A 44,057-nucleotide genomic window follows, 5' to 3' on the forward strand; every position below is an offset into this window, starting at 1 on the left:
AGCATCACCTCGCCCGTCTCGGTGTTCAGCAGCGGGCCGACGACGACCCGGTTGGCCAGACGCGTCACCGCCGCGCGGGTGCCGAGCTTGATCACCTCGGTCTCGTGGAACAGCCGCAGAATCTCGGCGTTCGACGAGTACTTCTCATCCATCGCGCGCAGCAGCGTGGTGGCCGGGAAGCGGCCGCTCTGGTCAATGCGGACGTTCAGCACGTCCTTCTTCGATACCGAGACCTCGATCCAGCTCCCCCGCTCGGGAATGATGCGGCAGCCGTGCAGGTGCTTGCCGCTGGCGTGGACCTCCTCGCTGAAGTCCACGCCCGGCGACCGGTGCAACTGCGACACGATCACGCGCTCGGCGCCGTTGATGATGAACTCGCCGCCGCCGATCATCACCGGGATTTCGCCCAGGTAGACGTCTTCCTCCACCGGCTGCGGCTTGTCGAGCCGGCAGCGCAGCTTGAGCGGATAGCCGTAGGTCAACCGCAGCTTGCGGCACTCGTCGGCCGTGTAGCGGGGACGCCCCAGCTCGTAGTACAGGTACTGGAGCGACAGGCTTCCGTCGTAGCTCTCGATCGGAAACGTCTCGCGCAGGATCCCCTCGAGGCCATGCGGCTTCCGCTGCCGGGGCGGCGTGTCCTTCTGGAGGAACTCCCGGTACGACCGAGTCTGAATGTCCACCAGATTGGGCACAGGCAGCACGTCGCCTACCCGGCTGTAATCGCGGATCTCCATCGGTTTCCCTCGCAGGAAGGGGGACGCCTGGCCGGCCCGCCCGCGCCGCATCGGTGCGCGGCTCGGTCGGCCAGAACGCGTCGGGGCCGCACCCAGCCGCCCCCCGTCTGCGCCCGGGCCGCGAGGAGGCCATCCTCGCGCGGGGCCTGGGGGGCGGCGCTTTCGCTCGCCCGCCTACTTCACCTCGACCTTGGCTCCTGCCTTCTCCAAGGCGGCCTTGATCTTCTCGGCCTCTTCCTTTGTGACGCCCTCGCGGACCGGCTTCGGGGCCGAATCCACGAGCGCCTTGGCCTCCTTGAGGCCCAGGCCGCTCACGACCTCGCGCACGACCTTGATGACCTGGATCTTCTGCGCCCCGGCGTCCACCAGGTGCACGTCGAAGCTGGTCTTCTCCTCGGCCGGCTCGGCCGGGCCGGCCGCCGCGCCCGGCACGGCCATCATGGCCATCGGGGCCGCGGCGGTGACGCCGAACTCGGCCTCGAGCGCCTTCACCAGCCGCGCGAGCTGGAGGGCCGGCATCTGCTTGACGATCTCCACCACCTGCTGGGCCTCGGCCGACAGCTCGGCGGTTGCCACTGCGTCGCCCATCGGTTCGTCCTCCTTGCGGGTTGACTTTGCAGTCGGACTGCCTGCCTCCGCGTTCGGGGCTGGCGGGCCGGGCGGCCCGCGTTCAGCCCGTGGTTTCTTTCTTCTCGGCGATGGCCTTCACCACGCCGACGAAGTTGCGCAGAATCCCGTTCAGCGCGCCCAGGAACCCCGTCAGCGGGGCCGCCATGGCACCCACCACCTGGGCGCGGAGCATCTGCACCGGCGGCAGCGAGGCGATCGCCTCGACGCCGTCGGGGCCCACGGCCTCGCCGTCTACCACGGCGCCGCGCCACGAGAGCACCTTCTCCTTCTTGCTCCAGTCTCGCAGGGTCTTGGCCAGTTGCGCCGGGTCGTCGCCCAGCACGAAGGCCGTCGGCCCCACGAGCAGCTTGGAGACGGGCGCCAGGTTCAGCCCCTTGAGCGCCTGCGCCGCCAGGGAGTTCTTCACGACGAACATGTCGGCGCCCTGCTCGCGCAGCTTCGACCGCAGGGCGTCGGCGCGCACGGCGTCAAGGCCCGTGTAGTCCACGAGCACCGCGTTGCGCATCGTGCGGAACCGGTCCGTTAGTTCGCCGACCGTGAGCTTGTTGACGACACTGGGCATGCGGGGTCATCTCCTCGCGGCGATTACGACACGGCCAGGCGAATGCCGGGCCCCATCGTGGTCGTGACGGTCACGCCCAGGATGTAGCGCCCTTTCGCCGACGCCGGCTTGACTTGGCGGATGCGTTCGATGAACGCCTCGATATTGGCCTTGAGGTCCTCGGCCGAGAACGAGCGTTTGCCGACGGGCGCAGCCACGTTGCCGCCCGCGTCGGTGCGGTATTCCAGCTTGCCGGCCTTGAACTCGCGCACGGCCGCCTCGACGTTGTCGGTCACCGTGCCGCTCTTGGGCGAGGGCATGAGGCCCTTCGGGCCGAGCACGCGGCCCAGGCGGCCCACCGCCCGCATCATGCCCGGCGTCGCGATGGCCACGTCGAAGTCGGTCCACCCCTTCGCCACGCGGTCCACCAGCTCCTGGCCGCCGGCCTCCTCGGCGCCCGCGGCCTTGGCCAGCGCGGCCTGCTCGCCTTCGGCGAAGGCGATCACGCGCACCGAGCGCCCGATCCCCTTCGGCAGCGAAATGGTGCCGCGCACGGCCTGCTCGGGCTTCTTGGGGTCCACGCCCAGGTGGAACACGATCTCGACCGTTTCGTCGAACTTGGCGGCCGGGAGGGCCTTGATGGCCGCCACGGCCTCCTCGACCGTGTACGTCTTGGTGCGGTCCACGGTCTTGGCGGCGGCCTCGTATCGTTTGCTGCGCTTCATAGGGGCGGGTTCCTCGGGGCTAGCTCTCGACAATCTCGATGCCCATGCTCCGCGCCGTGCCAGCCACCTGGCGCGCGGCGGCCTCCAGGCTGCTGGCGTTCAGGTCGGCCATCTTCCGCTTGGCGATCTCCTCGACCTGCGCGCGAGTCACCTTGCCCACCTTGTCGCGGTTAGGCACGGCGGAGCCCTGGACGATGCCGGCGGCCTGCTTGAGCAGCACCGAGGCCGGCGGCGACTTGATGATGAACGAGAACGACTTGTCCTGGAAGATCGTGATCTCGACCGGGGTGATCATGCCCTGCGCGCTGCGGGTCTGGTCGTTGAACTTTCGGACGAATTCGCCGATGTTCACGCCGTGCTGGCCGAGCGCGGGCCCCACGGGCGGCGCCGGCGTGGCCTGGCCGCCCGGAACGTGCAGCTTGACTTTCGCGATGACCTGCTTGGCCATCCTAGATGCTCTCCAACTGCCAGTATTCCAGCTCGACCGGGGTCGGCCGGCCCAAAATGCTCACAATGACGCGCACCTGGCCCTTCTCGGGCCAGATCTCTTCGATCTCGCCATCGAAGTTCTGGAACAGCCCCTCCTTGATCCGCACGCGGTCGCCCGCGGCGAAGCTGATCTCGGTGGTCGGCTCCTCCTCGGTCCGCTCCGCCGCCATCAGCATCTTCTCGACATCCCGCTCCGACATGGGCACGGGCGTGTTCCCCGTCCCCAGCACCCCGCCCACCCCCGGCGTCTCGTTCAGGATGGCCAGCGTCTCGTCGTTGAAGTCCATCTCCACCATCACGTAGCCGGGGTAGATCTTGCGCTCGCGCACGGTGGCCGAGCCACGCTTGATCTCCTTGACCTTCTCGGTGGGCACCACCACCCGGGAGATCAGATGTTCGAGGCCGTTGGCGCTCACCCGGCGCTCCAGGCTCTCTCGCACCTGGTCCTCGCGGGCCGTCTGCACGCGGAGCACGTACCACCGTTTCGCCATGGGGCTTGCCTTCTCCGAGCCGGCGGGCTAATAGACGCCGAAGACCCCAGCCAGCGCAAGAAGAATCGAGTCCGTCACGAAGATGAACAGCGAGAGCAGCACGACCGTCACTAGCACCACGATCGTCGAGCCGATCACCTCGGCGCGGCTCGACCAGGCCACCTTGCGCATCTCCTGCTGCGTCTCGATCAGGAGGTCGGCAATCTGGTGGTGGAAGAGAACCAGGTAGATGGGCAGCGCGCCGAAGAGCGCGGCCACGAGGGCCGTGGCCGCCACCTGGTACGGCCTCGCCCAGTCGGCCGTGGTGTACCACATCTGCCGCGCGGCCCAGGCAGCCATCAGCCCAAGAGCGACGGCCGCCGCGCCGCGCGCGGCGGTGCCTTGGCCCTTCTTGTAGACGCCAATCGCCATGGTCACGGCTTCTCCACCCGCGCGACGCGGGACAGGGTGCGCCCCCCGCGAGCCTCAGGCCGGCGATGCCGCCTTGGCCTCAACCGACGAGCGCCATGGCAGGCCAGGAGGGACTCGAACCCCCAGCCGGCGGATTTGGAGTCCGCTGCTCTGCCAAATTGAGCTACTGGCCTCCAGCCCGCGCCTATTTCTTCCGCTCCTTGTGGAGCGTGTGGCGCAGCTCTCTGCGACAGTACTTTTTCAGTTCGAGGCGCGCCGCGCCGCCCTTGACGCGCTTGCTGGTGCGGTAGTTCTGCTCGCCGCACTCGGTGCACTCGAGGGTCACGTAGTCGCGCGCCAGCGCTTTCTTTGCCACGGGGCGGCCCCTATGCCAGGATCTTCGTCACCACGCCGGCGCCCACGGTGCGGCCGCCTTCGCGGATGGCGAAACGGAGCTGCTCTTCCATCGCGATCGGGGTGATCAGCTCGGCCTCGAGCCGGCAGCTGTCGCCCGGCATCACCATTTCGGCGCCGCCCAGCAGCTTCACCGAGCCGGTGACGTCGGTCGTGCGGAAGTAGAACTGCGGCCGGTAGCCCGCAAAGAACGGGGTGTGGCGGCCGCCTTCATCCTTCGACAGGATGTAGACTTCGCATTCGAACTTCGTGTGCGGCGTCACGCTGCCCGGCTTGGCCAGCACCTGGCCGCGCTCGAGCTCGTCCTTTTCCACGCCGCGGAGCAGCACGCCCACGTTGTCGCCGGCTTGCCCCTCGTCGAGGGTCTTGTTGAACATTTCGACGCCGGTGACCACGCTCTTGCGCGTCTCGCGGGCGAGGCCGATGATTTCGACCTCGTCGCCCACGCGCACGATGCCACGCTCCACGCGGCCCGTGCCCACCGTGCCGCGGCCCTTGATCGAGAAGACGTCCTCGATCGGCATCAGGAACGGCAGGTCGGTCATGCGCTTGGGGGTCGGAATGTAGCTGTCCACGGCCGCCATCAGGTCGAAGATGCACTTGCAGTCGGGGCTGTTCGCGTCGCTCGCCTGAAGGGCCTTCAGTGCGCTGCCGCGCACGATGGGAATCTCGTCGCCCGGGAACTCGTACTTGCTGAGCAGCTCGCGCAGCTCCAGCTCCACGAGGTCGAGCAGCTCGGGGTCGTCCACCAGGTCCACCTTGTTCAGGAACACCACGAGGGCCGGCAGGCCCACCTGGCGGGCCAGCAGCACGTGCTCGCGCGTCTGGGGCATCGGGCCGTCGTCGGCGCCCACGCACAGGATCGCGCCGTCCATCTGCGCTGCGCCGGTGATCATGTTCTTGATGTAGTCCTGGTGCCCGGGGCAGTCAATGTGGGCGTAGTGGCGGTTCTCGGTCTCGTACTCCACGTGCGCCACCGCGATGGTGACCGTTTTGGTGGCGTCGCGCACGGTGCCGCCCTTGGCGATGTCGGCGTACGACTTGGCCTTGGCCTTGCCCTGCATCGAGAGCACTTGGAGAATCGCCGCGGTCAGCGTGGTCTTGCCATGGTCAATGTGGCCGATGGTGCCGACGTTGACGTGCGGCTTCGTGCGCTGGAAGACCTCTTTTGCCATGAACCCGTCCTCCTTGGTTTCTGCCCGCTTCTACCACGGCTGCGGGGCACGCCGTTGTTCTGTCACTCAACCGCCCGTGATGGAGCTGGTGCTGGGACTTGAACCCAGGACCTCCTCCTTACCAAGGAGGTGCTCTACCAACTGAGCTACACCAGCCATTCTGCGGCCCGCGTGGCCACAGCACCTGGAGCGGGCGAAGGGGATCGAACCCTCATGGCTGGCTTGGAAGGCCAGGGCTCTACCATTGAGCTACGCCCGCCTTGGCCCCCCACATCACGCGGCACAGGCTCCAGAATGGGGGGAGCAGGATTCGAACCTGCGAAGGCAGCGCCAGCAGATTTACAGTCTGCCCCCTTTGGCCACTTGGGTATCCCCCCATCACGGGGCGTCATGCGCGACCCACCGCGCGCACCTAAGCTAGCGGTGGGAATCGAACCCACAACCTGTGGTTTACAAAACCACTGCTCTGCCGATTGAGCTACGCTAGCGCGTAAAACCTAAATTATACACAGATGGGCTTCTGTGTCAAGCCCATTTCAGCCCCGAAATTTCCCACTGCCCCTCACTCGCGCTTCCCCGGCTCTACCTTCACCCCGCGGAGGATCACGTCGTCGAAGTCCCCCGTGTCGTCGAACGAGCCGACGCCGACTCGCCCCCAGGCGAGCGTCTTGTCGCGGACCCGCATCACCGGAGCCGCCATGTCATCAAAGTACACCTCGATGAGGCCGTCGCCCACCTTGCGCACGATGCGAATGTGGTGCCAGGCCTCGCCCCACACCACGCCCTTCGTGCGGAAGGCCTCGCCCCCCACGTCCTTGCCCGGCTCGCCCAGCAGCGACACGCGCGGCGCCTCGTTCACGATCATCACCGAGTGCGCGTTCGGGTCCGCCGCCACCGCGAGGTGGGCGTAGTAGAAGTGCGTGGGGTCCTGGTAGCCGAAGAAGAAGCACAGGTCCTGATGGCCGTAGGGCTTCACCGTGGACTTCGCTTTGAGGTCGAGGACAAAGTCGCCCACGCACACGTCGCGCAGCAGCGCGAAGCTGAAAGGCGAGCGGAACTTGGTCTTATAGGCCGACTTCTTCTCGTGGAGCGAGAGCACCTTGTTGTCGCCGTCGGTGCCGATCTTCCATTGCGCGGCATCGGTCGGTTCCCACTTCGCCAGCGCGCCATCCTTCGAGAAGTCGTCCTGGTAGAGCACCGGTATCTCGGCCTCGCCGGCACCACTGACCGTTCTCAGCGCTGCCACGAGCAGCGCCACGGTGCCCAGCCATTTTGCGGTCGGCATCCCATTTCTCCTTTGCGCTCGACCTCCCGCGGGTCGGCCGCCCGCGGCAGCCTTGGGTCTTCACGGCCGCACGAAGTCGTAGACTACCACTCTCTGCCACAGCGGCTTGTGCTTCTCGATGAGCTTGAGGTGCTCGGGGTGTTCGAGGTACGTCTTGTAGGCGGCCAAGTCGGCGAACTCCATCACGCACCCGACGTGGTACGAGCTGTCCACGGGCGCGCCGCGCTCCTGGGCAAGCGGCGGCCCGATGTCGCACCGCTTCACGCACGGCAGCGGGGCGAGTGCTTCCCTCCCACCCCGGATCATCGCCTCGATGTCGCCCGGCGTCGCGGTGTCTTTGAACCAGAAGAAGGCGCAGTGGACGATGGCGCCGCGGCCCTCCTGGCGCTCAGCGGCCCCTCCCGCGCCCGACACGAACCAAGCGCCCGCGCCCAGAGCGCTCAGGCACATCAGCGCGCGAACGACTCTCATGGCTCCTCTCCTCACGCCTTCTTGTGGTTCTTGTTGATGACCACCACGTCGCTGGCAAGACTCTCTGGGTCAATGCCCTTGACGCAGAGCGCGACCTTGTTCTCGTCGTTCAAAGCGTCCCAGAAGCGGTGCGCGATGCAGCCCAGGTCGCCGGCCAGGGGCACCAGGTACGGCTCCCCCTCGAACGGGGGCAGCGGGTTGCCGTCGCCCACATAGGTTGTGATGCAATGGCCGAGCCCCGCCCCGAGCTGTCCGAGGCGCCAGAAGAAGCGGTCGGTGGCGTCGCCGAAAGGCGAGCGACGAAGGACGCTGAGGGTGGCCGCGGGCGGCTTTCGCCGCAGGTCGAAGAGGCCGGAGATGCGGGGCGTGAAGTTGGGCGGGTCGGGCTCATAGTCGCGCGTGGCCAGGGCCTCCTCGAAGGTGCCGCCGGCCGCCAGTCTGTCGCAGATCGTGTCGGTCTGGTCGCCGTTGGTGACCACGTAGACGCCGTCGCCCTCGCGCAGGGCATTGTAGATGATGAGGCTGGGGTCCTTGCACTGCGCGGGGTCGGCCGCCTCGGTCCACACGCGCCGGCCGTCGGTCTCGAACACGCGGTTTCGGCTGTTGGCGCTGCGGCCCATGATCCAGTAGACCTGGATGAGTTGCCTTGCCGCCTCATCCATGCCGAGCACGAGGCCGCGGCCGGGGTAGGGGTTGGCAGCGAGGCGTTCGCGGAGGTTCCGTGCCGCGATCTGGCGGGGGTCCATGTGACCGGTCCTCAAAAAGCCAGGAGCAAGATGCGGATGCCCATCGAGCCGAGGGCGAGGGCGAGGCCGCGCACGATCCAGGAGCTGTGCACGCGCCCGGAGATCCAGGCGCCCAGTTGGGCGCCCACCAGGGCGCCCATCGCGAGGCACAACGTGGCGAGCGCCCCCTGCGAGAAGACGCCCGCGGCAATGTGCACCACGGTGGCGCCCATCGCCGTGAAGGTCAGGATGAAGTGCGAGGTGGCCGCCGCGATGTGCGCGGGAAAGTGCAGCAGGCGAATCAGCGCGGGCACGTGAATCACCCCGCCCCCCACGCCCAAGGCCGACGACATGTAGCCGACGACCAGGCTCAGCACGATGCCCGTGATCGGGTTGAACGAGAAGGTGTAGCGGCCCCCCTCGGCGTCCACCAGGGTGCGCACAGTGTGGCCGTTGGGCCGCGGGGCGTCGCCCTCGCCTGTCGGGCGTCGCCGTCGCACGAGCAGGAACACCGCGAGCGCGAGCAGCAGCCCCCCGAAGATGCCGTCGAAGAGCCGCCGGGGCAGCAGCCCGGTGGTGAGTGCGCCCAGAATGGCCCCCGGAACCGTCGCCACGGCGAACAGCACGCCCGAACGGTAGTCAATCTTCTTCATCCGAGCATACGCGCAGGTGCCCGAGAAGGCGTTGAAGAACACGACGGCCAGCGACATGCTCGTGATGAGCTCGGGGGAGCGCTCGGGGTAGAGCATGATGAGGATGGGCACGAGCACGAAGCCGCCGCCGGCGCCCACGAGGGTGCCCACCGCCCCCACGGCGAATCCCATCGGGATGAGCCAGATTTCCCAGGCCATCGGCCCTCTCGTCAGCGTTGCTCGGCCAGGCGCTCCATGGCGCGCGTGAGCACCTCGTCGGGGTAAGTGAGCGAGATGCGGAAGAAGCCCTCGCCGTGCTCCCCGTAGACGGCGCCCGGCGTCACCACCACGCCGGTCTTGTCGAAGAGGTCGGCGGCGAACCCCGCGCTATCGCCCCCGAAGCGCTCGGGCACGGCGGCCCAGATGTAGATGGTGCCCTTGGGCTTCTCAAGCTGCCAGCCGAGCGCGTTGAGGGTGTTGACCACCAGGTCGCGCCGGCGGCGGTAGACGGCGTTGATCTCGGGGATCAGCGTCTCGGCCAGGTGGAGGGCTCTGGCGCCCGCGAACTGGATGGCACGCAGGGTGCCGTTATCGCTGTTGTCCTTCACCAGCCCCAGGGCCTTCAGCGCGCCGGCGTGGCCGACGGCCATGCCGATTCGCCAGCCGGTCATGCAGAAGGCCTTCGAGAGCGAGAAGAACTCGACCGCCACGTCGGCGGCGCCCTCAACCTGGAGGATGCTGGGCGCCACGTAGCCGTCGTAGGTGTTCTCGCTGTACGACAGGTCGCTCGCGAGGAGGATGTCGTGCTTCCGCGCGAACTCGACGGCGCGGCGGTAGAAGCCCAGGGCGCACACCGCCGTGGTCGGGTTGTTGGGGTAGTTGAGCCACATCACCCTGGCCAGGCGGCGGACCTCGGCGGGAATGGCGTCGAGGTCGGGCAGGAAGCCGTTCTCGCGCCGCAGCGGCGCGTAGTGGGTCACGGCGCTGGCGAAGGTGTGGCCGATGTTGTAGGTCGGATAGCCCGGCTCGGGCGCGATGGCCAGGTCGCCGGGGTTCAGGATGCCCAGGGCGAACTGCACGATGGCGTCCTTGCTGCCGCTGGTCTGCACGATCTGGTCGCCGGCGAGGGCGACGCCGAAGCGGCGGCGATAGAAGTCCTTCACGGCCTGGGGGAACTCCGTGGTCGGCACGTCGCAGCCGTAGCGGTGGCGATTGAGGTCGGCCTCGTCGCGCACGGCGCGGCACAACTCGGCCACCACGGGGTCGGGCGTTGGCCGGTCGGGGTCGCCGATGCCCAGGTTGAGCACCTCTTTGCCCGCCTGGCGGGCCTCGGCGATCTTCCGGCGGAGCGCGGCGAAGGGATAAGGGCGGAGTTTCTGGAGCCGATTGGCGAGGATCACTTCCACCTGGTCAACTTCCTTTCAAATGAAGTGAGGATGAATGGATGGCTGGGTGAGTGGATGAATGTCAGGCACCCATCCACCCATCCATTCCTCCATCGCTTCTCACCCATGCATGGGTCACTTCACGTGACTTTCCAGAAAGAACTCGTATACGGGCTCCGGCACGAACCGCTTGACGACGTCCTGCCAGCCGACCGGGCCGATGAGGCCGCGGACGAAGCTCGAACTCACGTCGGCCACTTCGCGCGGGGGCATGAGGAACACGGTGATGATCTCGGGGGCCAGGTCGGTATTGATATAGCGCATCTCGCGCTCGAACGAGTAGTCGCGCTCGTTGCGGATGCCGCGTAGGATGTAGCGCGCGCCTACCGAGCGCGCGTAGTGCACGAGAAACTGATTCTCGAACGAGGTGACGATGACGTTCTTGAGGCCGTCCGTGCAGGCGCGCAGGAGCGCGAGGCGATCGGCGAGGCGGTAGGCATAGTGCTTGTCGGGGTTCACACCGATGGCCACCTCGACCTCGCGGAACAGCTCGGAGGCCGTGCGGATCATCCACAGATGCCCGTTGGTCGGAGGGTCGAAGCTGCCCGCATAGATCGCCTTCGGCATCGCCGCTGCCATCCTCGATGTTCCCTCCCGCAGGTTCCAATCCCTGCGGGAGGGTAAGCTGAGCCAGGCGCGACCACTGATCTCCCTACCCTCCCGCGGGCATTGGAACCCGCGGGAGGGCGAGTTTCTGCAAAAATACCGGCTGCGGCTGACTTTGTCAAACCGCGTGGGCGACGGCCTCGGCCATCTGGGCGAGCAGCGGCAGACGCGAGGGGGCGGCGTCGCGTGTCGGGTGCACGCGGTTGCTGAGCAGCACAAAGACGCTCTGGCTCTGCGGAAACACGAAGGCCGACGTGCCCGTGAAGCCGAGGTGCCCCACCGCCCCGAAGCGCGCGAGGCAGGGGAAAAAACTGGCATCGCAGAGCCGCCAGCCCAGCCCGAAGTGGTCGGAGTGAGGCTCGAAGGCCGGCCCCCGCCACTCGGGGTTCAGCCACGCCTCGCAGAATCGCCCCAGGTCGGCGGCCGTGGCGAAAAGTCCCGCGTGGCCGCCCACGCCGCCGAGGGTGGCGGCCATCTCGTCGTGGACCTCGCCCACGACCAGACGGCGGCGCCAGCGCTCGTCCACCTCGGTGGGCACGCAGCGCGTGATGCTGGGAAGGGGACGACACGGGCTGAAGCCCGCACCACGAACGGGAAAGCCCGTGTCGTGCAGGCCGAGCGGCTCGAGCACCTCGGCCGCCATCAGGGCGGCGAGGCCCCGCCCTGTCGCGCGCTCGGAGACGGCCTGGGCGAGGAGGAAGTCCACGTCGCTGTAATGGCTCTGCCCGGGGGCCAGCGGCACGACGCGCCCACAGCCGAAGATGACGCGCCAGAGGGCCTCGGCCTGTCCCGGCTCGCACGGCCGAATGCCCTGCCGAACGGCCCCGGCCAACAGATCGGCCGTGGCGCCCGTGCGATGGGCGAGCAGGTCCTCGATGGTCCAGTCTGCCGAAACCTCAGGCAGGTACAACCTGACGCGTTCGTCGAGCCGCAGCGCACCGTGCTCGGCCAGCCGCAGCACGAGGGCCGTGGTGTAGAGCTTGGTCAACGAGGCGAGGTCGAAGAGGGCATCAAGGCGAACCAGGCGCGCTCCTGGCTCATAGGTCGTCGCGCCAAGTGCCTCGTGCAGGAGCACTCGGCCCCGCTGCGAGACGTAGGCTACGCACCCGGGGAAAAGGCGCCGTGCGATCCCCTCGCGGAGCAAGGGGGCCAGTGTGGCGGAGAGGCTATCCGACAGAGGCCAGCTCCTTGGCGAGGCCGATGGCGGCCTCGGTGACCAACCGCTCGACGTCGGGCTTGAACCGGTAGACGCCGTAGTAGAACTTGTGGGCGGATTCGACCTCGTAACCGCCCTCCTCGAAGGCCCTGGCCGTGGGAATGTAGCCCGCGTTGCCGTTGGCGTAGGCGGCGACAAAGGTCTTGGGCAGCGGCGAGGCGGCCTTAACGGCGAGGCCGATCTCCACGAATGTTTCGCCCGGCGTGCCGATGAGCAGCGCATCGCCGAGGCGAAGGCCGTGGATCTCCAGGCGGCGGGTCCGCTCGCGGTCGGTCTTGCTGTACTCGGCCATCACGTCGCGAGCCCAGCCGCGCTGCCAGTCGGCATCGTAGAGGGCGCGCGAGATTTCGCCCCTGGCCAACTGCTCTTCGAGCACGCGGGTGCGCTGCTCGACGGTGTTTCGGGCCTCCTCGGCCGAAGGCAGAGGCGCCAGGGGCGCCTCGACGATCGCTGTCGCGGAGGCGAGGGCCGCCTCGGGCGCTGTTCGCAGGGTCTCGGCGACCTGAACCGTCTCCGCGCCCAGGAACATCCCCGCGCGCCGCGCCTCCTCGAACGTGCCGCCGACCACGGTGGGGTTGACATTGCCGCAGCAGCCGTTGAGGTAGAGGCACACGGCGCCGGGGTAGACGCCCTCGACGAAGGCGGCCACCTGGCCAGGGTAGTCGGCCGAGACCAGGTAGTTCCTGCCCCCCAGCACTACGGGATGGCAGGCGTGGTTGACGACGAGTGCGAGAGGGTTGCCCTGGGCGGCGTCCACGCGCAGCACCCCGACGTCGGCGTCGGTCGGGCCCTCGGGGTTCTTGCCGAGCGAGGTCGAGCCGTCGGGCTTGCGCTCGCGGCGATTGATGCCAATGCGTGCCCTGCCTTTGCCCGAGCCGAGCGCCGCCTCGGCCAGCGAGCGGTGCGCGAGAATCGCGGCGCCCGCGATCTTCTTCTCGATCACGTGCACGAGCTCGAGGTCGAGGCCCGGGTGGCGCAGCAGGCCCATCGTGGGGCCCGAATGGGTGTGGGTGCAGGCCAGCATCACGTGGGTGGCGGCGATGCCGGTCGCCGCCTCGACCTGGCCGCGGATCGTCGCAATCGACTCGCGCGTCAGGCCGATCAGGTCGCACGATACGAGGGCGACGGCCGTGTCGCCGCTCTGGAGCACGAGGGCGCGGGCAAATAGCTCGTCGAGCACGCCCTCGCAGCCGTGGTCGCGGCTGCCGAACCCGGCCAGAAATGCACCCACGTAGGGCGTGATGTTCACCCTCGCCGCACCGGCCTTGAGTCTGCTCATGCTCGCGAGTCCCGCGTCCAGAGGAACTCACCTGCCACGGGGGATAGCATAGCCGGTCCGGGCCGGCAATGCAATTGCCAGGTAGCGACCACAGGACTCGATGCGGCCATGGAGATGGAGGCGCCGGGGCGTTGACAACCCAGCCGCCAGAGCAACGCCCGACCTCCCGCGGGTTGCCAACCCGCGGGAGGTTGAGGGACGGGATGTTGGGGGCCGGAGGGCGTGCCGCAGGCGGTAGGCCGGCCGGCTATTTCCCCGCGGCTTCGTCGGGCAGCGGCAGAACCCAGATGTTGCGGTACTGGACGGCGCAGCCGTGGTCCTGGAAGCTGAGGCCGCCCTTCGGGCGCGCACCCTTCAGCTCGAAGTTGTCGTGAATCCTGATGCCGTTGTGGAGCACGGTCACGCGCGGCTTGGCGCCCTGCTTGCCAGCGCGGTACTCGATGTCATAGGTCTGCCACTGGCCCGGCGGCAGCGAGGCGAGGGTGAACCTGAACGGCGGTTTGCCCGGCTCGAGCTGGAGTTCCTCCATCGTGTCGGGGTCCTTATACTTGTAGATGCCGCCGCAGCCGCCGCCGAGATAAGTCTCCATGCCGAAGCTGTCGAGCACCTGGATTTCGTCGCCGTTGGGCAGGAAGACGCCGCTGTTGCCGCGGCCCTGGCTGCGGGCGGCGGGCATGAAGGGGTTCATGAATTCGACGTGGATCTTGAGGCTGCCCTCGAAGGTGCGCTTCGTGCTCATGCCCCCTTTGGGAATCAGGGCGCTGCCGTCGGCGAAGAGCTTCCATTCGGGTTCCTTGCCATCCTTGCTCTTTCGACGGGTCATCTCGTCGGACTGGTTGGGGTCGGGCGGAAGGAGCAGGATGGCGCCCTCGGGCGGCTTGGCGCCGAGGGTGGGCGACTTGCGTTCGACACGCTTGAGTTCCAGGGTGCAGCCCTCGCCGCAGGTGCCCTTGAGCGCGCCGTCGGCCCAGGACGCCTTCCACTCGGTGTCGCCGGCCTTGCCGGCGAAGGTGACGGCCTCGCCCTCGGTGGTGCCGTCGAGCACGGGCTTGGCCAGCTTGCCCTCGCCGAGGTCCTGGCGGATGTAGAGCTTATAGAGCTGTTTGCCCTGGGCGACGAGGCGCGCCTCGATCTTGTGCTCGCCCTGGGCGTCCTTGCACGAACCCTCGTAGAGGCCCTGCACCTTGATCTCCTCGGGCGCGCCGGCGAGGGCCATCCCCGTGCACACAATCATGCCCAATACGACACGATGCATCAACGTTCTCCTCAGAATCCCGCGTGCAGGGATGCACGCCCTACAGTTCGCCGGCCTTGTCGGCGAGGGGCAGGACCCAGATGTTGCGGTAGCGGACGGGGTTGCCGTGGTCCTGCCAGTGGAAGCCGCCCCTCTTGGCGTCGGCCCGCGGCTCGAAGTTGTCGTGGATCTTGATGCCGTTGTGGAGGACGGTCACCCGCGGCTTGCCCACGAGCTTGCCGTCCTTCTTCGTCACGCGGTACTCGATGTCATAGGTTTGCCACTCGCCGGGCGGCAGCGAGGCGAGGGTGAACTTGTTCTCCTTCTGGCCCTTGAGGTATTCGAGCTCGGCCATGCAGTCGGGGTCCTTGTAGTTGTAGAAGCCCCCGCAGCCGCCCCCGGTGTAGGTGGGCATGCCGAAGCTGTCGAGCACCTGAATCTCCTCGCCGTTGGGCAGGTAGCAGCCGCTGTTGCCGCGGCCCTGGCCGCGCGCCTCGGGCTGGAGGGGGTTGCAGAACTCCACGTGGTACTTGAAGCTGCCGTCCATCTGCGGCTTGGAGTTGAACCCGCCCCGCGGCACCTGGATGGAGCCGTCTTCGCCGATGATGAGCACTTCGTCCACTCTCCGCCGCTCGGGGAGCAGTTCCCAGCCTTCGGGGAGCGGGTTCTCCTTGGTGGGCCAGACCTTGGGCTCCTTGGCCACGGCGCGGACGGCCATCTCCCACACCACTTGGCCCTCTTTGGTCTTGTCGCCGACGTACCAGGGCGAGCCATTGGCCCGCACGATCTGGTCGAAGCTCTTGCCGTCGAGCAGCACGATGGCGCCCTCGGGCGGCTTGGCGCCCAGGGTGGGCGACACGCGTTGGACCCGCTTGAGCTCGAGGGTGCCGCCGTTGCCGAACTGGCCGCGGATGGCGCCGGCCGCGTACTTGGCTTCCCAGATCGCGTCGCCGACCTTGGCGGCGAAGCCCACGGCGTCGCCCGCGAGCGAACCATCCATCTCGAGCCTGGCCGTGCTCGTCACGCCGATGCCGTTGCGGATGAGCAGCTTGTAGGTGTTCTTCCCCATCGCCACGCAGCGGGCCTCGACCTTGGCCTCGCCCTGGGCGTCCTTGCAGGTGCCCTCATAGAGGCCCTGCACTTCGGCCTCGCTCGGCGCGCCGGCCAACGCCCACGCGCCCGCCACGCCCAGCACCACGACCCAGAACAAGCAGCACCTGGTCATCGCACGCTCTCCTTTGGTGCCCTCAGGGACCAACCGGTTGCACGGGTGAAGATCATACTCGCTCAGGGCGAGATTTTCCAGCCGAGGTCGAGCCGCACAACCGCGGCGAGGGTGGCGCGGGCCGTGGCGGCGGCGCTGGGGTAGTCGCAGCACTCGGGCACGTCGCCCTCCAGGTGGTAATTCGGGTCGGCATAGGGCATCGAGCCGATGTTGTGTACAGCGATGCGATAGCCCTCCTTGATGAACGAGCCGTCGTCGTTGCCGGGGCGGTCCACCTTGTGCCGCCTGGCGATGAGGCCGAGGGCGTAGTCGCGGTTCACCTCAACCATCAGGTCGGCGAGGCGCTCGGCCTCGGGGGCGTAGAAGACCGAGTAGCAGGTCATGCGGCCCGCCGCGCGGTCCTCGGGCTTCCGCACGCCGGGGCCGTCTATGTTGAACACCGCGACGATCTTCTCGCCGCGCAGCCGCGCGCCTCGGGCCGCGGCCACGCTCGTCCACGGCCAGTGTTCTTCGTTGCAGAAGAGGAACCAGAACGAGCGCCGCGAGCGGTAACGGGCGAGGACGCGGGCCAGCTCCAGGTTGGCCGCGGTGCCCAGAGCATTGTCGTTGGCGCCGGGCGAGGCGATCCAGCTCTGCGAGTCCTTGTGCGACACGAGCACGATCGCCTCGTCGGGCGTCGAGGAGCCGGTCTTTCGCACTGAGAGGTTCCAGGCCACGCGCCACGGGTCGTGCGCGTGCGGCGGCGAGTACTGGTGGTGGATGTTCTTCGTGCGGTCACGGCGAAATGCCTGGACGAGGCAGCCTTGGCGTTCGACGGCATAGCCGCACGACTCCAGCCGCGCCTGGAGGAAGTCGTCGGCCTCGTCGAGGGTGGTCTTCGCCTGCCCAGGCCGCGTGTGGCTGAGGGTGCGGAACGGCAGCGGGTCCTTCGACAGGGCGAAGGTGTCGCGCCGGATCCGCCGCTCAGACACCCGCCTGAGAAGCGCGGGAATGGGGTCGCTAGGCATCTCAGCCCTTCACCATCACCAGTTCGGCCCCGCCCAGCAGGCCGTAGTCGAACAGGCTGAACTCCTTCTTCAGCACGTTCTCGTCCTCGAAGGAGTTGGGGCCGAACCACAGATACGAGTCGCCTTGCCGCACGTGGAGCGGCCCGTGGGCGTTCTGGCCGCTGGAGACGACCTCGATCTCGAGGGTGTTCTTGCCGCGCTTGAGGAACGGCGTGAGGTCCACGTTGTAGGGCCGCCAAAGGATCTTGCCCGCCTCCTGGCCGTTCACGCGCACAAGGAAGAGGGTGCCCGAGGGGTTCTGGAGGCGGAGGATCGTGCGCGCGCCCTTCTTCGCCCCATGAACGATCTCGGTCGAGTAGACCATGCTGCCCGGGTAGAAGCAATAGCCCTGGTCCACCCAGGAGCCGTTCCCGAGAGCCTTCGGCTCGTCGCAGAGCTCGCCCTCGCAGGGGGTGCGGAGGCGGGTGCCGAAGTCACCGACGATGTACGCCTGCTCCACCTCGCTCTGGAAGGTGTAGTCGAAGGCGAAGTCCACCACGTTCTCGCCGGGCCTCACGAGGTTCGTGATGTCCATCTTCCCGAAGCCGCGGTCCCAGTGCCAGCCGCAGCAGGCGGTCTCCACGGGCGTGCCGTTGACGGTGAGGCGGCCGGCGTGGAGGTCTTCGATCACGACGGCGGCCCGCTTGACCCTCTTCGCTGCGTTGTGGAAGCGGTAGCGGAGGACCACGGGCCCGCCCTTGCCGTCGAAGAGCTTCTTGCGGATGGCCACCCAGGGCTGCCAGGCGAGCGATTCGCGGGTGCCGAAATGCTCGGCGATCTTGCGGCGAATCCGGTACTCCGCGTCCTCCTCGGAGAAGGTCTTGCCGCCGTCGAGCGAGAAGGCCAGGCGGTCCATGACCAGCACGTTGTCCTGCGTGCGGCGATGGGTCCAGCGGGTGATGAGCGGCTGCACGTCGCCGCCGCAGGCGCACGGCAGCGGGGTCGGCTTCGCGCCGTCGGCGACGCCCTTGCCCACGGCCACGATGGCCGACCCGGCGGGCTGAAGCGTGAGCTCGACCACGAGGTTCTTGCCCACGGCCTGGCCTTCGAGCTTCTCGCACGTGCCCCTCAGCGGGTTCCAGAGGGCGATGGGCCTCCTCGCCGCGCCGAAGAGAGTGAGACGGTAGGTCCGCCGTGCCTCCCGGCTGGAGTTAACAATGAAGTAGAAGTCCTGGGCACGGTCCCTGCGGTGCTGGACGTAGGTGTGCGGCACGGGGCAGTCCATGTTGGAGCGGAGGCGGAAGCTCTGGCGGACGGACTTGTCCAGGGCGTCCTGAAGCTCGCGGGTGCCTGCCGCGATGGTCATCACGCCCTTCGCGGCGGCGAGTTCCTGCCAGGCCTCGGCGGCGGGCTGGCAGTCGAGTTCGGTCGGCAGCTTGCCCGTGAGGATGAGCTTGCCGCCTGCCTTGACGAATTGCTTGAGGAGCCTGTGGGTGCTCGGCCGCCAGCTCTGGGCCTCGGGCGCGACGACCACCGAGTAGCTCATCTTGCCGACGACGAGGCGCTTGCCCTTCACCGAGCCGAAGTCTTCGAGGTAGCCCTCGTCGCCGAGGTCGGCATCATAGCCCGCATTGAGCGCCGCCTCGAGCTGGCTGCGAAGGATGCGGTCGAGCTCGTTCACGCGGCCGAGGTCGGCCTGGGGCACGCCCTTGGGCACGGCGCGTTTGCCGGTGATCACGGTGCGGCGGAGGCTGGCCGAGGCATCGTCAATCGAGTGGAGGAAGAGCACTTCCACCTCGGGCTTGCCCGTCGTGAGCACGGCAGCCACGCGCGTGAAGTAGTCGTTGAGGGGGCGGAGCTGTTCCCAGTAGGTCTGCTGGTAGTTCCAGTTGGGCGGATAGTCGCGCTTGCGCTTGCCGCGCATCGAGTACCACGTCAGGTGCGGCACGAAGAAGGTCGCGCCGAGCACCAGATCGTAGTCGCCCAGCCACTTGAAGTCCTCAAAGGTGTTGGTGTGGTGGGAGACGCCGAAGATTTCGGTGAGGACGCCGCGGCGGCCTAGCTGTCGGGCGGCGGAGCTCGTCTGCTTGACGGTGAACAGGAGCGGGTCGGTCTGGCGGCACAGGTGGTCAATGCCGGGCAGTTGCTGATAGCGGTAGTGGGCGGCGATGCCGCCGCAGTGGTTGGTGAGCTGGCCGGCGAAGCTGTCCTCGGCGTTGTAGTGGCCGGTGTGCTCGATACCGTGCTTCTCGCACCACTCGTAGATCGGCTTGGAGAAGTGAGCGCAGAAGAGGCCGAGGATCGTGCGGTAGACGAGCAGGCGGATGCGGCGGGCCTCGGCGCCGTCGAAGAAGAGATAAGGCAGGTCGGCCCAGAAGTCGCGCCCGCAGAGCCGCTGGTAGGCGGCGGGGATGCCGTCGTACCAGGGCAGGCCGCTGAGGCGGCTGAAGAGCTGCGGCTCGTCGGTGAAGATGCCGGGCACGCGCTTGCCGAACTGCTCGCCGAGGTGGCGATAGTAGACGTCGTGCGTCAGTTCGATGAAGCGCTTCGTCACCTCGGGGTGGAGGAGATTGCAGTAGGATTCGCCCGACCACCAGCCGGTCTTGCCCGCGTAGAAGCGGCGGAAGAGGAGGCGTTCTTTGCCGAGTTCGACGGCAGCAGACCCGAACGGGATGCGCTCGAGGCTGCGGATGACGGCCCCGTCGCGGTCGTGGATGACGTAGGCTGCCTGGGGCTCGCCGTTGGGCTCCTCGAGCGGGGCCTCGCCGGTGGGGACGTATTCGGGTTCGAGATAGGCTTCGCGGTACTCTTCCTTGGTGGCCGCCACCTGGCCGCCGGCGTTGCCCGAGGGCCAGAGATCCTCGTCGTAGAGCCACAGGTAGCCGTTCTTGCGGCTCGCCACCTCGAGGGCGGCGCGCATCGAGGCGAACCACTCTTCGCCCAGGTAGTCGGTGGTGAGGCCGGCTCGCGAGTGGAAGAAGCCGCCCGAGAGGCCCTTGTCAATCATGTCGGCCATCTGCCGCGCCGTTTCCTCTGGCGAAATGCGGTCGTTGATCGCCCAGAAAGGCGCGGGGCGAAGAATCGCGGGCGGGTTGGCGAACTTGTCGAACTTCATGGTTGGCTCCTGTGTCGCAGGGGAGAATGGCACGGATAGGGCTAACCTCGGATCCCGGCCCTAGCGGTCCGATGCACTCCGAACGCCGCCATTATGCGTCTCCGCCCGCCGGCGTCAAGCTCGGCGGGTTGGCTCACGCGCCATCCCAGATGGTAGGGCGTGCATACTTGCACGCGGAACGAGGATGGTGTGCAGGTATGCACACCCTACCTCGACACCCTCCATTCCAGGATGCCGGCGGAGAAGCCGGGCTGAAGCTCGACCTCCAGGCGAATGGCCTTGGTGGTAACAGCCTTGAAGGTGACGGCGTTGAACTTGTCCTTCTCGACGCCATAGGCCCCTGCCGCCTCGACCGGCTTCCAGTCGTTGCCCTCGCGGAAGAGCAGCCGCCAAGCCTTGGGCACGCGGCAGCCGCCCTTGGGCGCGTCGTCGAACCAGTAGACCTCGGCCTTGCTCAGCGGCACGGGCCGGTCGAAGTCGTAGGCGACCCACTCGGTGCTGCCCTTGTGGTCCCACCAGGTGAAGCGCGGCACGTCGTGGTCAATCGAGTTCTTCGGGAGCACGGCGTCGTTGAGGGCGCGGATGTGGTCGGCCCGCCACGTGTGCGAGGAGGACGCCTTGGCGAAGACGGCGAGAGTCACATTCTCGGGCTTCGCGGACGCGGGCAGTTCGGTGGGCACCCACACGACCATCTCGCCCGGCTCGCGGTTGTCCCAGGCGAAGTAGGGAATAGCCGTGATGTCTACAGGACCGGAGGATTGGGCGACGGAGCCGTCGTCCTTCAGCTCGAAGCCACTGCGCTGGCCCTGCCCCTTGATGGCCACGACGCCACCGAGGAGGTCGGGCTCGAACTTCGCCTCCAGGTTCGCTCCCTTCGGGATGGCGATCTGGCTCACAGAGGCCGCGTGGTCGCAGCCTTCGAGGCAGTAGACGACCGGCCCCCGCACGATAGCCAGGCGCCCGCGGTTCTCCTCGACGTTGGGGTCGGCTGCGAACTGGCGGATGGGCATGGGCATATCCAGTTCCACCACGTCGCCCGCCTTCCAGGTGCGGCGGAGGGCGACAAAGCCCTTGTCTGGCTTTGCCTCAACCGCCTGGCCATTCAGCCTCACGGTCGCGCCCTCGCACCAGCCGGGGATGCGGAGGCAGAGGGCGAAGTCAGCGGCGCCCTGCGGCTCGACGCCGATCTGCACCCCGCCGTCCCAGGGATACCGCGTCTTCTGCGTGAGCTTCACCTTGCCGTCCTTGAGCGCGACGGTGCCGGAGCCGGCGACATACTGGGCGACGTAGACCGCATCGCCCGCGGCGGAGGCAGCATAGACATATTGGCCGAGGGCCGGCAGGAAGCGGACCATGTTCGTCGGGCAGCACGAGCAGCCGTGCCAGGGCGAGCGATGCTGGTTGCCGCGGCTGGCGAGCGGGTTCACGTAGAAGCACTTCATGCCGTCGAGCGAGACGGCGGACATCAGGCCGTTGTAGAGGTTCGCCTCGACGATGTCGGCGAAGCGCCCCTCGCCCTTGAGCAGCATCATGCGGTGGTTCCAGAAGACCATGCCGATGGCCGCGCAGGTCTCGCAGTAGGCGTCGTAGTTCGGCAGGAAGTAGGGCTTGGCAAAGCCCTCGCCGTGGTGCTGCACGCCAATGCTGCCCGTCACATACATCTTCTTCATCACGATGTCCTGCCACAGCTTCTCCAGGGCGTCAATGTAGCCCTGGTCGCCCGTGATCATCGCGAGGTCGGTGACGCCGCTGTAGAAGTACATCGCGCGGACGCAGTGGCCGACCGCCTCGTCCTGCTCGCGGATGGGCTTGTGGTCCTGGCAGTAGGTGCCGTAGAGCTTGTGGGTCTTCTCCTGACCGTGCTCCTCGACGATGAACTGTGCGAGCTTGAGGTAGCGTTCCTCGCCCGTGGCGCGCCAGAGCTTGATGAGGGCGAGTTCACTCTCGGGATGGCCGTCAATCTCGTGGCGTTTGCCGGGGCCAAAGACACTGTCAATGTGGTCGGCATACTTGCGGGCAACGTCGAGGAAGGTCTTCTTCCCCGTGGCTTCGTAGTGGGCGACGGCGGCCTCGATCAGGTGGCCCGCGCAGTACAGCTCGTGGGCGCCGTGCATGTCGGTCCACCGCTTGTCGAGTCCCTTCGTGATGAACCAAGTGTTGAGATAGCCGTCGGGCTGCTGGCCTTTGGCCATCCAGGCGATGATCTGGTCGAGGCGTGCCTCCAGCTCCTTGTCGGGATGCGTCGCCAGCGAGTGGGCCATGCCCTCCATCACCTTCACCACATCGGAGTCGTGGAAGATGTGGCCGCGGAACGGTTCCTTCGCCTCGCCGGCGATGTGAGCGAAGTTGTTGATTCGCCCCGTTTTCTCGCATTGCTCAATGTTATGCGGGATGGACTTCGTGCGGTTGACCTCGAGCTTCGGCGCCCAGAAGGCGTCGGCGATTCGCACGTCGGTGAACCTGACCGGCGCGAGCTTCGCGTGGGTGCCGGCCCCGGCCGCCGATGCCAGGAACAGGATGGCGAGCGAGAGACGCACTTGGGGACTCCTTAGCCCGTGAAGTAGAGGTAGACCGCCGCGATGATGGACAGGATAATGGCCGTGTGCACCACGTCCCAGGCGGTCCACGAGCGGCGATTGTCTTCTCGGCTCGCGGCCGACACGGTCGCGTAGGTGAGGCCGTCAAGCTTCGCCACGTCGGGCCGCCGGGTGAGCAGGCTCACGATCACCACGGTCGCCACGCTCACGGCGAACAGCACGAGGCAGAAGTAGAGGAAGTTGAACTTGCCGAAGGCCACCAGCCAGGCGGGGAGTTGCCCGCTGAGCGATCCCACGCCGGCCAGGATCTGGGCGCCCATCTTGGCCATGCCGAGCACGAAGCCCGCCACCAGCCCCGCAATGGCGCCGGCCGCGTTCACGCGCTTGGCGAAGATGCCCAGGAAGAATACTGCCGTGATCGGCGGGCCGAGATACGCCTGCACGCTCTGGAGGTACTCATAGAGCGCCCCCGCCACGTAGCGCATCACGGGGATCCACGCGATGCCCAGCAGCACCACCACCGTGGTGGCGATGCGGCCCACGCGCACCAGGTGCTTCTCGGACCGGCCCGGCCGGATCTTCTCGTAGATATCCACGGTGAAGAGCGTCGCGGCGGAGTTGAAGAGCGACGAGAGCGAGCTCATCAGCGCGGCCAGCAGCCCGGCCACCACGAGCCCCTTCAGCCCGGTCGGCAGCAGGTAGCCCACGAGCACGGGGAACGCCAGGTCGGGCGAGGCCAGCTCGATTCTGCCCAACTTCGCCAGCGCATAGGCGATCATCCCCGGTACAATGAACAGGAACACGGGCGTGAGCTTGAGATAGGCCCCCCAGATCGTGCCGCGGCGGGCCTGCTGCATGTTCCGAGCGGCCAGGGTGCGCTGGACGATGTACTGGTCGGTGCACCAGTACCACAGCCCCACGATGGGTGCGCCGAAGAGCATGCCTGCCCAGGGGAAGTTGGGGTCGCTGGCGGGCCGCCACATGTTGAAGTGCTCGCTGCCGCACAGCCGCCGCAACTCGCCCCACCCGCCGACGGAGGACAAACCGATCGCGGTGATGCACAGCGACCCGGCGATGAGCACGAACGCCATGGCCGTGTCGGTGAACACCACGGCCCGCAGGCCGCCCGAGACGGTGAAGATGCCGGTGGCGACCACCGTGGTGACGGCGCCGACCCAGAAATTGTCGAGGCCGCCGAACGTGCCCTCGGGCAGCAGCGTCTTGAACACCACGCCCCCCGCGTACACGGTCACGCTCACCTTCGTGAACACATAGGCCACCAGGCTCACCACCGAGAGAATCCAGCGCACGGTCGCGTTGTAGCGCTTCTCGAGGAACTCGGGCGTGGTGAAGATGCCGGACCGCCAGTAGAACGGCACGAACACCCAGCCCAGCACCAGGATGCACCAGGCATGCAGTTCGTAGTGGGCCATCGCCATGCCGCTCTTCGCGCCGGAACCCGCCAGGCCCACGATGTGCTCGGAGCCGATGTTCGTGGCGAAGAGCGAGCCGCCGATGATGAACCACCCGATGTTCCGGCTCGCCAGGAAGTAGTCCTTCGCCGTCTCCTGGTGCCGCGACGACCACCAGGCCACGGCCGCGATGCCCGCGAAGTACAGCCCGATCACCAGCCAGTCCCAGCCGACCAGTCCAGTCATCCCGCATCTCCCGGAATCGGTGCCGTGTGTGAGACGAGGCCGCCGGGCGTGATTATACAGGATGCGGCGGAGCGGGCAAGTGGCGTCGCGAGCGCCGCCCGCGCTTCGGGCGTGCGTTTGACACGCGGCCGCCGTTGCTGGTAGAAGAGGCCGTGGCCGAGGAACCGGTGAGGCGTTGCGTCATGCCAGACGACCCGAGGGCCCGCTCGTCGCTGTGGGAAGTGACCCGGTTGTTCCTGAAGCTGAGCGTGCTCAGCTTCGGCGGCCCGGCAGGGCACATCGCGCTGATGGAGGACGAGGTGGTGGCGCGCCGCGGCTGGCTGTCGCGCGAGCGCTTCCTCGACCTCGTGGGCGCGACGAATCTCATCCCCGGGCCCAACGCGGTCGAGATGGCGATCCACATCGGCTATCTTCGGCGCGGATGGCTCGGGCTGCTCGCCGCCGGGGCCAGCTTCATCGTGCCGGCGGTCCTCATCACCACGGCCATGGCGTGGGCCTACGTGCGCTACGGGACGCTGCCCCAGGTCGGGCCGTTCCTGGCCGGCGCCAAGCCGGCGGTGCTGGCGGTGATCCTGGTGGCGGTGTGGCGGCTCGGGCGCGCGACGCTCAAGCAGTGGCGTCTGGCCGCCGTGGGCGCTGCCGTGCTCGCGGGCGCCATGGCCGGGCTGAACGAGGTGCTGCTCATCTTTGCCGGCGGCCTGGCGGGAATGCTGTGGCTCGCGCACCGGGGCTCGGCCGCATCCCCTCCCCCGCCCTCTGCGGCTCTGGCCATTCTGCCCTGGGGCTTCTCCTCGCGCGTTCTCGCCACGGGCGCCGCAGCGGGCGCCGCGGCGGGCGTGTCGCTGTGGGCGTTGGGGCTGTTCTTCCTCAAGGTGGGCGCGGTGCTCTACGGCAGCGGCTACGTGCTCGTGGCGTTCCTCGAGGGCGGCCTGGTCCGCGAATATGGTTGGCTCACGCAACAGCAACTGCTCGACGCCGTCGCCGCCGGACAGGTGACGCCCGGTCCCCTGCTCTCCTCCGTCGCCTTCGTGGGCTACCTGTTGCGTGGCGGGGCGGGGGCGGCCGTGGCCACGGTTGCCGTCTTCCTGCCATCGTTCGTCTTCGTCGTGCTGCTCAGCCCGGTGGTGCCGCGGCTGCGCGAGTCGCGCTGGAGCTCCTCGTTCCTGGATTCGGTGAACGTGGCTTCGGTGGCCCTGATGCTGGCCGTGGGCGCCAAGTTAGGCGGGGAGACCCTCATCGGGTGGCCCTCGTGGGCCATTGCGGCCGCGGCCCTAGTGGCCGGCGCGCGGTGGCAGGCAAACAGCGCGTGGCTCATCCTCGGCGGCGCCGCCCTGGGGTGGTTGCTGGGGCTGCGGGCGACCTGATACGTGTTCACACACAGGCTTGCCTCAAGAGCTCCGCTGCATGGGCGGGGCTCTTTACGCCCATGCTGATGAGGAACTGCTTGAAGCCCTGGCCGAACTCGCGCCGGAGGTCGAGGAGGTGCTCCGGCGTGTCGCACCAGATGAAGACCTTCTTGCCCGCCTCGAGCGTCCTGTGGAAGTAGGGCCACCAGCGGCGATGCCAGGCGGGTTCGTGGCCGTCGCCGGGCGTCCACTGAAGCACCTGGAGCCGGGGGATGGAGAGCAGGTGGTCGTGGTGGCCGAGGGCGCCCGGGCCGTCCCAGTGGTACATGCAGTAAGAGACCCGCTCGGTCATTTCGGTGAGGACGGGGACCATGAACTCGCCGAACATCGCGGGGGAGATCATGGCGGAGAAGTCGCACTGGAACTTGGCCATGCGGCCGGGGGCCCAGCACCAGAAGACGGAGCCGCCGACCTCGTCGCGGAAGAGGTCGTAGAGGACGTCGTAGTAGCGGAAGTAGCGGTCGGTGATCTGGCGGAGGCAGCGGTGGACCCACTCGGGGCGCTCGAGGAGGTCCACGAGCAGTTCCTCGGTGCCACGCAGGGCGGCCAGGGTGTCGAGGCCCTCGATGAGGTCGGGGAACTGGATGAGGAACTTGCCTTTGCCCAGGCGGAGCTGCTCGCGGCCGAGGCGCAGCGAGAACTGCCAGTAGAAGTTGCCGGGGTCGTAGTCGAAGCGGGCGTCGTCGGGCGAGGCCATGCAGGGCTCGCACCAGACGGTGCCGGGCATTTCGATGCCGCGGCAGCCGAGGTAGAGGGCGAGGCAGTTGGGCGCGAGGTCGGGTGCGACGCTGGGCATGGCCTCGCCGAGGTAGTGGGTGTTGACGCAGGCGCGGGCCGAGAGGTTCACGCGATAGGCAAAGTTGGTGGTGGAGTAGCCGGTGACCCAGCCCGGCGGCTCGGGCATGACGGGGATATCCTCGAGGGGCTTCTCGCGCGGCGCCCAGAGCTGGAGCGCGGGACGGCCGATGTCGCCCCCGTGCCACCAGGTGGTCAGGCGAGCGCGAACGTCGTCTGCATCCTCGCGGTAGAGCAACTTGCTCACGCGTGTCTCCTCATTTCGTCAGGCCTGCCTTCCTCCTGAGCGCCTCGACATCTAGGCCCTCGATGAAGCGGGGCAGGTTGCGGAAGATCGAGTGGTGGCCGAAGCCGCCCTCCTTCATCTCGCGGATCGCCTCGTCCTTGCTCCAGTTCTGGACAACCACGCGGTAGACGGCGCACATCGTGCCCGTGCGGTCGGCGCCGTGGAGGCAGTGGACGAAGACGGGGGTCTTCGCCCTGTCGGTGACGATCTGGAGGAAGCGGACGACATCCTCGGTTTCGGCGTTCCAGGCGTTCATGGGGATGTGCTCGTAGGCGAGGCCGGTGTCGCCGAGTTCGTCGCGGTCGGAGTGCAGGGCGCGCAGGTTGACGACGGTCTTGATGCCCATCTTCGCCAGCTCGCGCAGGCCCTCGGCGGTGGGCTGCGCGCCGCGGTAGAGCCCGTCCGAGACCTTGTGGAGGTTGGGCAGGCCGGGCCGCTGGAGGGGCGTGGCCCAGGCGGCGGGGCGCGGGGCGTCCCTGCCTTGCGGCTCCTCGGCGGGGCATCGGACGTAGAGGCCGCAGGCCAGCCAGGCGAGGGCCAGCGCGAGGGCGGCGAAACGGCGTCGCGTCATGGGGTGCGGGCCTCCAGCCGCGCGAGGCGGCGAATCGCGTCCACGTCCAACTGGTCCATGTGTTCCAGGAGCTTCTGCATGACTCTGGCATCAATCTCCCCGACCTCGCGGAGTTCGCGGAGGGCATCCTCCTTGCTCCATCCGCAGACGAGGATGCGGTACATGGCGCACAGCACGCCGGTGCGGCCGATGCCGTCGTTGCAGTGGAGGAAGACGGGGGTGCGGCCGGGGTCGCTCACCACGGCGAGGAAGCGGGCGACGTGGCCGTTGTAGAGGCTCCAGCCCTTGATGTTGATGGGCACGTAGTCGAGGCCGGGAATCTTCTCGAGCATGTAGCGGTCGGAATGGTAGTGGCGCAGGTTGATGATGGTCTTCACCCCCATGGCCCTGAGCATGCGGAAGCCGGTGGTGGAGGGCTGGGCGCCGCGGAGGAGTTCAGGGGTCACGCGGCGGAAGTTGGGCACGCCGTCGGGGTCGCCGGGGCGCAGGGGCACTTCGGTCTCCATCGCGTCTTCCTCGTCGGGCTCGAGGCTGCGCGCGCCCAGGTAGATGCCGGCGGCGACCCAGAGCAGGAGGAGGGCGAGGGTGGGCAGGCGGCGGCGGTCGTCCATAGGCGTCCTTCCTGCCAGGGGATCGTACCGCCGGGCGGCCTTCCGGTCAAGCCACCGGTCACCCCTCGCGAGCGGCGCGCTGCGGCCGCGCGAGGTCGGGCGGGCCGGCGACGTGGGCGGTGAGCACGCGTTCGAGGAAGATTTCGGTGCCGTCGGCCGCGTTGGAGATGCGGTCATGGGCGTCGAGTTCCACGCGGTCGGCGGCGGTGCCGGCGAGGCGAGCCTGCTGGCGGACGGCTCGCTCGAGCTCGCCGGCAGCGTAGGCATGGGCGGCGTCGAGGCGGTCGAAGTCGCGGGTTTCGGGCAGGCCGTGCACGGCGTAGCCGCCAGCGGCGTTGGGCTCGATGCGCGCCTGGCGGGCGACGACCACGCGGCTGGTGATGGCGCCAATGGCGTTGGCCACGTCGGCGTGGGGCGGGATGATGGCCTCGGCGCCCAGGCGGCGGGCCGCCTGCGGCAGGAAGAGATGCACGGGCGCGCCCAGGCCGATCACGGGGCGATGGAGCGCGAGCCGCAGCGCAAAGCCGCCATTGCCCTCCCCCAGCAGATTCCGCACCAGCGCCTGGCAGGCGGGGCAGTCGTCCATGGCGTCGGGGTTGGTCTCCTCGTCGAGGACCTTCTTGAGCAGTTCGACGGCGAGGCGGTTCACGAGCAGGCCGAAGACGCGTTCGATGAACTCCTCGGGCGTCGAGCCGCACAGGCGGCTCACCAGGCCGCAGAGGCGCCTCGCCGCCCGGGCGTCCCAGCGGGTGAAGAGGCCGCGGCAGTGCAGGAGGTCGGTGGGCGTGAGGGCGCAGCGCTGGACGATGTACTGCTCCTCCAGCCGCGCGACGGGCAGCAGGTCCACGTGGGCGCAGGCGGTGCGCTCCGCGAGCTCGGCGAGCGAGTGCGGGCGCTGGCCCAGGAGGGCCAGGAGGCGCGCCTCGTCGGACCCCGCGGCCAGCCCGTCCACGCGCCCCGTGAGCGCGAGGAGTTCGAGCGGGCGGCTCGATCCCTCGAAGTCGTCGAGACGGGCCTCGACGTAGTCCAGGGCCTCCGGCGTGCCGGCGTGCTCGGCGGCGAGCCAGGCCACGGGCGCGACGCGCGTGGGCCCAATCGAGAGCTGGCCGCGCTCGCAGGCGATCAGGCTGTCGCCGCCGAGGCCGACGGTGCGCATGTCGAGCGCCTGCACGTGGGTCTGCCAGCCGCCCACGCGCGCCCCGCTCGGCGCGGTGTGCACGCGGCCGTCGCTCACCGCGGCGGTGTCGGTGGTGGTGCCGCCCACGTCCACCACGAGCGCCGAGTCGCACTGCGTGAGGTAACAGGCGCCGGCCACGCTGGCGGCGGGGCCGGAGAGGATGGTCTCGATGGGCCGCTCGAGCGCGGCCTGGGCGCTGAGGAGGGTGCCGTCGCCCTTCACGACCATGACGGGCGCGCGGATGCCGCGGGCCGCGAGCGCCGCGTCGGCGTCGCGCAGGAATCGCCAGAGCAGCGGGATGATGCGGGCGTTGAGCACGGCCGTGGTGGCCCTGGTGCGGAAGTTGAGCAGGGCCGAGAGCTCGTGCCCGCAGGTGACGGCGAGGCCCGTGGCCTCGGCCACCGCCGCCTTCACCTGGCGCTCGTGACCGGGGTTCACGGTGCTGGCGTAGCCCGAGACGGCGAAGGCTCCCACGCCGTGCCGCGCCACCATTTCGGCGGCGACACGCCCCACCTCGGCAGGATCCACGGGCTCCAGTTCACGGCCGTCAATCTCCAGCCGCCCGGCGATCGCGGCCTTCGGCTCGTGGGGGATGTCGGACGGCTCGAGGAGGCCGTACGGCGGCATCAGGAGGAGGCCCACCTTCTGCCCGCGCCCCTCGACGATGGCGTTGGTGGCCAGCGTGGTCGAGATGGCCACGAGGTCCACCCGCTCGAGTGCCTCGGGCTCCAGCCCGGCCAGCGCGTTGCCGATGCCCACCGTGTGGTCCCACTTGGTCGTGAGGGCCTTGCTCTTGCCGAGCACGGCCCGCGACGCGAAGTCGTAGAGCACGGCGTCGGTGTAGGTGCCGCCGGCGTCAATGCCCAGGCCGAGGCGAGCCGTGGCCGCGGAGCGCGGATGGCGGCTTGCGGGCCGGGAGCGAGGCCGGCCCGCCCCGCCGTCGCGGCGCGCCGTGGCGAGGGGCACGGCCTTGAGCGCGCCCTCGGCGGCGTCGAAGGCAGTGACGTGGCTCGGGGGCACGACGAGGACCTCGTCGGTCGTGGCCTCGGCGGTGAGGAGCTTCTCGAGGAGGCCCAGGTTGCCGGGCAGTTCCTCGTAGCGCCAGCCGAACTCCTGGGCCATCGCGCGGGCGTGGGCGGCATAGCGTGCGCGGCCGGCCGAGCCTGTGTCAATGAAGGCGGCCCGCTTGTAGTTCTTCTGCCAACTGTTCAGGAACTCGACGATGGCCTGGGCGTTCTCGTCGCCGTACTTGGCGGCCAGCTCGGCCGAGTCGGCGCGCCGCTCGGCGCGCCCTCTGGCGCGCCGCTGCGCGCGCGGCTGGACCTTCTCCTCGAACCAGCCGGCCGAGATGTAGTAGGTGCCGGGCACGCGCCAGAACTCGCGGCGGTAGGCCGCATCGGAGCCGAGGAAGAGCGCGATGCAGTCGTGCGCCTTGGGCAGCACGAGCGGCACGCCGCGCGCCCGCAGGCCCACGGTGCCGCGCCCGCACACGCCGTAGCCGATGACGATGCGCGAGCATTCGCGCCGCGCCGATGCGGCATCAATCGCCGCCTGAAGCCTGCGGCGAAGCTCGGTTGGCCGGTCGTGCAGGCCGCCCTCGAAGAACTCCGTGGTCACCCCGATGCCCAGCTTCGCCGCCAGCGCCCGAATGTCTATCGCCAGCACGCCACACGCGATGACGTGCGCTCGTTTGCTCTCGGCCAAGTCAATGCTCCAACAGGAACAGGTCCCATGGTCACGCCTCCGCCCCTCTATTCTACACGATAGGGCGTTCGAGGAACATCTTCCTCAGAGGCCCACATCGTCCAGGTGCAGGGGGATGGCCCGCCCGCGCAGCGCGCGCTGCACGTCGCCAGGGTCGAGGGCATCGGGGGTCGTGTCGCGCTCCGCGGCCATTGCGGCGGCCAGGCCCGCCGCTTGCCCGGTGAGCGCCGCGGGCGGGATCACGCGCATCACCTGCCAGGCGTCGCCCGCGGCGGCCATGCAGCGCCCCGCGGCGAGAAGGCCCCGCACCCGGCGCGGCAGGAGCGTGCCGTAAGGCACCTCCCACACGTGGGCCGCCTTGCGCCAGTCGGCCACCAGGCCCACCGACTCGGCGCAGCGTTGCCCGTGCTGCCCGTCGGCCAGCGTGGAGTGGCCCACGATGCGGCGGGTGGTGCGGAACTGCGCCATCGCGGGGAGCGTGAGGGGGAACACGTCGCACCGCCCCGCCGCCCCACGTTCGGCCTGCCGCGCCCGGTAGTGCTCGCGGAGCATTCGCCGCGTCTCGAGGACGAAGCGGGAGACGTCGCGCCCGCGCGTGCCGTCCCAGGCGCGTCCCGGGGGCGCGCCGCGGCCGGCGTCGTCGCCGCCGAGGCGCACCGCATCGAGCAGCGGGGCGCCGCCCCCCTGCTCCACCGCCCTGCGGGCCGCGTCGAGCGAGGCCTGGAGCGCCCAGATCGAGAGCCAGTTCTCGCCCGGCGCGCACTCGGCGCCGGCGCGGAACGACACGTCGGCGTCGCCCGTGGCGTCCACCACGCACCGAGCGCGGAGCAGGCCCCTTCCGCTCTTGTTTTCCACCTCCAGGCCCACGAGCCGGTCGCCCGTCATCGCGGGCGCGCACACCAGGGTGTCGAGCCAGAGGTCCACGCCCGCCTCGCCGAGGGCCTCGTCGAGGGCAAGCACGAACGAGGCGGGGTTGAACACGAGCAGGTAACGGCCCTGCCCCTCGCGCCAGGCGGGCGGCACTTCGCCCGGTCCGTATCGCGCGCTCAGGTGCAGGAACTCCTCGGCGATGCCGAAGGTCACCTGCGTGCCGCAGCCATCGCACAAGGGCAGGTAGACGTTCACCAGGCCGGTCGTGGCTAGGCCGCCGACGAGGATCGTCTTCTCGACCAGCGCCACGCTCCGCCCGCCCCGCGCCGCCTCCAGCGCGGCGGCCGCCCCGGCCACGCCGGCGCCTGCCACCACCACGTCATACTCGCGAACGAAGTTCAACGCGCAGACTCCTCAGACGTCCCGACTCCCACCTCCCGGAGCCCATAGTGAACCGGGAGCGAGGCATTCTGTCAATGTGCGATTCCCCGATCAGGGGCCGCCATGGGGCAGGAGGCGCCTGGGTGCGTCCGGCGCGGCCCCTGGGCAGTGGTTGCCTGGGCATGGGAGTGCAGTGCTTCTATACACCGACCCGACGCAGTGAACAACGGCTACTGATGACCTCCCTGCCCAGCGCCCAGCTCAAGTCGCGTGTGTGAATATGGTTGCTCAGCCCAGCTTGCGATCTAAGTATTTGCCAGACTGATACTTGTGGACGCCGTAGCACTCCGAGTCGAATGCCATGAAGGCAAGGCAACCCCGCCAGCAGGCTACACTCCGAACTGGTCCATAAACTCTTGGGAATTTAGTCTTTAGGCGGCTCTCCCTTGTGGTGGGTACTGACCGGTTGCATGTCGTCACGCGATCTTACCCGGGGTCAGGCGAGTCCGCGCTCGCGTGGCACTGACCGGGTGTGCTGGGACCCGCGTCGGTGGCGACATCTCGATGAGCTCGCCTGCGTTGCGTGGGGCGCGTGAGAGCGGCGCTCGGTAATTTCAGCGCACTTACCCACAATTTCGCTTGCGCCTGCAAGGGGTGGTGTGGTATAATCACCGCTCGATTGGGTCAACGGGTCTACATGCGCGAGAGAACTGCTACGGTCGCCCTACCTGTTCGGCTTACCACCTCTGCACTCTTTTGCGCCCTGAAGTTCGCGGCCGCGTGGGGCATTCCCTGTCGTGTGGGAGTGACGCGGCCCCACCTGCCGCCGGTGCCAGACCTGCTGCGCCTGGAGCGCACCGAGGCTGCCCGCCGCAGGAGTTCGTTCGGTCCCTTTGGTGGAGTGTGTGGATGAACATCTACGTCGGCAATCTGTCGTACAGCACGGACGACGCCGCGCTGCGGGCCGCCTTCGAGCCCTTCGGCACGGTTGCCTCGGCCCAGGTCATCACTGACCGGGAGACAGGGCGTTCGCGCGGCTTCGGCTTCGTTGAGATGCCGTCGGACGAGCAGGCCCGCGCCGCCATCGCGGCGCTCAACGGCCAGGACCTCGATGGCCGGAAGCTGAACGTCAACGAGGCTCGGCCTCGCACCGATCGTCCGGGCGGCGGCGGCGCCGGCCGGGGCGGCGATCGCCGGGGCGGTGGCGACCGCGGCGCGCGCAGGCCCTCCTGGTAAGCCCAGGGCGGCTGCTCAGACAACTTGAATCGCCTGTTGAGAGGCCCAGGGCTTTTCGGAAGGTCGTGGGCCTCTTTTTTTTGGCCCCTCGGCCCTGACGATCTCGCCTCGGCTGCCCTGATGACGAAGGAGGCATGACACAGGATTGAAGAACCTCCCGCGGGTTACGAACCCGCGGGAGGTTGGGGTTGGACGCAGGAGCGTCCGGATTTCCGCCCCCACGCGGAGCGCAGGGGCGAGAAGGAGAAGGTGACGGAACGTAGGCGCGAGATAGAGAACCTCTACGGTCCGTGTGGGCGGGGGCTCTGTCCCCCGCGAGGAGGCGGCAGGACGCGGGGCGCGGAGGCCCCGCCCACAGCCGAACCCCAGAACGAAGCTCGGCCTCTTGGCCGCTCTGCCGTCGCTTCGTCTTCGGGGAGGAGGGGGCAAGAACCTCCCGCGGGTTACGAACCCGCGGGAGGTTGGAGTTGGACGCAGGAGCGTCCGGACCTCCGCCTCCACGCGGAGCACAGGGGCGAGAAGCAGAAGGTGACGGAACGTAGGGGGGAGAAAGACAACCTCTACGGTCCGTGTGGGCGGGGGCTCTGTCCCCCGCGAGGAGGCGGCAGGACGCGGGGCGCGGAGGCCCCGCCCACAGCCGAACCCCAGAACGAAGCTCGGCCTCTTGGCCGCTCTGCCGTCGCTTCGTCTTCGGGGAGGAGGGGGCAAGAACCTCCCGCGGGTTGCGAACCCGCGGGAGGTTGGGGTTGGACCCGGGAGGGCTGTGCCGAGTGCCTGGGGGGCGGAGCGTTACCATGCTGTATCAACCCTGTGAGGGGGGAAGTGATACAGCATGGGTGGATGGGCGAGAATGGGCGATTCTCGTGGTTCCGGCCATACTCGCTCATCCGCGCAATGAGCAAGTATGTGAGCGGGAATGGCCGGAGAGCGTAAGGCGTTGGGGCATAGAAGGTTATGGGGTGGCCCTCGCTGGCGATGAGCCACCTCTCCCCCACGGCCCGCCACGCCTCGCTACACGCCGGCGCGCAGGTGTCGCGCGGCGTCCGGCGGCGCGTTGTCGGGGCCGACGGCCAGCGCCTTCTCGGGCGGGCCCAGGCGCACGGCCGCAGGGTCGCCCTCGATGACCATCGCCGTCGCCGCCTCGCCGCCGATCTGGTTGCCGTAGATCACCACGCCCTCGGTGCCTTCGGCCACGCGGATGCCTGCGATGCGGCGGCTCGCAGGCTGGATTCGATTGCGGAGCACGTGCACGTCGGCCAGCGCCGCCGCGAGATGGACCTCGGCCTCTCCGCTCGACTGGCAGTTGCCCGCTACGTCGTTCTCCTCGACGTGGCAGCGGTTGCCCGCCATCACGCGGTCGTGTTCGCGGAAGAAGATGCCGCAGCCGCCGTTGTGGCGGATGGTGTTGCGCCGGATCAGGTGGTCGGTGTCGCGGCCGCCCACGGAGATGCCGTGGCGCCCGTTCTCCTCGACGAGGCACCCCTCGCACAGCGAGAACGACACGCGCAGGCAGTAGAAGATGCCGTCGGCCCCGTTGCGGCGGCACGTGCAGCGCAGGAGCACGGGTCGGACGGAGCCGCTGCCGGGGTGCAGGCCCAGGCCGGCGTTGTCCTCGCACGTGCAGTCCTCGATCCGGGTGCCGTCGGTCTGCTGGAAGCTGATCCCGTCGCCGTTGACGTTGGCGACGTGCAGGCCGCGCAGCGTGACCTGGCGGCACTGGATGAGGAAGACGCCGCCGCCGCGGCAGCCGTTGAGCGTGTCGGGGTTCTGGGCTCGGTTGCCGTCCACCGCCAGGTTCGCCACGGAGGCGCCGTGCACGCCCTCGCCCCGGACCACGGGGAAGAGCGAAACCACGCGGCCCTTCGCATAGCGCCCGTAGTCGTGGTTGAGCATGTGGCTCAGGCCGAAGCGGTCGCCGTCGCGCCAAGTGAGGGTGGCCTGGGTCTCGTAGAAGCCGCCTGAACGCGAGTCGCCGATCAGCACGCCCATGCCCACACGGAACTTGTCGGGCTCGGCGAGCGACACGTCGTAGTGCCCGTAGCCGAGGTCGGCCGAGAGGTCGGAGCGCACCTCGGCCGCCTTTCGGAGAACCGTCTCGCGCCCGGAACCCTCCACGTGCACCCCGGTGCGCAGGTGCAGGGCGTCTTCCATGTGGTAGGTTCCTGGCCGCAGGATCACCCGGCCGCCGCCGAGGGCGGCCACCCGGTCCACCGCGGTCTGGATCGCCCGGTTGTCGGCGCCGCACACGTCGGCGCTGCTTGGCCCCACGCTCAATTCTGCCCAAGCCATGCTTCGTGCCTCCATTCGGGTGGTTGCCTCAGCGCAGGAAGACGGGATTCGTCCACGCCGAACGCCCCTGAGCATCGGTGCATTCCACGCGGACGTAGACTTCGTTGCCCCTGGGCGCGAAGTCGCCGGCGGCCACGGGCGAGCCGTCGTCGCTGCGGACGAGTCTGCCCTGGGCCCCGTTGCAGATGAAGCGGATGCAGGCGACGGGCGACGTGCGCACGGCGAGCCGCCCGGCGTCGAGGGTCAGCGACTCGATGGTCGGCCCGCACGTGGCGTAGAAACGGCCCGAGGCCAGTGCCTGCATCACGGCCTCGGCGGAGCGCTTGGCGCACTTCGCCATCACCCAGCCCTGGAACACGTCGTGCGTCGCGCTGTGCGCGTCGTCCACCGCCAGCCCGAAGACCCGGCGGCCCTGCGACAGCAGATCGTCCCAGTGCACGCTCGAGGTCCCCTTCCCTATCGTGACTTCGCACGTGGTGTTGAAGACCTCCACGGCGGCGAACTCCTGCACGATCTCAAGGTCTTTGATGTTCTGGCCGGTCCAGTAGGGGTGGGCGATGATGGCGAGGCCGCGGGCCTCGTTGATGGCGTCCACGGTGGTCTGAATCTGCTTCGAGGCAGGCAGGGCAAAGCCGGCGGGCAGGCCGAGCCCGACCAGATGGTACCAGGGCCCCCCCGTGGGATTCGCGCACACCACCTCGATGCCCCGCAGCACGAGGAGGCGGCTCGGCGTCAGGGCCGACGGGTCGGCGAGCCGGTCGTGGTCGGTCAACGCCAGGAAGTCGTAGCCCCGGGCCTGGTACGCGGCGACGCGCTCCTGCGGGCTCTGCCGGCCGTCGGAGAGCGTGGTGTGCGTGTGCAGGTTGCCCTTGAGCCACTCGCCTGGCGCCTCGAAGGGATTGTCAAAGACCATCCTGTGGGGTCCTCTGTGAAAGGGGCGGGCCGCCGTCGCGGTAGACCAGGCGCACGAGCGTCAGGTCGCGGCCCTCGTAGTAGTTGGCCATGATCGTGTACCGGGCGAGCACCTCGTACCCCTGCACAAGGTGCGAGCACGTGCGATGCAGGCGGTCCAGCTCGCGCGAGTAGCCGAGGACGTAGGCGGGCCGCCAGCGCGCGAGGCGCTCGGGCAACTCGCCCTCGTGATCGTGCGAACTCGACAGCGGGCGGATCGTGCGGCTGCACAGCGCGGCCACGTGCGCCAGGCTGCCGAGCAGGCGCACCTCGCGGTTCCCATCCTCCACCCGCCGCGCCACGTCGCGCATCGAGCGGAGCAGCGACCGCGAGTCGGCGCGCGACGCGTAGCGCTGGACGGCTGGAATCTGAAGCACTACGTGCGCCACCACGAGCGCTGCGACGGCCGCCGTGCGCCGCCCGCCGCGGGCGGCCAGGGCGAAGACCAGGCTGGCCACCGCCGCGTACGCCGCGGGATACACCGAGAAGCTCACCCAGCGGGGCGGCTGGTACTCGAACCAGCCGAAGAACAGCAGCCCCACTCCCGCCCAGATGCCCAGGGCGGCCAGCGGACGCCACGGCTCGGAGCCGGCATCGGCCGCGGCGGGCCGGCGCCGCAGCCGGCGAGCCGCCCACGCCAGCGCGCCGGGCGCCATCGCCACCACGAGGGCCAGGCGCCAGGGCCGCCGCGCGTGCCACGCGAGCAGGCCCCACTCGTTGCGCAGCACGGCTTCGAGCGATGTCGTGCGGAACTGGGTCTTCATCACGCTGTCGAGGCTCGCCGCATCCTCCACCGCCACCCGCGCCATCGCCATGCGCATTCCGGCGAAGGCGGCCAGCGCACAGGCGCCCGCCGCCGCGACGCCCAGGGCCGTCCGATGCTCGCCTCGCCGAACGGCGCGCCACGCCTCCCACGCCCAGAGCAGCAGCGCCGCGCCCAGCGTGTAGGCCAGGTTCGACTTCGTGCACACCGCCAGCATGGCGCACAGCAGGCTGGCCGCGGCCCACGCCCGCCGGCGCCGCCAGGCCACCCAGAGCCACAGAGCCATCAGCCCAAAGAGCGTGCCCAGCGGCTCGGCAAAGGCCACGCGCGAGTAGGCGAAGGCGTCGAACGATGCGGCGACGAGGAGGCAACACGCCAGACTCGCACCCACCGCGAGCCGCTGCCGGCAGATTCGGTAGAAGACGGCCACCGAGCCGAAGGAGCAGAGCACCGACAGATAGCGCGCCGCCACGAGCAGGTCCCGGGCCAGAAAGCCGAGCCCGGTGGTGACCGCCGCGTAGAGCGGCGAAAGGTAGTACCAGTTCGAGTCGGCCTCGTTTCGCCAGACGCCGAACGTGTGGTAGAGTTTCGCGGCCTTGAGGTAAAAGCCCTCGTCGCCCATGAGCGCGCCGCTGTACGACACGATGCCGCCGGGAGGGTCGGCCTCGATCGCCGCGAGGCGCACCAGGAGCAACCCCACGACCGCCGCTGCCAGCACCCCGTGAACCCAGCTTCGCGATGGCATCAGGGGCTTCCCGCAGACGCCGTCGGGCACGAGCGCGCATCCCGCATCCGGAACTCCTCCTGAGCGGCCGAGTTCCCCCGCCGCTGCCGTTATCGCCGGCGGAGCCGCGCTTGTCAAGTCGCACAGGCCCTTGATTTTCCGGGGGCGGCGGCTAAGATCACCTGCGTCCCGTGTAACCCAGGCGCCTCATGGGAGCATGCACTTGGCCGGCAAGCTCTACAGCCTCGAACCGAACGCCGTCCCCCGCGTCGAAACCCGCTATCGGCGGATCGTGACCCCGATTCCCGTGCCCGAGTCGCTGCCGATCCTGCGCACGCTGCTCGACTGCGAACCTGTCTCGATGCAGGGCCAGCCGCCGGTCGTGTGGGACCGGGCCGAGGGGTTCCAGGTCTTCGACCGCTGGGGCAACGTGTGGCTCGACTGGTCGAGCGGCGTGCTGGTGACGAATGCGGGGCACGGCCGCCGGGAAATCCGCGACGCCATCGCCGCCCAGGCGCAGCACGGCCTGCTCCACAGCTACTGCTTCGCCAACGAGCCGCGGGCGCGGCTCGTCAGGAGGCTGAGCGACCTGGCCAACGCCGCCATCCACAGAATCGCAGGGCACGGAGACCCCGCCCACACGGGCACCGCGTACAAGGTCTTCCTGCTCACGACCGGGGCCGAGACGACGGAGAATGCGATCAAGCTGGCGCGCACCTATGGCCGCAAGGTCGGCGGGCCGCGCAAGATCGGCCTCGTGTCGTTCGAGAGGGCCTTCCACGGCCGCACGCTGGGCGCCCAGCAGATCGGCGGCATCCCGGCCCTCAAGGACTGGATCGGCAATCTCGACCCCGATTTCCACCAGGTGCCCTTCCCCGATGGCTTCCGCACGACAGACGTGAGCTTCGACCTGTTCCTCAGGACGTTGGAGCGCAAGGGCGTGGGCCCCGAACGCATCGCGGGGGTGATCACCGAGACGTATCAGGGCGGCGGCGCCGACTTCGCGCCGCTCGATTACATGCAGGCCCTGGCCGCCTGGTGCCGCCGGCACGACATCCTGCTGATCCTCGACGAGGTGCAGGCTGCCTTCGGGCGCACGGGCACCTTCTGGGGCTTCGAGCACTATGGCGTGGCGCCCGACCTCATCTGCTGCGGCAAGGGCATCACCAGCAGCCTGCCGCTCGGCTGCGTGATCGGGCGCGACGACGTGATGAGCCTCTACGGCCCCGGCGAGATGACGAGCACCCACTCGGGCAACCCCGTGTGCTGCGCCGCGGCGCTGGCGAGCCTCGACCTCATCGAGCGCGAGGCCCTGGTCGAGAACGCCCGCAGGGTCGGCGAACTGCTCCACGTGGAACTCGGCCGTCTCAAAGCCCGGTTCCCCAGGCACATCGGCGCCGTGCACGGCAAGGGCCTGGTGGCCGGCGTCCTGCTCGTGAAGCCGGGCACGAAGGACCCCGACGGGGACCTGGCCTTCGAGGTCGTGCGCCGCTCGGTCGAGAAGGGCCTGCTCTTCTTCTCGCCCGTCGGTTTCGGCGGAGCGACGGTGAAGGTGTCGCCGCCCCTGTGCATCACGGCCGAGGCCGTGCGCGAGGGGGCCGCGGTGCTGGGCGAGGCGATGGCCGAGGCAGTTGACTCAAAGGAGTGAGGCGGCAATGGCGGATGCGCTGGCGCCCTTGCACGTGGTCGTGGTCGGCGGCGGCATGATCACGCAGGAGGTCATCCTGCCCACGCTCTTCCAGGAGCGGCGCCGCGGGCGCATCGCGCACGTCGCCCTGGCCAGCCGCCGGGCCGCCACCGTGCGCGCGTGCCAGGAGATGTTCCCCGGCGAGCCCCTCGCGGGCTTCCCCGACCCCGCGACGACCGACGCCGAGGCGAGCCGCCCCGAAGCCTACCTCGACGCGCTCGACGCCCTCCCCGAGGGCGGCCTGGTCATCGTAGCCACCCCCGACCACCTGCACACCGAGGTGGTGCTGGCCGCCATCGAGCGCGGCCTGCACTGCATCGTGCAGAAGCCGCTGTGCCTCAAGGTGGCCGAGGCCCGCGCCATCGGCGAGGCTGCCCGCGAGAAGGGCGTCTACGTGCTCACCGACTACCACAAGCGCCACGACCGCGCCATCCGCGCGGCCCGCACCCGCTTCCGCAGCGGCGAGCTGGGCGAGATGCTCTGCGGCCACGCCTGGATCGAGGAGCGCCGCGAAATGCCCCTCAAGTGGTTCGCCCGCTGGTGCGACCAGAGCTCGCCCTTCGAATACATCGGAGTCCACTACGCTGACGCCTACTACTTCATCACGGGCCTCCTCCCCAAGCGCCTGATCGCCTTCGCCCAGAGCAAGTTCCTGCCCACGGTCGGCAAGGACGCCTTCGACGCCGTGCAGGCCGTGATCGAGTGGCGCGACGGCTCGGTGCTTTACGTGCAGACCTCGTGGGTGCTGCCCGACGGCGAGACGGCGCTCACCCGCCAGGGCCTCCAGCTCACGGGCACCCAGGGCGAGTACTGGGCCGATCACAAGGACCGCAACCTCTACTTCTGCACCCAGGCGCGCGGCTTCGAGCACTTCAACCCCAACTTCTTCAAGGGCTACACCGACCCCGACGACCCGAGCCGCATCGAGTGGGTGGGCTATGGCTACGACAGCATCCTCCAGGGGATCGTGGACGTGCAGCGCCTCGCCGCCCAGACGCGCGGGCTGGATGCCTCGCACGCGCTGCGCCGGCGCCGCGAGTTGCTCGCCGGGCTCGAGCCCGTGCGGGCCTTGCCGGCCCAGGCCCTCGTCGGCACGGCCGTCAACGAGGCCGTGCGCCTCTCGATCGCCAACGACAGCCACTACGTGGGCTTCGGGGACGATCTGGCGCCCGAGCCCCAGTGAGGCCACTGCCGATTGAGCCGCAGCCGCAAACCTAGTACAATCCCACCGAGGTGAAACATGGCCGGAAAGAAACCCGCACGCGGATTCGAAACCCTCCAGCTTCACGGCGGCCAGAAGCCCGACCCGGCCACCGGCTCGCGCACCGTGCCCATCTACCAGACCACGTCGTACTGCTTCCGCGACACGGCGCACGCGGCCCGGCTCTTCGCCCTCGAGGAGCCCGGCTACATCTACACCCGCATCATGAACCCCACCACCGAGGTCCTCGAGAACCGCGTGGCGCTGTTGGAGGGCGGCGCCGGCGCCCTCGCCTTCGCCAGCGGCCAGGCCGCCTGCACGGCCGGCATCCTCAACATCGCCTACGCAGGGGCCGAGGTGGTCGCCGCCGCCAACCTCTACGGCGGCACCGTGACCCTTCTCGACAGCACGCTCCAACACTACGGCGTCCGCACCGTCTTCGTGGACCCCGCCGACCCCGACAACTTCCGCCGGGCCATCACCGACCGCACGCGCCTCCTCTTCGTCGAGACCATCGGCAACCCGGGGCTCGACGTGCCCGACCTCCGCGCCCTCGCCGACGTGGCCCACGACGCCGGCATCCCGCTGATGGTGGACAACACGTTCGCCTCGCCCTACCTGTGCCGCCCGTTCGAGCACGGGGCCGACCTGGTGATGCACTCGCTCACCAAGTACATCGGCGGCCACGGCAACTCCATCGGCGGCCTCCTGGTAGACAGCGGCCGCTTCGACTGGGCGGCGAGCGGCAAGTTCCCCATGCTCACGGAGCCCGACCCCAGCTATCACGGCCTGAGCTACACCAGGGCATTCGGCCCCGCCGCCTTCATCGCCAAGGCGCGTGTCAACATGCTTCGCGACCTGGGCGCCTGCCTGAGCCCCTTCAACGCCTTCCTCATCCTCCAGGGCATCGAGACCCTCTCGCTGCGGATGGAGCGGCACAGCGCCAACGCCCTGCGGGTGGCCCGCTGGCTCGAAGGCCACCCCAACGTCACCTGGGTGCGTTATCCGGGCCTGCGCTCGCACCCGTCGCATCGCCTCGCGCGCCGCTACCTGCCCAGGGGCTGCGGCGGCATGATGGGCTTCGGCATCCGGGGCGGCCTGGAGGCCGGCAAGCGCTTCATCAACGCCGTCGAACTGTGCAGCCACCTGGCCAACGTGGGCGACGCCAAGACCCTCGTCATCCACCCCGCGTCCACCACCCATAGCCAGCTCAGCCCCGACCAGCAGCTCGCGTGCGGCGTGACGCCCGACTTCATCCGCCTTTCGGTCGGCATCGAGACGGCCGACGACATCATCGCCGACCTCGACCAGGCGCTCAAGGCAAGTCGCAAGTCGAAAGCCGAAAGTCAAGAATCCCACAGGGAGTGACCTCACCGCAAACCCGTCACTTTGGACTCTTGACTTTGGACTTTCGATTTTGGACTTTGGATTCTTGACTTTGGACTTCTGACTTTCGACTTTCGACTTTGGACTGAATTTCATGGCCGGCGACGAACCGCAGATGGATCAAGCACCGCAGCGCCCCGACCTTCCGCCGTGGCAGCAGCCGGACTCCGTGGGCATCGTCGAGACCAGGACCTTCACCTTCGCCGAGCCGCCCAACGAGATGCGGCTCGACAGCGGCTCGAAGCTCGGCCCGATCACCCTCGCCTACGAAACCTACGGCCGGCTCGACGAGCGCAGGCGCAACGCCGTCCTCATCTGCCACGCCCTCTCGGGCGACGCCCACGTGGCCGGCTACCACTCCGAGGAGGACCGCAAGCCCGGCTGGTGGGACGCCATGGTGGGCCCCGGCAAGGCGTTCGACACCGACCGCTATTTCGTCATCTGCTCCAACTGCATCGGCGGCTGCAAAGGGTCCACCGGCCCCAGCTCCGTCAACCCGGCCACGGGCCGCCGCTACGGGCGGAGCTTCCCGGTCGTCACCATGGCCGACATGGTCCGCGCCCAGAAGGCCCTCGTAGACCATCTGGGCATCCCGGCCCTCCTCGCCGTCGTCGGCGGCTCCATGGGCGGCATGCAGGTGCTCGAATGGGCGATCAACTATCCCGATCGCGTGTGGACCGCCATCCCCATCGCCACCACGCCGCGCCTCACCGCCCAGGGCATCGCCTTCAACGTCGTGGGGCGCCAGGCCATTCTCGACGACCCGAACTACCGCGACGGCGACTACTACGGCCACGAGCCGCCTAAGCGCGGCCTCGCCATCGCGCGCATGCTCGGCCACATCACCTACCTCAGCGACGAATCCATGCACCAGAAGTTCGGCCGCCAGCTCCGCGATCGCGACGACTACAGCTACGAGTTCGACGTGGACTTCGAGGTCGAGAGCTACCTGAAGTACCAGGGCCAATCGTTCGTCGAGCGCTTCGACGCCAACTCGTACCTCTACATCACGCGGGCGATGGACTACTTCGACCTGGCCGACAAGCACGGCTCGCTCCAGGCCGCCTTCCGCGCGGTGACGGCCCGCTTCCTCGTCATCGCCTTCAGCTCCGACTGGCTCTACCCCCCCTACCAGTCGAAGGAGATCGTGTCGGCCCTGCGCGCCAACCGCTTGCACTTCGCCTACTACGAAATCCCATCCAACTACGGCCACGACGCCTTCCTGCTCGAGAAGGCGCGGATCAGCCGCGTCATCTCGGACTTCCTGGCGCTCAACTACGCGCGCGCGCTCACCGAGGAGAAACCCTAGGTGTCCCCTGCCGCCACCTCGCCCCGGCTGCGCCCCGACCTGGCCGAGATCGCCGCGCTCATCGAGCCGCACACCCGCGTGCTGGACCTCGGCTGCGGCGGCGGCGAGCTGATGGCCCACCTCGAACGCACGCGCGGCGTCACCGCGCGCGGCATCGAGATCAAACCCGAGCGCGTGGTGGACTGCGTGGCGAAGGGCCTCTCCGTCTTCCAGGGCGACCTCGACCAGGGGCTGCACGACTACGAGGACAACGCCTTCGACTACGTGGTGCTCAGCCAGACCCTGCACCTCGTGAGCCGCCCCGGCCTTGTCATCCGGGAGATGCTGCGCGTCGGCGCCCGCGGCATCGTCTCCATCCCCAACTTCGGCTACTGGCGCATCCGCCTCGGGTTGCTGCTCCGGGGCCGCGTGCCGCGCGCCGGCTGCTTCGGAGAGCCCTGGTACACCACCCCCACGGGGCACGTGATGACGCTGTGCGATTTCCGCGACTTCTGCCGCGCCAGCCAGATTCGAATCGAGAAGGAACGCTTCGTCACCGGGCCCGGCCCGCTCGCGCGCGCGCTGGGCAGGACCTTCCCCAACACCTTCGCCCAGCTCGGCATCCACGTCCTGTCCCAGAACCACGCCGGCTCAGGCCCCACGGGCAGCCACAGGGTGTGGGCCGGAATTGTAGGTGGCTGCGGGAGCTCCGAAGGAGCGAAATAGGA

Annotated in this window: 38 protein-coding genes and 5 tRNA genes; 7 read left to right on the top strand and 36 right to left on the bottom strand. The window is 68.8% G+C overall.

Going from position 1 to position 44,057, the window contains the following annotated elements; translation table 11 throughout:
• The 28 genes from rpoB to PLE19_17425 form a co-directional block, all read right to left on the bottom strand.
• Positions 1-734, bottom strand: a 734-nt coding sequence (rpoB, locus tag PLE19_17290) for a DNA-directed RNA polymerase subunit beta (GenBank protein ID HPD16711.1), incomplete at its 3' end; no start/stop codon positions are given.
• A gap of 174 nt (positions 735-908) precedes the next feature.
• A complete protein-coding gene (gene rplL / locus PLE19_17295) occupies positions 909-1,322 on the bottom strand; it encodes a 50S ribosomal protein L7/L12 (protein ID HPD16712.1) in 414 nt (137 codons plus the stop codon).
• Positions 1,323-1,404: 82 nt separating this feature from the next.
• Entirely contained in the window at positions 1,405-1,926 is a 522-nt protein-coding gene (gene rplJ / locus PLE19_17300) for a 50S ribosomal protein L10 (protein HPD16713.1), read from the bottom strand.
• A gap of 23 nt (positions 1,927-1,949) precedes the next feature.
• The gene (rplA, locus tag PLE19_17305) at positions 1,950-2,630 is read right to left on the bottom strand and encodes a 50S ribosomal protein L1 (protein ID HPD16714.1); all 681 of its coding nucleotides are present in this window, start codon (positions 2,628-2,630) and stop codon (positions 1,950-1,952) included.
• A gap of 19 nt (positions 2,631-2,649) precedes the next feature.
• Positions 2,650-3,078 (bottom strand): 50S ribosomal protein L11, encoded by a 429-nt coding sequence (gene rplK, locus PLE19_17310; protein ID HPD16715.1) that lies wholly within the window; start codon positions 3,076-3,078, stop codon positions 2,650-2,652.
• Between the two features lies 1 nt (position 3,079).
• Positions 3,080-3,610: a transcription termination/antitermination protein NusG gene (gene nusG / locus PLE19_17315; GenBank protein HPD16716.1), complete on the bottom strand. Its 531-nt coding sequence runs from the start codon at positions 3,608-3,610 to the stop codon at positions 3,080-3,082.
• Positions 3,611-3,637: 27 nt separating this feature from the next.
• Complete coding sequence (gene secE / locus PLE19_17320) at positions 3,638-3,814, bottom strand: preprotein translocase subunit SecE (GenBank protein ID HPD16717.1); 177 nt, start codon at positions 3,812-3,814, stop codon at positions 3,638-3,640.
• Between the two features lie 303 nt (positions 3,815-4,117).
• Positions 4,118-4,194 (bottom strand) — tRNA-Trp (locus tag PLE19_17325).
• Between the two features lie 11 nt (positions 4,195-4,205).
• Positions 4,206-4,376, bottom strand: coding sequence for a 50S ribosomal protein L33 (gene rpmG, locus PLE19_17330; protein HPD16718.1), 171 nt, complete (start codon positions 4,374-4,376; stop codon positions 4,206-4,208).
• Positions 4,377-4,386: 10 nt separating this feature from the next.
• Positions 4,387-5,589 (bottom strand): elongation factor Tu, encoded by a 1,203-nt coding sequence (gene tuf, locus PLE19_17335; GenBank protein HPD16719.1) that lies wholly within the window; start codon positions 5,587-5,589, stop codon positions 4,387-4,389.
• A gap of 80 nt (positions 5,590-5,669) precedes the next feature.
• A tRNA-Thr gene (locus tag PLE19_17340) sits at positions 5,670-5,745 on the bottom strand.
• Positions 5,746-5,774: 29 nt separating this feature from the next.
• A tRNA-Gly gene (locus tag PLE19_17345) sits at positions 5,775-5,848 on the bottom strand.
• 36 nt (positions 5,849-5,884) lie between these two features.
• Positions 5,885-5,966 (bottom strand) — tRNA-Tyr (locus PLE19_17350).
• A 38-nt stretch (positions 5,967-6,004) separates the two neighbouring features.
• Positions 6,005-6,077: transfer RNA gene (locus PLE19_17355), tRNA-Thr, on the bottom strand.
• Positions 6,078-6,151: 74 nt separating this feature from the next.
• Positions 6,152-6,874 carry a hypothetical protein gene (locus tag PLE19_17360; GenBank protein ID HPD16720.1) on the bottom strand — a complete coding sequence of 241 codons (723 nt, stop codon included), beginning with the start codon at positions 6,872-6,874 and terminating at the stop codon, positions 6,152-6,154.
• A gap of 60 nt (positions 6,875-6,934) precedes the next feature.
• A complete protein-coding gene (locus PLE19_17365; GenBank protein ID HPD16721.1) occupies positions 6,935-7,345 on the bottom strand; it encodes a Dabb family protein in 411 nt (136 codons plus the stop codon).
• Between the two features lie 11 nt (positions 7,346-7,356).
• The gene (locus PLE19_17370) at positions 7,357-8,091 is read right to left on the bottom strand and encodes an IMP cyclohydrolase (GenBank protein ID HPD16722.1); all 735 of its coding nucleotides are present in this window, start codon (positions 8,089-8,091) and stop codon (positions 7,357-7,359) included.
• An 11-nt stretch (positions 8,092-8,102) separates the two neighbouring features.
• The gene (locus PLE19_17375) at positions 8,103-8,921 is read right to left on the bottom strand and encodes a sulfite exporter TauE/SafE family protein (protein ID HPD16723.1); all 819 of its coding nucleotides are present in this window, start codon (positions 8,919-8,921) and stop codon (positions 8,103-8,105) included.
• Positions 8,922-8,932: 11 nt separating this feature from the next.
• Positions 8,933-10,108 carry an aminotransferase class I/II-fold pyridoxal phosphate-dependent enzyme gene (locus PLE19_17380; GenBank protein ID HPD16724.1) on the bottom strand — a complete coding sequence of 392 codons (1,176 nt, stop codon included), beginning with the start codon at positions 10,106-10,108 and terminating at the stop codon, positions 8,933-8,935.
• Between the two features lie 114 nt (positions 10,109-10,222).
• Complete coding sequence (gene coaD / locus PLE19_17385) at positions 10,223-10,714, bottom strand: pantetheine-phosphate adenylyltransferase (protein ID HPD16725.1); 492 nt, start codon at positions 10,712-10,714, stop codon at positions 10,223-10,225.
• 157 nt (positions 10,715-10,871) lie between these two features.
• Positions 10,872-11,897 (bottom strand): serine hydrolase domain-containing protein, encoded by a 1,026-nt coding sequence (locus tag PLE19_17390; GenBank protein ID HPD16726.1) that lies wholly within the window; start codon positions 11,895-11,897, stop codon positions 10,872-10,874.
• Positions 11,898-11,919: 22 nt separating this feature from the next.
• Complete coding sequence (locus PLE19_17395; protein HPD16727.1) at positions 11,920-13,248, bottom strand: neutral/alkaline non-lysosomal ceramidase N-terminal domain-containing protein; 1,329 nt, start codon at positions 13,246-13,248, stop codon at positions 11,920-11,922.
• 247 nt (positions 13,249-13,495) lie between these two features.
• Positions 13,496-14,503 carry a DUF1080 domain-containing protein gene (locus PLE19_17400; protein ID HPD16728.1) on the bottom strand — a complete coding sequence of 336 codons (1,008 nt, stop codon included), beginning with the start codon at positions 14,501-14,503 and terminating at the stop codon, positions 13,496-13,498.
• Between the two features lie 40 nt (positions 14,504-14,543).
• The gene (locus PLE19_17405; GenBank protein ID HPD16729.1) at positions 14,544-15,707 is read right to left on the bottom strand and encodes a DUF1080 domain-containing protein; all 1,164 of its coding nucleotides are present in this window, start codon (positions 15,705-15,707) and stop codon (positions 14,544-14,546) included.
• A 62-nt stretch (positions 15,708-15,769) separates the two neighbouring features.
• Positions 15,770-16,714, bottom strand: a complete 945-nt coding sequence (locus PLE19_17410; GenBank protein HPD16730.1) for a M28 family peptidase — start codon at positions 16,712-16,714, stop codon at positions 15,770-15,772.
• 1 nt (position 16,715) lies between these two features.
• The gene (locus tag PLE19_17415) at positions 16,716-19,808 is read right to left on the bottom strand and encodes a glycosyl hydrolase (GenBank protein HPD16731.1); all 3,093 of its coding nucleotides are present in this window, start codon (positions 19,806-19,808) and stop codon (positions 16,716-16,718) included.
• 206 nt (positions 19,809-20,014) lie between these two features.
• On the bottom strand, positions 20,015-22,345 hold the full coding sequence (locus PLE19_17420; protein HPD16732.1) for a glycoside hydrolase family 127 protein: 2,331 nt from the start codon (positions 22,343-22,345) through the stop codon (positions 20,015-20,017).
• Positions 22,346-22,356: 11 nt separating this feature from the next.
• Positions 22,357-24,003, bottom strand: coding sequence for a sodium:solute symporter (locus tag PLE19_17425; protein HPD16733.1), 1,647 nt, complete (start codon positions 24,001-24,003; stop codon positions 22,357-22,359).
• Positions 24,004-24,185: 182 nt separating this feature from the next.
• On the opposite strand from PLE19_17425, the gene chrA reads away from it, so the two are divergent.
• Positions 24,186-25,367 (top strand): chromate efflux transporter, encoded by a 1,182-nt coding sequence (gene chrA / locus PLE19_17430; protein ID HPD16734.1) that lies wholly within the window; start codon positions 24,186-24,188, stop codon positions 25,365-25,367.
• Positions 25,368-25,374: 7 nt separating this feature from the next.
• Here chrA and PLE19_17435 read toward each other — a convergent pair whose 3' ends face one another.
• The 5 genes from PLE19_17435 to PLE19_17455 all read right to left on the bottom strand — a co-directional run bounded on the left by PLE19_17435 (position 25,375) and on the right by PLE19_17455 (position 31,825).
• Positions 25,375-26,451 carry a hypothetical protein gene (locus PLE19_17435; GenBank protein HPD16735.1) on the bottom strand — a complete coding sequence of 359 codons (1,077 nt, stop codon included), beginning with the start codon at positions 26,449-26,451 and terminating at the stop codon, positions 25,375-25,377.
• 10 nt (positions 26,452-26,461) lie between these two features.
• Positions 26,462-27,061, bottom strand: a complete 600-nt coding sequence (locus PLE19_17440) for a dual specificity protein phosphatase family protein (protein HPD16736.1) — start codon at positions 27,059-27,061, stop codon at positions 26,462-26,464.
• The gene (locus PLE19_17445; protein ID HPD16737.1) at positions 27,058-27,672 is read right to left on the bottom strand and encodes a tyrosine-protein phosphatase; all 615 of its coding nucleotides are present in this window, start codon (positions 27,670-27,672) and stop codon (positions 27,058-27,060) included. Before PLE19_17445 ends, PLE19_17440 begins: the two co-directional genes overlap by 4 nt.
• Positions 27,673-27,730: 58 nt before the next feature.
• Entirely contained in the window at positions 27,731-30,553 is a 2,823-nt protein-coding gene (locus PLE19_17450) for a DUF1638 domain-containing protein (GenBank protein ID HPD16738.1), read from the bottom strand.
• 84 nt (positions 30,554-30,637) lie between these two features.
• Positions 30,638-31,825 (bottom strand): FAD-dependent oxidoreductase, encoded by a 1,188-nt coding sequence (locus tag PLE19_17455; protein HPD16739.1) that lies wholly within the window; start codon positions 31,823-31,825, stop codon positions 30,638-30,640.
• Between the two features lie 888 nt (positions 31,826-32,713).
• Here PLE19_17455 and PLE19_17460 point away from each other — a divergent pair.
• Entirely contained in the window at positions 32,714-33,040 is a 327-nt protein-coding gene (locus PLE19_17460; protein ID HPD16740.1) for an RNA-binding protein, read from the top strand.
• Between the two features lie 1,011 nt (positions 33,041-34,051).
• On the opposite strand, the gene PLE19_17465 is transcribed toward PLE19_17460, so the two are convergent.
• The 3 genes from PLE19_17465 to PLE19_17475 are packed head-to-tail and all read right to left on the bottom strand — an operon-like array spanning position 34,052 to position 37,788.
• Complete coding sequence (locus PLE19_17465) at positions 34,052-35,329, bottom strand: right-handed parallel beta-helix repeat-containing protein (protein ID HPD16741.1); 1,278 nt, start codon at positions 35,327-35,329, stop codon at positions 34,052-34,054.
• A 28-nt stretch (positions 35,330-35,357) separates the two neighbouring features.
• Complete coding sequence (locus PLE19_17470) at positions 35,358-36,242, bottom strand: CehA/McbA family metallohydrolase (protein ID HPD16742.1); 885 nt, start codon at positions 36,240-36,242, stop codon at positions 35,358-35,360.
• Positions 36,232-37,788 (bottom strand): hypothetical protein, encoded by a 1,557-nt coding sequence (locus tag PLE19_17475; GenBank protein HPD16743.1) that lies wholly within the window; start codon positions 37,786-37,788, stop codon positions 36,232-36,234. The genes PLE19_17470 and PLE19_17475 overlap by 11 nt, the downstream gene beginning before the upstream one ends.
• 202 nt (positions 37,789-37,990) lie before the next feature.
• Here PLE19_17475 and PLE19_17480 point away from each other — a divergent pair, with 202 nt between their 5' ends.
• The 5 genes from PLE19_17480 to metW all read left to right on the top strand — a co-directional run bounded on the left by PLE19_17480 (position 37,991) and on the right by metW (position 44,055).
• Positions 37,991-39,415: an aspartate aminotransferase family protein gene (locus tag PLE19_17480; protein HPD16744.1), complete on the top strand. Its 1,425-nt coding sequence runs from the start codon at positions 37,991-37,993 to the stop codon at positions 39,413-39,415.
• A gap of 7 nt (positions 39,416-39,422) precedes the next feature.
• Complete coding sequence (locus tag PLE19_17485; GenBank protein HPD16745.1) at positions 39,423-40,637, top strand: Gfo/Idh/MocA family oxidoreductase; 1,215 nt, start codon at positions 39,423-39,425, stop codon at positions 40,635-40,637.
• Positions 40,638-40,694: 57 nt separating this feature from the next.
• Positions 40,695-42,023 carry an O-acetylhomoserine aminocarboxypropyltransferase/cysteine synthase gene (locus tag PLE19_17490; protein ID HPD16746.1) on the top strand — a complete coding sequence of 443 codons (1,329 nt, stop codon included), beginning with the start codon at positions 40,695-40,697 and terminating at the stop codon, positions 42,021-42,023.
• Positions 42,024-42,156: 133 nt separating this feature from the next.
• Entirely contained in the window at positions 42,157-43,350 is a 1,194-nt protein-coding gene (locus tag PLE19_17495) for a homoserine O-acetyltransferase (GenBank protein ID HPD16747.1), read from the top strand.
• Positions 43,351-44,055 (top strand): methionine biosynthesis protein MetW, encoded by a 705-nt coding sequence (metW, locus tag PLE19_17500; protein ID HPD16748.1) that lies wholly within the window; start codon positions 43,351-43,353, stop codon positions 44,053-44,055.
• Positions 44,056-44,057 lie beyond the last annotated feature (2 nt).

The sequence above is a fragment of the Planctomycetota bacterium genome (assembly GCA_035384565.1).
Taxonomy (GTDB): Bacteria; Planctomycetota; PUPC01; order DSUN01; family DSUN01; genus DAOOIT01.

Coding starts and splice junctions, on each gene's coding strand:
- rplL (HPD16712.1), bottom strand. CDS start 1,322: ATGGGCGACGCAGTGGCAACCGCCGAGCTGTCGGCCGAGGCCCAGCAG.
- PLE19_17370 (HPD16722.1), bottom strand. CDS start 8,091: ATGGACCCCCGCCAGATCGCGGCACGGAACCTCCGCGAACGCCTCGCT.
- coaD (HPD16725.1), bottom strand. CDS start 10,714: ATGCCGAAGGCGATCTATGCGGGCAGCTTCGACCCTCCGACCAACGGG.
- PLE19_17495 (HPD16747.1), top strand. CDS start 42,157: ATGGATCAAGCACCGCAGCGCCCCGACCTTCCGCCGTGGCAGCAGCCG.
- PLE19_17460 (HPD16740.1), top strand. CDS start 32,714: ATGAACATCTACGTCGGCAATCTGTCGTACAGCACGGACGACGCCGCG.
- PLE19_17445 (HPD16737.1), bottom strand. CDS start 27,672: ATGGACGACCGCCGCCGCCTGCCCACCCTCGCCCTCCTCCTGCTCTGG.
- PLE19_17465 (HPD16741.1), bottom strand. CDS start 35,329: ATGGCTTGGGCAGAATTGAGCGTGGGGCCAAGCAGCGCCGACGTGTGC.
- PLE19_17365 (HPD16721.1), bottom strand. CDS start 7,345: ATGAGAGTCGTTCGCGCGCTGATGTGCCTGAGCGCTCTGGGCGCGGGC.
- PLE19_17405 (HPD16729.1), bottom strand. CDS start 15,707: ATGACCAGGTGCTGCTTGTTCTGGGTCGTGGTGCTGGGCGTGGCGGGC.
- PLE19_17400 (HPD16728.1), bottom strand. CDS start 14,503: ATGCATCGTGTCGTATTGGGCATGATTGTGTGCACGGGGATGGCCCTC.
- PLE19_17490 (HPD16746.1), top strand. CDS start 40,695: ATGGCCGGAAAGAAACCCGCACGCGGATTCGAAACCCTCCAGCTTCAC.
- PLE19_17470 (HPD16742.1), bottom strand. CDS start 36,242: ATGGTCTTTGACAATCCCTTCGAGGCGCCAGGCGAGTGGCTCAAGGGC.
- PLE19_17395 (HPD16727.1), bottom strand. CDS start 13,248: ATGAGCAGACTCAAGGCCGGTGCGGCGAGGGTGAACATCACGCCCTAC.
- rplJ (HPD16713.1), bottom strand. CDS start 1,926: ATGCCCAGTGTCGTCAACAAGCTCACGGTCGGCGAACTAACGGACCGG.
- PLE19_17360 (HPD16720.1), bottom strand. CDS start 6,874: ATGCCGACCGCAAAATGGCTGGGCACCGTGGCGCTGCTCGTGGCAGCG.
- rplK (HPD16715.1), bottom strand. CDS start 3,078: ATGGCCAAGCAGGTCATCGCGAAAGTCAAGCTGCACGTTCCGGGCGGC.
- PLE19_17485 (HPD16745.1), top strand. CDS start 39,423: ATGGCGGATGCGCTGGCGCCCTTGCACGTGGTCGTGGTCGGCGGCGGC.
- PLE19_17425 (HPD16733.1), bottom strand. CDS start 24,003: ATGACTGGACTGGTCGGCTGGGACTGGCTGGTGATCGGGCTGTACTTC.
- chrA (HPD16734.1), top strand. CDS start 24,186: ATGCCAGACGACCCGAGGGCCCGCTCGTCGCTGTGGGAAGTGACCCGG.
- PLE19_17375 (HPD16723.1), bottom strand. CDS start 8,921: ATGGCCTGGGAAATCTGGCTCATCCCGATGGGATTCGCCGTGGGGGCG.
- rplA (HPD16714.1), bottom strand. CDS start 2,630: ATGAAGCGCAGCAAACGATACGAGGCCGCCGCCAAGACCGTGGACCGC.
- PLE19_17410 (HPD16730.1), bottom strand. CDS start 16,714: ATGCCTAGCGACCCCATTCCCGCGCTTCTCAGGCGGGTGTCTGAGCGG.
- tuf (HPD16719.1), bottom strand. CDS start 5,589: ATGGCAAAAGAGGTCTTCCAGCGCACGAAGCCGCACGTCAACGTCGGC.
- nusG (HPD16716.1), bottom strand. CDS start 3,610: ATGGCGAAACGGTGGTACGTGCTCCGCGTGCAGACGGCCCGCGAGGAC.
- PLE19_17440 (HPD16736.1), bottom strand. CDS start 27,061: ATGACGCGACGCCGTTTCGCCGCCCTCGCGCTGGCCCTCGCCTGGCTG.
- PLE19_17415 (HPD16731.1), bottom strand. CDS start 19,808: ATGAAGTTCGACAAGTTCGCCAACCCGCCCGCGATTCTTCGCCCCGCG.
- PLE19_17475 (HPD16743.1), bottom strand. CDS start 37,788: ATGCCATCGCGAAGCTGGGTTCACGGGGTGCTGGCAGCGGCGGTCGTG.